Source organism: Streptomyces sp. SID14478 (assembly GCF_010548525.1).
Classification (GTDB): domain Bacteria; phylum Actinomycetota; class Actinomycetes; order Streptomycetales; family Streptomycetaceae; genus Streptomyces.
This window is the reverse complement of record NZ_JAAGMG010000143.1, coordinates 1-43215: the sequence shown is the minus strand read 5'-3', so window position 1 is coordinate 43215 and position 43215 is coordinate 1. Positions and strand designations below refer to the sequence as shown.

Annotated in this window: 47 protein-coding genes; 18 read left to right on the top strand and 29 right to left on the bottom strand. The window is 71.2% G+C overall.

What is annotated here, in order from left to right; translation table 11 throughout:
- Together G3I40_RS05780 and G3I40_RS05775 are read left to right on the top strand one after the other, a co-directional pair.
- Positions 1-1008, top strand: a 1008-nt coding sequence (locus G3I40_RS05780; protein ID WP_164301068.1) for a 3-oxoacyl-ACP reductase, incomplete at its 5' end; no start/stop codon positions are given.
- A 216-nt stretch (positions 1009-1224) separates the two neighbouring features.
- Positions 1225-2082, top strand: coding sequence for a MaoC/PaaZ C-terminal domain-containing protein (locus G3I40_RS05775; RefSeq protein ID WP_164301067.1), 858 nt, complete (start codon positions 1225-1227; stop codon positions 2080-2082).
- Here the strand turns inward: G3I40_RS05775 and G3I40_RS05770 are convergent.
- The 4 genes from G3I40_RS05770 to G3I40_RS05755 all read right to left on the bottom strand — a co-directional run bounded on the left by G3I40_RS05770 (position 2071) and on the right by G3I40_RS05755 (position 5105).
- A complete protein-coding gene (locus G3I40_RS05770) occupies positions 2071-2736 on the bottom strand; it encodes a TetR/AcrR family transcriptional regulator (protein ID WP_164301074.1) in 666 nt (221 codons plus the stop codon). The genes G3I40_RS05775 and G3I40_RS05770 overlap by 12 nt on opposite strands.
- A 44-nt stretch (positions 2737-2780) precedes the next feature.
- The gene (locus G3I40_RS05765; RefSeq protein WP_164301066.1) at positions 2781-2981 is read right to left on the bottom strand and encodes a hypothetical protein; all 201 of its coding nucleotides are present in this window, start codon (positions 2979-2981) and stop codon (positions 2781-2783) included.
- Between the two features lie 136 nt (positions 2982-3117).
- On the bottom strand, positions 3118-4434 hold the full coding sequence (locus G3I40_RS05760) for a dicarboxylate/amino acid:cation symporter (RefSeq protein WP_164301065.1): 1317 nt from the start codon (positions 4432-4434) through the stop codon (positions 3118-3120).
- A gap of 377 nt (positions 4435-4811) precedes the next feature.
- Positions 4812-5105 carry a DUF4229 domain-containing protein gene (locus tag G3I40_RS05755; protein WP_164301064.1) on the bottom strand — a complete coding sequence of 98 codons (294 nt, stop codon included), beginning with the start codon at positions 5103-5105 and terminating at the stop codon, positions 4812-4814.
- Between the two features lie 99 nt (positions 5106-5204).
- On the opposite strand from G3I40_RS05755, the gene G3I40_RS05750 reads away from it, so the two are divergent.
- Positions 5205-5729 carry a GNAT family N-acetyltransferase gene (locus G3I40_RS05750; protein WP_164301063.1) on the top strand — a complete coding sequence of 175 codons (525 nt, stop codon included), beginning with the start codon at positions 5205-5207 and terminating at the stop codon, positions 5727-5729.
- Positions 5730-5794: 65 nt separating this feature from the next.
- Here G3I40_RS05750 and mqnE read toward each other — a convergent pair whose 3' ends face one another.
- Positions 5795-6958: an aminofutalosine synthase MqnE gene (gene mqnE, locus G3I40_RS05745; protein ID WP_164301062.1), complete on the bottom strand. Its 1164-nt coding sequence runs from the start codon at positions 6956-6958 to the stop codon at positions 5795-5797.
- A 63-nt stretch (positions 6959-7021) separates the two neighbouring features.
- The gene (locus G3I40_RS05740; protein ID WP_164301061.1) at positions 7022-7477 is read right to left on the bottom strand and encodes an Lrp/AsnC family transcriptional regulator; all 456 of its coding nucleotides are present in this window, start codon (positions 7475-7477) and stop codon (positions 7022-7024) included.
- 148 nt (positions 7478-7625) lie between these two features.
- On the opposite strand from G3I40_RS05740, the gene G3I40_RS47890 reads away from it, so the two are divergent.
- Positions 7626-7760: a hypothetical protein gene (locus G3I40_RS47890; protein ID WP_275410146.1), complete on the top strand. Its 135-nt coding sequence runs from the start codon at positions 7626-7628 to the stop codon at positions 7758-7760.
- On the opposite strand, the gene G3I40_RS05735 is transcribed toward G3I40_RS47890, so the two are convergent.
- Positions 7757-8437 carry a UbiX family flavin prenyltransferase gene (locus tag G3I40_RS05735; RefSeq protein WP_164301060.1) on the bottom strand — a complete coding sequence of 227 codons (681 nt, stop codon included), beginning with the start codon at positions 8435-8437 and terminating at the stop codon, positions 7757-7759. The genes G3I40_RS47890 and G3I40_RS05735 overlap by 4 nt on opposite strands.
- A gap of 95 nt (positions 8438-8532) precedes the next feature.
- On the opposite strand from G3I40_RS05735, the gene G3I40_RS05730 reads away from it, so the two are divergent.
- Positions 8533-9159, top strand: coding sequence for a rhomboid family intramembrane serine protease (locus tag G3I40_RS05730; RefSeq protein ID WP_164301059.1), 627 nt, complete (start codon positions 8533-8535; stop codon positions 9157-9159).
- On the opposite strand, the gene G3I40_RS05725 is transcribed toward G3I40_RS05730, so the two are convergent.
- The 3 genes from G3I40_RS05725 to G3I40_RS05715 all read right to left on the bottom strand — a co-directional run bounded on the left by G3I40_RS05725 (position 9107) and on the right by G3I40_RS05715 (position 12175).
- On the bottom strand, positions 9107-9685 hold the full coding sequence (locus tag G3I40_RS05725) for a Uma2 family endonuclease (protein ID WP_164301058.1): 579 nt from the start codon (positions 9683-9685) through the stop codon (positions 9107-9109). The genes G3I40_RS05730 and G3I40_RS05725 overlap by 53 nt on opposite strands.
- 133 nt (positions 9686-9818) lie before the next feature.
- A complete protein-coding gene (mqnP, locus tag G3I40_RS05720) occupies positions 9819-10724 on the bottom strand; it encodes a menaquinone biosynthesis prenyltransferase MqnP (protein ID WP_164301057.1) in 906 nt (301 codons plus the stop codon).
- The gene (locus tag G3I40_RS05715; protein ID WP_164301056.1) at positions 10721-12175 is read right to left on the bottom strand and encodes a menaquinone biosynthesis decarboxylase; all 1455 of its coding nucleotides are present in this window, start codon (positions 12173-12175) and stop codon (positions 10721-10723) included. The genes mqnP and G3I40_RS05715 overlap by 4 nt, the downstream gene beginning before the upstream one ends.
- A gap of 88 nt (positions 12176-12263) precedes the next feature.
- On the opposite strand from G3I40_RS05715, the gene G3I40_RS05710 reads away from it, so the two are divergent.
- The 5 genes from G3I40_RS05710 to G3I40_RS05690 all read left to right on the top strand — a co-directional run bounded on the left by G3I40_RS05710 (position 12264) and on the right by G3I40_RS05690 (position 16515).
- Positions 12264-12653 carry a PLD nuclease N-terminal domain-containing protein gene (locus tag G3I40_RS05710; RefSeq protein WP_164301055.1) on the top strand — a complete coding sequence of 130 codons (390 nt, stop codon included), beginning with the start codon at positions 12264-12266 and terminating at the stop codon, positions 12651-12653.
- A gap of 84 nt (positions 12654-12737) precedes the next feature.
- Complete coding sequence (locus G3I40_RS05705) at positions 12738-14132, top strand: cytosine permease (RefSeq protein ID WP_164301054.1); 1395 nt, start codon at positions 12738-12740, stop codon at positions 14130-14132.
- A 15-nt stretch (positions 14133-14147) separates the two neighbouring features.
- On the top strand, positions 14148-14597 hold the full coding sequence (locus G3I40_RS05700; RefSeq protein WP_164301053.1) for a nucleoside deaminase: 450 nt from the start codon (positions 14148-14150) through the stop codon (positions 14595-14597).
- A gap of 111 nt (positions 14598-14708) precedes the next feature.
- Positions 14709-15677 carry a zinc-binding dehydrogenase gene (locus tag G3I40_RS05695; protein WP_164301052.1) on the top strand — a complete coding sequence of 323 codons (969 nt, stop codon included), beginning with the start codon at positions 14709-14711 and terminating at the stop codon, positions 15675-15677.
- Between the two features lie 244 nt (positions 15678-15921).
- Entirely contained in the window at positions 15922-16515 is a 594-nt protein-coding gene (locus G3I40_RS05690; protein ID WP_164301051.1) for a TetR/AcrR family transcriptional regulator, read from the top strand.
- A gap of 153 nt (positions 16516-16668) precedes the next feature.
- Here G3I40_RS05690 and ccsB read toward each other — a convergent pair whose 3' ends face one another.
- The 7 genes from ccsB to hemL all read right to left on the bottom strand — a co-directional run bounded on the left by ccsB (position 16669) and on the right by hemL (position 24393).
- Positions 16669-17760, bottom strand: coding sequence for a c-type cytochrome biogenesis protein CcsB (gene ccsB / locus G3I40_RS05685; RefSeq protein WP_164301050.1), 1092 nt, complete (start codon positions 17758-17760; stop codon positions 16669-16671).
- A complete protein-coding gene (locus tag G3I40_RS05680) occupies positions 17757-19466 on the bottom strand; it encodes a cytochrome c biogenesis protein ResB (RefSeq protein ID WP_164301049.1) in 1710 nt (569 codons plus the stop codon). The genes ccsB and G3I40_RS05680 overlap by 4 nt, the downstream gene beginning before the upstream one ends.
- Before the next feature lie 3 nt (positions 19467-19469).
- Positions 19470-20207 (bottom strand): cytochrome c biogenesis protein CcdA, encoded by a 738-nt coding sequence (locus G3I40_RS05675; RefSeq protein WP_164301073.1) that lies wholly within the window; start codon positions 20205-20207, stop codon positions 19470-19472.
- A 45-nt stretch (positions 20208-20252) separates the two neighbouring features.
- Positions 20253-20873 carry a TlpA disulfide reductase family protein gene (locus G3I40_RS05670; protein ID WP_164301048.1) on the bottom strand — a complete coding sequence of 207 codons (621 nt, stop codon included), beginning with the start codon at positions 20871-20873 and terminating at the stop codon, positions 20253-20255.
- Positions 20874-20939: 66 nt separating this feature from the next.
- Entirely contained in the window at positions 20940-22199 is a 1260-nt protein-coding gene (locus G3I40_RS05665) for a hypothetical protein (RefSeq protein WP_164301047.1), read from the bottom strand.
- A 155-nt stretch (positions 22200-22354) separates the two neighbouring features.
- Positions 22355-23071, bottom strand: coding sequence for a histidine phosphatase family protein (locus G3I40_RS05660; protein ID WP_164301046.1), 717 nt, complete (start codon positions 23069-23071; stop codon positions 22355-22357).
- Positions 23068-24393: a glutamate-1-semialdehyde 2,1-aminomutase gene (gene hemL / locus G3I40_RS05655; protein ID WP_164301045.1), complete on the bottom strand. Its 1326-nt coding sequence runs from the start codon at positions 24391-24393 to the stop codon at positions 23068-23070. The genes G3I40_RS05660 and hemL overlap by 4 nt, the downstream gene beginning before the upstream one ends.
- A 260-nt stretch (positions 24394-24653) precedes the next feature.
- Here hemL and G3I40_RS05650 point away from each other — a divergent pair, with 260 nt between their 5' ends.
- Complete coding sequence (locus G3I40_RS05650) at positions 24654-25253, top strand: hypothetical protein (RefSeq protein ID WP_203643503.1); 600 nt, start codon at positions 24654-24656, stop codon at positions 25251-25253.
- Between the two features lie 67 nt (positions 25254-25320).
- Here G3I40_RS05650 and G3I40_RS05645 read toward each other — a convergent pair whose 3' ends face one another.
- From G3I40_RS05645 to G3I40_RS05635, 3 genes are read right to left on the bottom strand one after another with little or no spacing between them, the layout of a single operon-like run.
- Positions 25321-25659, bottom strand: coding sequence for a hypothetical protein (locus G3I40_RS05645; RefSeq protein WP_164301044.1), 339 nt, complete (start codon positions 25657-25659; stop codon positions 25321-25323).
- Positions 25660-25665: 6 nt separating this feature from the next.
- Positions 25666-27090: a HAMP domain-containing sensor histidine kinase gene (locus tag G3I40_RS05640; protein ID WP_164301043.1), complete on the bottom strand. Its 1425-nt coding sequence runs from the start codon at positions 27088-27090 to the stop codon at positions 25666-25668.
- On the bottom strand, positions 27087-27782 hold the full coding sequence (locus G3I40_RS05635; RefSeq protein ID WP_164301071.1) for a response regulator transcription factor: 696 nt from the start codon (positions 27780-27782) through the stop codon (positions 27087-27089). Before G3I40_RS05635 ends, G3I40_RS05640 begins: the two co-directional genes overlap by 4 nt.
- A gap of 199 nt (positions 27783-27981) precedes the next feature.
- Between G3I40_RS05635 and G3I40_RS05630 the strand changes: the two genes are divergently transcribed.
- Positions 27982-29307 (top strand): glycosyltransferase family 4 protein, encoded by a 1326-nt coding sequence (locus G3I40_RS05630; RefSeq protein WP_164301042.1) that lies wholly within the window; start codon positions 27982-27984, stop codon positions 29305-29307.
- Complete coding sequence (locus tag G3I40_RS05625) at positions 29249-30853, top strand: hypothetical protein (RefSeq protein WP_239091563.1); 1605 nt, start codon at positions 29249-29251, stop codon at positions 30851-30853. The genes G3I40_RS05630 and G3I40_RS05625 overlap by 59 nt, the downstream gene beginning before the upstream one ends.
- 22 nt (positions 30854-30875) lie before the next feature.
- Here the strand turns inward: G3I40_RS05625 and G3I40_RS05620 are convergent, their stop codons facing one another.
- Both G3I40_RS05620 and G3I40_RS05615 read right to left on the bottom strand, forming a co-directional pair.
- Positions 30876-31529 carry a CE1759 family FMN reductase gene (locus G3I40_RS05620; RefSeq protein WP_164301041.1) on the bottom strand — a complete coding sequence of 218 codons (654 nt, stop codon included), beginning with the start codon at positions 31527-31529 and terminating at the stop codon, positions 30876-30878.
- Positions 31526-32623: an LLM class flavin-dependent oxidoreductase gene (locus G3I40_RS05615; protein ID WP_164301040.1), complete on the bottom strand. Its 1098-nt coding sequence runs from the start codon at positions 32621-32623 to the stop codon at positions 31526-31528. Before G3I40_RS05615 ends, G3I40_RS05620 begins: the two co-directional genes overlap by 4 nt.
- Before the next feature lie 215 nt (positions 32624-32838).
- Here G3I40_RS05615 and G3I40_RS05610 point away from each other — a divergent pair, with 215 nt between their 5' ends.
- Positions 32839-33654 carry a helix-turn-helix domain-containing protein gene (locus G3I40_RS05610; protein ID WP_164301039.1) on the top strand — a complete coding sequence of 272 codons (816 nt, stop codon included), beginning with the start codon at positions 32839-32841 and terminating at the stop codon, positions 33652-33654.
- Positions 33655-33687: 33 nt separating this feature from the next.
- Here the strand turns inward: G3I40_RS05610 and G3I40_RS46395 are convergent, their stop codons facing one another.
- From G3I40_RS46395 to G3I40_RS05595, 4 genes are read right to left on the bottom strand one after another with little or no spacing between them, the layout of a single operon-like run.
- Positions 33688-33864, bottom strand: coding sequence for a hypothetical protein (locus tag G3I40_RS46395; RefSeq protein WP_203643499.1), 177 nt, complete (start codon positions 33862-33864; stop codon positions 33688-33690).
- The gene (locus tag G3I40_RS05605) at positions 33857-34078 is read right to left on the bottom strand and encodes a hypothetical protein (protein ID WP_164301038.1); all 222 of its coding nucleotides are present in this window, start codon (positions 34076-34078) and stop codon (positions 33857-33859) included. Before G3I40_RS05605 ends, G3I40_RS46395 begins: the two co-directional genes overlap by 8 nt.
- Positions 34068-34835: an SDR family NAD(P)-dependent oxidoreductase gene (locus G3I40_RS05600; protein WP_164301037.1), complete on the bottom strand. Its 768-nt coding sequence runs from the start codon at positions 34833-34835 to the stop codon at positions 34068-34070. The genes G3I40_RS05605 and G3I40_RS05600 overlap by 11 nt, the downstream gene beginning before the upstream one ends.
- A 51-nt stretch (positions 34836-34886) precedes the next feature.
- Entirely contained in the window at positions 34887-35222 is a 336-nt protein-coding gene (locus G3I40_RS05595) for a YnfA family protein (protein ID WP_164301036.1), read from the bottom strand.
- A gap of 93 nt (positions 35223-35315) precedes the next feature.
- Between G3I40_RS05595 and G3I40_RS05590 the strand changes: the two genes are divergently transcribed.
- On the top strand, positions 35316-35780 hold the full coding sequence (locus tag G3I40_RS05590) for a hypothetical protein (protein ID WP_239091562.1): 465 nt from the start codon (positions 35316-35318) through the stop codon (positions 35778-35780).
- 34 nt (positions 35781-35814) lie between these two features.
- Here G3I40_RS05590 and G3I40_RS05585 read toward each other — a convergent pair whose 3' ends face one another.
- Entirely contained in the window at positions 35815-36468 is a 654-nt protein-coding gene (locus G3I40_RS05585) for a class I SAM-dependent methyltransferase (protein WP_164301035.1), read from the bottom strand.
- 67 nt (positions 36469-36535) lie between these two features.
- Positions 36536-37729, bottom strand: a complete 1194-nt coding sequence (locus G3I40_RS05580) for an RtcB family protein (RefSeq protein ID WP_164301034.1) — start codon at positions 37727-37729, stop codon at positions 36536-36538.
- A 194-nt stretch (positions 37730-37923) separates the two neighbouring features.
- On the opposite strand from G3I40_RS05580, the gene G3I40_RS05575 reads away from it, so the two are divergent.
- The 3 genes from G3I40_RS05575 (at position 37924) to G3I40_RS05565 (ending at position 41247) form a co-directional block, all read left to right on the top strand.
- Entirely contained in the window at positions 37924-38790 is an 867-nt protein-coding gene (locus G3I40_RS05575) for a DUF3558 domain-containing protein (protein WP_164301033.1), read from the top strand.
- Between the two features lie 160 nt (positions 38791-38950).
- Entirely contained in the window at positions 38951-39832 is an 882-nt protein-coding gene (locus G3I40_RS05570) for a DUF3558 domain-containing protein (RefSeq protein ID WP_164301032.1), read from the top strand.
- A 131-nt stretch (positions 39833-39963) separates the two neighbouring features.
- On the top strand, positions 39964-41247 hold the full coding sequence (locus G3I40_RS05565; RefSeq protein WP_343244839.1) for a DUF2637 domain-containing protein: 1284 nt from the start codon (positions 39964-39966) through the stop codon (positions 41245-41247).
- Between the two features lie 72 nt (positions 41248-41319).
- Here the strand turns inward: G3I40_RS05565 and lysS are convergent, their stop codons facing one another.
- A complete protein-coding gene (gene lysS, locus G3I40_RS05560; RefSeq protein WP_164301030.1) occupies positions 41320-43071 on the bottom strand; it encodes a lysine--tRNA ligase in 1752 nt (583 codons plus the stop codon).
- Positions 43072-43215 lie beyond the last annotated feature (144 nt).

Below are 43215 nucleotides of genomic sequence, written 5' to 3'. Positions count from 1 at the left end.
GGGCGTGTGGTCGTGCTCGGGGCGCCGCCGTCCGCCGACGACCACCACCAGGCCGCGGCACAGCAGGGGCTGGAGGGTTTCGTCCGCTCCCTCGGCAAGGAGATCGGCCGCGGCCGCACGGTGAACCTGGTGCGGATCGCGGGGCCGGTGGGCGCCGCCGAGTCGACGCTGCGCTTCCTGCTCTCGCCGCGGTCCGCGTACGTCAGCGGCCAGGTCATCGAAGTCGGCACGCCCGAGGGCGAGTTGACTCCCCCGGCGGACTGGGCGCAGCCGCTGGCCGGGCGCACCGCGCTGATCACCGGCGCCGCCCGCGGCATCGGCGAGGCCGTCGCCGAGACGCTGGTCCGTGACGGGGCGCAGGTCGTCCTGCTCGACGTGCCGTCCGCCGAGAGCGACCTGGCGAAGGTCGCGCAGCGGCTCGGCGGGCGGGCCCTGCCGCTGGACATCACGGCGGACGACGCGGGCGAGCGGATCGCGGAGTTCGTCTCCGCGCCCGACGGCGGCCTCGACGTCGTCGTGCACAACGCGGGCATCACCCGGGACCGCCGCCTGGCCAACATGCCTGCCGAGCGCTGGAGTTCGGTCCTCGACGTGAACCTCGCGAGCGTGCTGCGCACAACCGACGCCCTGCTCAAGGCGGGGGCCGTACGACGCGGCGGGTCCATCGTCGCCACGGCGTCCATCGCCGGTATCGCGGGCAACGCCGGCCAGACCAACTACGCGGCGAGCAAGGCCGGCATCGTCGGCCTCGTACGGTCGCTCGCCCCGCGGGCCGCCGCCGAGCACGGCGTCACCGTGAACGCGGTGGCCCCCGGCTTCATCGAGACGAAGATGACGGCGGCCGTCCCCCTCTTCATCCGGGAGGCGGGACGCCGCATGAACTCGCTCGGCCAGGGCGGACTCCCGGTGGACGTGGCGGAGACGACGGCCTGGTTCGCGTCCGCGGCCTCCGGGTCCGTCAACGGGCAGGTGGTCAGGGTCTGCGGCCAGAGCCTGCTGGGCGCCTGACGGGCGGCGCCCTTGCGCCGCGCACCCTGGGAGGGCACGCGAAGTGCGCATCCCCGGGGGCGCGGAGCCCTGCGGGCAAGCCCCACCGGGCCGGATCGCACCACACACCAGACGCACCGCCGAGCCGGATCGCACCGCCCAGACGCCCCACTCACCGGACCGCCCCGCCCACCGGACCGAGACCAGCAGCCCTACGGCGAGAAGGACCAGCAGAAGATGCCCCGCACCACCACCCTGACCTCACCCCCGGCCCTGCTCCCCCAGATGCTCCGCGGAGCGCTCACGTCCCCCCTCAAGCGCCCCCGCCCCGACGCGGACCTCCCCGGCACCCGGCTGACCGTCCCCGGGACGACCGTCAAGGCCGCCCACCTCGCCGCCTACGAACGCACCTGCGGCTTCGCGACGGGCCGGTCCGAACTTCCGGTCACCTACCCGCACGTCCTCGGGTTCCCCCTCGCCATGCGGCTGATGTCGGAGCGCGCGTTCCCGCTGCCGCTGCTCGGGCTCGTCCACACGTCCCTCGACATCACCCAGGATCGCGACCTGTCCCCCGCGGACACGTACCAACTGAGCGTGTCCGTGACGCAGTTGCGGCCCCACCGGCGCGGCACCGAGGCCGTGGTCGGCACGGAGCTGCTCGCCGACGGCGACGCCACCCCGGCGTGGCGGTCCACCAGCACCTACCTGGCCCGGCACAAGACGTCCGGGACGACGGCCGCACCCCAGGACGGGACGCCCGAGCCCCTCCCCGCGCTCAAGCGCTGGGACCTGGCGGGCGACCTCGGCCGCCGCTACGCCGCCGCGTCCGGCGACCGCAACCCCATCCACCTGCACCCGCTCACGGCCCGCCTCTTCGGCTTCCCCCGCGCCATCGCCCACGGCATGTGGACGGCCGCCCGCTGCCTGGCGGAGTTCGGGGCGCACGGGCCCGTCCACGTACAGGCACAGTTCAGGGCGCCGGTACTGCTCCCCGGCACCGTGACGTACGCGGCGAAGGGGCCGGCCTTCGAGCTGAGGGCGGCGAAGGACGACCGGGTCCACCTCACCGGCCGCGCCGAGCCGCTAACGGACTGACCAGCGCCGCCCGTCCATCAGATTCCCCAGGCCCGCCCACGCGAAGTTCATCATCGTCGCGGCGGCCTCCTTCGCGGACACGGACGGATCGGTGTTCGCCCACCCCGCGAGGGCCTCGGCCGCGCCCACCAGGGCCTGTGCCAGGCCCACGACCTCCCGCTCGGCCAGCTCGGGGTCGTCGTGCGCCGCGCGCGCGGCCCGCGCGATGAGCGACGTCACGAACGCGACGATCTCCTCGCGCATCGCCCCGACCTCGGCCACGAACGGGTCCCCGCCCGACCGCGCCTGGCTGTGCAGCACCGCCCACCCCTCGGGGTGCTCGGCGGTGTGCGTGAAGAAGGCGGTGAGCCCGTCCCACAGTTGCCGGTCGGCGGCCACGTCGGTGCTCACCCCGGCGCGCACGGCGGCGACCAGCGCATCCGCCTCGCGCCGGATGCAGGCGGTGAACAGGTCTTCCTTCGAGTTCAGGTACAGGTACACCAACGGCTTGGAGACACCGGCCAGTTCGGCGATCTCGTCCATCGACGCGGCCTGGTACCCCCGCTCGCCGAACACCCGCACCGCGGCGTCGACCATCTGCCGCTCCCGCTCGGCCCTGGGCATCCGCTTCTGCCGCTGCTTCGCACCCACCTCGTCCCCCGCCTTCCCGCGCATTACGTTCACGGGTCAGCGTACGTTCAGTGCGAGGGACGGGCGGTTCACCGCCCGGAGGCGCCGGGCGGGGCGGCCAGCGGCGCGATCAGCACGTCGACACGGGAGCCGAGCCTCGCCGCGATGCCCTCGCGCAGCGGCCCGTGGACCTCGTCGTCGAGTTGCAGCACCTGCGCACTGCCGAGGAACGCGTCGGCAGCGTGGAGATCCGTGCGCAGCAGCCGTACGAGAACGGTGGCGTCGTCCACCGCACGGAACCGGAATCGGCCCAGCCGCGCGACGACCGTGCCGCCGGTGAGCGCGGCGTGCGAAGGCGACGCGACCGTGCCCCGCCCCCCGAATCGGGGGGCGGGGCACGGTCGGTGGGTGACGAGCCGGGGGACGTCAGGCGGCGGCAGCCACCGCCGGCTGCGGCTCGTCGACGGGGGACGCCGTGACCTCGTTGTACTTGTCGTGGTCGAGGATCTTCTCGCGGGACGCGACGAGCACCGGGATCAGCGCTTGGCCGGCGACGTTGGTCGCCGTGCGCATCATGTCCAGGATCGGGTCGATCGCGAGGAGCAGGCCCACGCCCTCCAGCGGGAGGCCGAGCGTGGACAGGGTCAGGGTGAGCATGACCGTCGCGCCGGTGAGGCCGGCGGTGGCGGCCGAGCCGATCACCGAGACGAACGCGATGAGCAGGTACTCCTTGATGCCCATGTGGACGTCGAAGAAGTTGGCGACGAAGATCGCGGCGATGGCCGGGTAGATCGCGGCGCAGCCGTCCATCTTGGTGGTCGCGCCGAACGGCACGGCGAAGGAGGCGTAGTCCTTCGGGACGCCGAGGCGGACCGCCGACTGCTGGGTGACCGGCATGGTGCCGACCGAGGAGCGGGAGACGAACGCCAGCTGGATCGCGGGCCAGGCGCCCTTGAAGAACTGGAGCGGGTTCAGCTTCGCGACGGTGCTGAGCAGCAGCGGGTAGACGCCGAACAGGACCAGGGCGCAGCCGACGTAGATGTCGGCGGTGAAGGTCGCGTACTTGCCGAGGAGGTCCCAGCCGTACTCGACGATCGCGTTGCCGATGAGGCCGGCGGAGCCGATCGGGGAGAGCTTGATGACCCACCACAGGGCCTTCTGCAGCAGCTCCAGGACGGACTCGGAGAGGGTGAGGACCGGGGCGGCCTTCTCACCGATCTTCAGGATGGCGATGCCGGCGACGACGGCCATGAACACGATCTGCAGCACGTTCAGTTGGGTGAACGGCGTGATGACGTCGGTCGGGATGATGCCGGTGAGGAAGTCGATCCAGGAGCCCTGGGTGTCGGACTTCACGGCGTCCTTGGCCGAGAGCGACGTGCCGTCGCCGGGGTTGGTCAGCAGGCCGATGGCGAGGCCGATGACGACCGCGATCAGCGACGTGATCATGAACCAGAGGAGGGTGCGGCCGGCGAGCCGGGCGGCGTTGTCGACCTTCCGCAGGTTGGTGATCGACACGAGGATCGCGAAGAAGACGAGCGGGGCGACGGCCAGCTTCAGGAGCTGGACGAAGATGCTGCCGACCTTCTCCAGGGTCGAGGCGAGCCAGTCGATGTCGGCGGTGCGGGCGACGTAGCCGAGGACCAGGCCGAGGACGAGACCGAGCAGGACCTGGGCCCAGAACGGGATCTTCGGTATGCGGAAGCCGGACTTCTCGTCGGCTGCGGGGGTGTTCGCGGACACGGGGGCACTCCAGTGAGGACGCGCGGGGACAAGGCGGGGAGGTACGGGACGTACTGGAGCGGCGACCACGAGACGGGTCAGCGGCGCCGCTGCATCGGGAAGGCCGCGTCAGGCGCGACAGGCCGCGGACATGCAGCGGCAGAGATCGACATGCAGGCGCGCCACGAGCGGGACGCTCATGGCAATGCGGTGCGCTGCTGATGTCTTCATGACGGGAACGTTAACACCAGTGCTTTGAGAACATCAAAGGGCTTCTTTGGGGAAGCCGGGAGGCTCGTATGCCCCTTAAGCCGCATTTACCTTGAAAACACAGGCGGCCCCGACACCTGTACGGTGCCGGGGCCGAACCTTCTGTGACGTAACTTACGCGTCGGGACCTACGCGCCGTGGGCGCGGGCGGCGTCGTCCGCCTCGTCCTCCATGGTGCGGTTGGCGTCCATGTTGGCCTTCGCGCGGTCCACGCGGGCGACGATCTTCTCGGAGGCCCGGTCGCGCTCCTTGCGCAGCAGTACGAAGCTGAGGGGCGCGGAGATGACCAGCGAAAGCAGGGCGATCCACAGGTAGTTGGAGCCGCCGAGGCCGCGCGGAACGATGCCGGTGGAGACGAGACCCCAGACGACGAGGAAGCAGCCCACAAAGATGCCGAGGCGCATCAGCGTGTAGCGGAGCATGTCAATCCACTCTTCCGTTGCGAAATGGGTCCCTCCAGTGAAGCACGGGCCGGGGCAACCCTGTTGAGCGGTCCCGCATGTAATGGGTACGGTCGCTTCATGCCTCTTACCTTCACCCTCGATCCGTCGATCGATCCGGCCCTGCGCGACGGCGTCCTCGCCCTGTGGGCGGACGTCTCGAACGCGGGCGGGGCGGTCGGTTTCGTCCCGCCCGTCACGCCCGACGAGATACGCCCCGAGCTGGTGCGGCATCTCGCGGGGATCGCCGAGGGGCGCACCCGGCTGCTGGTCGGCCGCGACGAGCAGCGCACGGTCGCGGCGACGGCCTTCCTCTCCTTCAGCCAGCACCGCCTCATGCGCCACCACCTGTGGCTATACACGGTGATGGTGCACCCCGCGCACCAGGGCAAGGGGTACGGGCGGGCGCTCATGTCCGCCGCGCAGGACGCGGCCCGCGGCTTCGCCGGGATCGAGGCGCTGCGGCTGACGTGCCGCGGCGGCACGGGCGCGGACGCCTTCTATGCGGCGTGCGGCTACAAGGAGGTCGGCCGGGTCCCGGGGGCGATCCGCGTGGCCCCCGGGGACGACCGGGACGACGTGTTCATGATGCTGCCGCTCGGCTGAGGCCGGCCGGGGCGACGGCAGGCCGGCTTCGGCCGAGCGGCAGCGGGGAGAACGGGCGCGGGGCGTCAGACGCGCATCGCCTGCGGGGTGTCCCGCCGGGCCGCGTCCGGGCCCTCGTACTCGCGGATGATCTCGTAGCGCGTATTGCGCTCGACGGGCTGGAACCCGGCGTCGCGGATGAGGTCGAGCAGGTCCTCGCGCGTCAGCTTGTTCGGCGTGCCGTAGTTGTCGGCGTCGTGCGTGATCTTGTACTCGACGACCGAGCCGTCCATGTCGTCGGCGCCGTGCTGCAGCGCGAGCTGCGTGGTCTGCAGGCCGTGCATGACCCAGAAGCACTTCACGTGCGGCACATTGTCGAACAGCAGGCGCGAGACGGCGAAGGTCTTGAGGGCCTCGGCGCCGGTGGCCATGGTCGTGCGCGCCTGCAGGCGGTTCCTGACCTTGCCGTCCTTCATGTCGACGAAGTCGTGCTGGTAGCGCAGCGGGATGAAGACCTGGAAGCCGCCGGTCTCGTCCTGCAGTTCGCGCAGGCGCAGCACGTGGTCGACGCGGTGGCGCGGCTCCTCGATGTGCCCGTAGAGCATCGTCGAGGGGGTCTTGAGGCCCTTCTCGTGCGCCAGGCGGTGGATGCGCGACCAGTCCTCCCAGTGGGTGTCGTGGTCGACGATGTGCTGGCGGATCTCCCAGTCGAAGATCTCGGCGCCGCCGCCGGTCAGCGACTCCAGGCCGGCGTCGATCAGCTCGTCGAGGATCTCGGAGGCGGAGAGCCCGGAGATCTTCTCGAAGTGGTGGATCTCGGTGGCCGTGAACGCCTTGAGGCCGACGTGCGGCAGGGCCTCCTTGAGGGCCTTGAGCGAGCGCGGGTAGTAGCGCCAGGGGAGGTTCGGGTGCAGGCCGTTGACGATGTGCAGTTCGGTGAGGTTCTCCGACTCCATCGCCTGGGCGAGCTTGACGGCCTCCTCGATGCGCATCGTGTACGCGTCCTTCTCGCCCGGCTTGCGCTGGAACGAGCAGTAGGCGCAGGAGGCGGTGCACACATTGGTCATGTTGAGGTGGCGGTTGACGTTGAAGTGGACGACGTCGCCGTTCTTCCTCGTCCGCACCTCGTGGGCGAGGCCGCCGAGCCAGGCCAGGTCGTCCGACTCGTAGAGCGCGATGCCGTCCTCGCGGGACAGCCGCTCACCGTCCGCGACCTTCTGCTCCAGCTCGCGCTTGAGCCCTGCGTCCATGCCCGTACCTCTCCTCAAATCAAAGACTTCGCCCACCGTACGCCCCCGCACCGACAGCGCTTCTCACACCTCTTCGGGGAGCTCACCCACCCTGTTCTCCCACTTCGTGGAGAGCACGATCGTGGTGCGCGTGCGGGAGACGCCCTTGGTGCCGCTGAGGCGGCGGATGGTCTTCTCCAGGCCGTCGACGTCGCCGATGCGCACCTTGAGCATGTAGGAGTCGTCGCCCGCGATGAACCAGCAGTCCTCGATCTCGTGCAGGTCCTTCAGGCGGCGTGCGACGTCCTCGTGGTCGGCGGCGTCGGAGAGCGAGATGCCGATGAGCGCGGTGACACCGAGGCCGAGCGAGGCGGAGTCGACGGTGGCGCGGTAGCCGGTGATGACCCCGGCCGCCTCCAGGCGGTTGATGCGGTCCGTGACGCTCGGCCCGGACAGGCCGACGAGCCGGCCCAACTCCGCATACGAGGCGCGGCCGTTCTCGCGCAGGGCCTGGATGAGCTGCCTGTCCACGGCGTCCATAGGTCCAAAGCCTTTCATTATTCAGCGTTGACGCGAGTTTACGTGTAGAATCTAAGGCGTGCGGGGATGACACCCCGCAAGATCTAAAGCTCAGTCAGCGAATCACCGAAGATCCGCCGATTCATCGAATTTCAGGAGTGTTGTCACCGTGTTCACGATCGAGATGGCCTACGCCCGCATGCGCGAGATGCAGGACCAGGCCAATCGTTCCCGTGTCCACCAGTCCGCCGTCGCCGGGCGCCGCGCGAACAAGCAGTCGCCCGCCCGCGCCAAGAAGCGCTAACGCTCACGAGAGCCTCCCCCCAGCTCTCCCTCCCAACGGCGGTACAGCGTGTGCGGCACTCCCGCCGCGTCCAGCGCCCGCCCCGCGACGAAGTCCACGAGATCCTGGATGTGCGTCGCACCCGCGTAGAACGCCGGCGAGGCGGGCAGCACGACAGCGCCCGCCTCGTCGAGCGTCACGAGGTGCTTGAGCGTCTGCCCGTTCAGCGGCGTCTCCCGTACCGCCACCACCAGCGTGCGCCGCTCCTTGAGCGTCACGCTCGCCGCGCGCTGCAGCAGGTCCTTCGACAGGCCGAGGGCCACTCCCGCGACGCACGCCGTCGATGCGGGCACCACGATCATGCCCTTGACCGGGTACGAGCCCGAGGACGGACCGGCCGCCAGGTCGCCCGCCGGCCAGTGCCGTACGTCGCTCAGGTCGATGCCGCCGAACGTGCCCGGCTTGCCGTCCGCGCCCCGCGCCAGCCACTCCCTCAGGTCCTCGCGCCAGTGCGCGTCCCGGAACGAGATCCCGGTCTCGTCGAGCAGCGTGAGCCGCGAGGCCCGCGAGACGACCAGGTCCACGGCCTCGCCCGCGGCGAGGAGCGCACGCAGCACCGAGGCGGCGTACGGGGTCCCTGACGCACCGGACACCCCGACGACCCAGGGGGTGCGGCTGTTTGCGTTGACGTGCTCCACACCACGAGCCTATCCGGCGGCCCACAATGGGAACTTGCGCAGGGGCCGTAGGCGTTGGGTCCGTAACAGGCGGGCCCATGGGGGTGGGGGCTGACATGGCGAACGGCACGGGTGCGGTACGGACGACCGGGCGGGCGATGGCCGCCGGTCAGCTGATGGTCGGCTGGGTGGCACTGCTGTGGCTGCTCGAAGCGGTCGACGCGGCGTCGGGGCACGCCCTCGACAGTTTCGGCATACAGCCGCGCGACCCCTCCGAGCTGGTCGACGTCGTCCCGGCGTCCTTCATCCACTTCGGCTTCGGCCACGTCGCGGCGAACTCGATCCCGCTGCTCGTCCTCGGCTTCATCGCGGCGCTCTCCGGCATCCGCCGCTTCCTGCTGGCCAGTGCGCTGATCGTCGTCGCGGACGGCCTCGGGGTGTGGCTGGTGGCGCCCGCCCACTCGAACACGGCGGGCGCGTCGGGCCTGATATTCGGCCTGTTCGGCTTCGTCGTGCTCAGCGGTTTCGTGGAGCGCCGCCCCCTCGGCATCGTCGTCGGTGTGCTGGTGGCCGCGTACTGGGGCACGACGTTCCTCGCGGGCCTGTCCCCGACGAACGACGGCGTGAGCTGGCAGGGACACCTGATCGGGCTGGTCGCGGGGGTGGCGGCGGCGTTCGTGCTGCGGCGAACTAGCCCCGGTTCTGAGCGGGTGCGCCAGGGTCGACGGGGAACTGCGCTGTAGCGATGACCAACGCACCGAGCGGGGAGTCCACGCGAACATCGGTGCCGTACAGGACGGTGTCCTGGCCCCGATAGCCGTCCGGCCCAGGGTTCCACATGGTCACGCAGTGGCCCTGGAGCGGATCGAGAATCAGGTAGTTGGCAATGCCGCGAGAGGCGTACCAGCGGGACTTGATCTCGTAATCGCGCTTGATACTGCCCTTGGGAACGACTTCCACGACAAGCTCGACGAGATCGGGAGAGTACGCGCTCTTGTTCTTCTCGACGTCCGGCGCAGGGATGACGGCCAGGTCAGGGCAGAACTCGTTCTCGTCGTCGAACGGGAAGGCCACGTCGCTGGTAAAGCCCCAATCCGGGCCCACCTGCGCCTCCAGCGCGTTCCAGACCAGGCGGATGGTCTGCCCGTGATGCGGCTTGACCGGACTCGTCATGATGTTGCCCTCGACGATCTCCATGCGGTAGCCGGGGAACATGTCCTCGAACCGGCTGGGCTGCGAGTGCAGGCGGTCGCTTTCCGTGGTCGTCACGGTGGCCCTCCCTGGGTCCTGCTCTCGATGGTAGGCCGCACGTCACGAGCGCGTACGGCCGTGCGTCCGCCCTTCCCGGCGGCTTCACCCGCAAGTGATCCATCGCCGAGCGTCCCGGCCCACGCCCCGGCAACTAAACCGTCAGCCCCCGCACCAGCAGATCCAGCAGGGCGCACACGAACAGGGCGATCCCGATGAAGCCGTTGACCTGGAAGAACGCCCGGTTGAGGCGGGACAGGTCGTGCGGCTTGACGATGCTGTGCTCGTACAGGAAGGCCCCGGCGACGATCACCAGGCCGACCCAGAAGAAGGTGCCGGCGCCGGTGGCCAGCGCGTACCAGACGAACAGGGCCGTCGTGAGGAAGTGGCAGACCCGCGCGCCCCAGATGGCGGCCGGGATGCCGAAGCGGGCCGGCACCGACATGACGCCGACCTCGCGGTCGGTCTCCACGTCCTGGCACGCGTAGATCAGGTCGAAGCCGCCGATCCAGATGCCGACGGCGAGACCGAGGATCACCGCGTCCCACGACCAGGACCCGGTGATGGCGATCCACGCGCCGATCGGCCCCATGGCCTGCGCGAGCCCGAGGATGGCCTGCGGGAAGTTCGTGAACCGCTTGCCGTACGGGTAGACGACCATCGGGATCACCGCGATGGGCGCGAGCGCCAGGCACAGCGGGTTCAGGAGCGCGGCCGACGCCAGGAAGATGACCAGCGCGATCAGCGCGCCGGTCCACGCCGACTTCACCGACACCGCGCCCGTGACGAGTTCGCGGTGCGCGGTGCGCGGGTTGCGGGCGTCGATCTCCCGGTCGATGATCCGGTTCGCCGCCATCGCGAACGTACGCAGACCCACCATGCAGATGGTGACCAGGAGCAGCCGGCCCCAGTGGATGTTCTTGTCCAGCTCGAACATCGCGGTCAGCGCCGCGGTGTAGGCGAAGGGCAGCGCGAAGACCGAGTGCTCGATCATGACCAGGCGCAGGAACGCCTTGGTCCGGCCCGGCTGCTGCGGGATCGCTGCGGAAGCGCTGCTCACGAGAGTCCGTACTCCTTCCAGCGGCGGTCCACGAGGGCCGCCGTTCGGGGGTCGGAGACGACCATCTCGGGCCAGCCCCCGTCCCGCGTGTAGCCCTCCTCGGGCCACTTCCTCGTCGCGTCGATGCCCGCCTTGCCGCCCCAGAACTGCTGGTAGGAGGCGTGGTCGAGGTGGTCGACGGGACCTTCGGCGACGGTCAGGTCACGGGCGTAGTCCGTGTTCCCGAGCGCGCGCCACGAGACTTCATGAAGATCGTGGACGTCGCAATCGGAGTCGACGACGACGATCAGCTTGGTCAGCGACATCATGTGCGCGCCCCAGATGGCGTGCATGACCTTCTGCGCGTGCTTCGGGTACTTCTTGTCGATCGAGACGATGGCGCAGTTGTGGAAGCCGCCGGACTCCGGCAGGTGGTAGTCCACGATGTCCGGGACGATCACCTTGAGCAGCGGCAGGAAGAAGCGCTCCGTCGCCCGGCCGAGCGGGCCGTCCTCGGTCGGCGGCCGCCCGACGACGATGGACTGCAGCAGCGGACGCCTGCGCATCGTGACGCAGTCGATCGTCAGCGCGGGGAACGGCTCCTGCGGCGTGTAGAAGCCGGTGTGGTCGCCGAACGGCCCCTCGGGGAGCATCTCGCCCGGCTCCAGCCACCCCTCGATGACGACTTCCGCGTTGGCCGGGACCTGCAACGGCACCGTCTTGCAGTCGACCATCTCGACGCGCTTGCCCTGGATGAACCCGGCCAGCATGTACTCGTCCATGTCGCCGGGCAGCGGCGCCGTCGACGCGTACGTCACGGCCGGCGGGCACCCGAAGGCGATGGCGACCGGCAGCTTCTCGCCCTTGCGGGCGGCCACTTGGTAGTGGTTGCGGCTGTCCTTGTGGATCTGCCAGTGCATGCCGATGGTGCGCTTGTCGTGGCGCTGCAGCCGGTAGAGCCCGAGGTTGCGCACGCCGGACTCCGGGTCCTTGGTGTGCGTCAGCCCCAGGTTGAAGAAGGAGCCGCCGTCCTCGGGCCAGGTGAACAGCGCCGGGAGCCGGTCGAGGTCGACGTCGTCGCCGGTGAGCACGACCTCCTGGACGGGGGCGTCCTTGACCTTGCGCGGCGGCACGTGGGTCATGGCGCCGAGCTTGCCGAACGCCTCGCGGATGCCGACGAAGCCCTGCGGCAGCTCGGGCTTGAGCAGCCCGCCGATCTTCTCGCTGATGTCGCTGTACGCCTTCAGGCCGAGCGCCTTCAGCAGCCGCCGGTCGGTCCCGTACACGTTCATCGCGAGGGGCATCGCCGAGCCCTTCACGTTCTCGAAGAGCAGGGCCGGACCGCCGGACTTCTGCACGCGGTCGACGATCTCACCGACCTCCAGAAAGGGGTCGACCTCGGCCTTGATGCGCTTGAGGTCGCCCTCGCGCTCCAGTGCCCTCAGCAGGGAGCGAAGATCGTCGTAAGCCATGCGTTCCAGTATCCGGCAACCGCTACCCTGGCCCGGTCACCGGGGGCCGTCTGCGGCCCCGTACCGCTCCTTGGGGGACCGCGACACCATGCTCCGCTACCTGCCGTTCCTGCTGGTCCTGGCGCTGTGGATCTACGCGTTCATCGACTGTCTGAACACGCCCGAGGAAGAGGTCCGCGGCCTGCCCAAGGTGGTGTGGGTCCTCATCATCCTGCTCTTCGGCGAGGTCCTCGTCGGGCCGGTCGCGTGGCTGGTGGCCGGCAAGCGGCGCCAGGCGCCCGCCGGCGGTTCCGCGCCGGCGCCGTGGCACCGCGACCACCGCACCCGGTACGTCGCCCCGGACGACAACCCCGAGTTCCTGGCCTCCCTCGACGACGCGCACAAGAAGGACGAGGCGCAGCTCAAGGACTGGGAAGCCGACCTGCGGCGCCGCGAGGAGGAGCTCAGGCGCCGCGAGGGCGAGCAGGGCACGGACTGAGCCGGGGCCCCTCGGACCCGCGGGCGGCGTGCCGCACACTGGATGCGGAACACCTCCCTCCGCCACCGCATCCCCCTGAAGGCCATGTCCAGACCCCCGCATGACCCGGCGCCCGACGTCGCGACCGGCCCCGACAAGCTCATCGCCGTCGAGGAGCACGGGGCCGAACCCGTGCCGCACGAGCGGCGCCACGGCAGCCCGCGCCAGTTGCTCTGGACGTGGGCCTCGCCCCAGGTCGGGTTCGCGACGGTGTTCATCGGGGTGCTGTCGGTCTCCGCGTTCGGCCTGGGTTTCTGGCAGGCCGCCGCCGCACTGGTGCTCGGCGCCGGGCTCGGCTCGCTGGCGCACGGGGTGCTCTCCACGGACGGGCCGCGCTTCGGCGTCCCGCAGATGGTGATCGGCCGGCTCTCCTTCGGGTACCGGGGCAACGCCCTGCCGTCCGCGGTCAACGCGCTGGTCTCGGGCGTCGGCTGGTTCGCCGTGAACAGCGTCGGCGGCGCCTTCGCGCTCAATTCGCTGACCGGACTCGCCCCGCTGCCGAGCCTGCTGATCCTCGTCGTCCTCGAGGTCGTCATCGGGTACGTCGGCCATGACCTGGTGCACCGCTTCGAGCGGTACGCCTTCCCCGTCCTCGCCGTGATCTTCCTGCTCGCCGGGGTGTGGATCTTCAAGGGCGCGCCCCTCGAAGGGTCCGGATCCGGCGGCGGGTTCGGCGGGTTCATGCTCGCCTTCAGCGCCGTCTTCGGGTTCACCGCCGGATGGAATCCGTGCGCCGCCGACTACGCCCGCTATCTGCCGGCCGACACCCCGCGCCGCGCCACCGCCTGGTACTCGGGCCTCGGCCTGTTCGTGTCGGTCGCCGTGGTGTCCGTGATCGGCGCGGCCTCGGGCACCCTCGCCGCGCCCGCCGGGGCGAGCCCCACCGATGCCTTCACCGGCCACCTCCCTGGCTGGCTCGGCAACCTCACCCTCGTCGCGATCGTCCTCGGCGCCATGGCCGCGTCCACCCTGAACGTCTACTCGGCGGCCGTCTCCCTGTCCTCCCTGTCGCTCCCCCTGCCGAGCCGGCTGGGCCGCGCCTCGCTCGTCGCGTTCGTCGGCGCCGTCGGCACCGCCGCCGGCTGGGCCTCGCTCGCCGACGCGGGCCACGCCTTCGAGAACTTCCTGCTCGTCATCGCGTACTGGATCGCGCCCTGGCTCGGCGTCGTCCTGATGGAGCACCGGCTGCGCGCGCTGTCCGCCGACGCGCTCGCCGCCCGGCTCCAGGACCGCACGTTCACCAGTCCCGCGGGCCTGGTCGCGCTGCTCGCCGGCGTCGCGGTGTCGGTGCCGCTGTTCTCCAACCAGACCGTGTTCGTCGGCTGGGTACCGTCGCAGTGGCCGGGCGTCGGCGACCTGACCTGCCCGGTCGGCTTCGCGCTCGGCGCCCTCCTGTACGCGCTGCTGCGCCGGCGCGACACCACGAACCCCCTTCCGTAAGAAAGGCCGTACGTCATGGATCTCGATCTCGCCCGCACCTGGCTCGCCACCGCCGTCGAGGAGGCGAGGGCCGGTCTCGCCGAGGGCGGCATCCCGATCGGCGGCGCCCTGTACTCGGCCGACGGCACGGTCCTCGGCCGCGGTCACAACCGGCGCGTGCAGGACGCGGACCCGTCCGTGCACGGCGAGACCGACGCGTTCCGCAACGCCGGCCGGCAGCGCTCGTACAAGGGCACCACGATGGTGACCACGCTCAGCCCCTGCTGGTACTGCTCCGGTCTGGTGCGGCAGTTCGGCATCTCGCGCGTGATCATCGGCGAGGCGCGCACCTTCCACGGCGGGCACGACTGGCTGGCCGAGCACGGCGTCGAGATCGTGCTGCTCGACGACCCCGGGTGCGTGGCCATGATGGAGGACTTCATCGCGGCCAAGCCGGAGCTGTGGAACGAGGACATCGGCGAGTAACCCGGCCCGCCCCGCCTCCGCCTGTTGCCGAGTGTTCGCTTCGCGTCGTACAGTCGGCGACGTCAGGTGTTCGCTTCGCGGCGAACACTCGCGTCTGCGGAGGTGTACGCCATGCGTGCGGTGCGGTTCGACGAGTACGGCGGTCCCGAGGTCCTGACGGCGGTGGACGTGGACGTCCCCGCCCCCGGGCCCGGCCAGGTGGCGATCGACGTCGCGTACGCCGGGGTGAACTTCGCCGACATCAAGGCGCGCGCCGAGGGCTACCGGGTGCCGGCCCTGCCCTTCGTCCCCGGTCTGGAGGTGTCCGGCCGGATCCGCGCGCTGGGCACGGGCGTCGAGGGCCTCGCCGTCGGCCAGGAGGTGGCCGCGCTGACCGAGGGCGGTGCGTACGCGGAGGTCGTCGTGGCCGACGCCGTCACGGTCTTCCCGCTGCCCGCCGGCCTCACCCTGCGCACCGCCGCCACGCTGCCGACCGTGCTGCCGACGGCGTACGCGCTGCTGCACTCGGTGGGGCGGCTGCAGCCCGGCGAGAGCGTGCTGGTGCAGGGCGCGGCGGGCGGAGTCGGCACGGTGGCCGGGCAGTTGGCGCGGGCCGCGGGGGCGGGACGGGTCATCGGGGTGGTGTCCGGCGCGGCCAAGGCGGAGTACGCGCGCAAGTACGGCTACGACGACGTGGTGCTGACCGACGGATTCGGCTCGGCCGTACGGGAGTTGACCGGCGGCCGCGGGGTGGACCTGGCGCTCGACCCGGTCGGCGGCGACGCCCTGCGCGAGTCGCTCGGCGCGCTCGCGGTCTTCGGCCGGCTCGTCTCCTTCGGCAACGCCTCGTCCGCCCCGGCCTGGCAGGTGGGCCAGCCCGAGCTGTACCCGACGGCGCTCTCGGTGAGCGGTTTCTCGATCCTCACGCTGGCCAGGACCGCTCCCGGGGAGCTGCGGGCGCTCGCCGAACGGGCCTTCGCCGTACCGGGCATCGAGCTGCCGGTCACCGCCGAGTTCGCCCTGCGGGACGCGGCCGAGGCGCACCGGCTCATCGCGTCGCGGACCAGTACGGGGAAGCTGTTGCTGCGGGTGGCGCAGTAGCTCCGCGCCGTCCCCCGCGGCGGGCCGTCGAGCGGTCCCCCGTGCCGCTCGACGGCCCTCGGATGTGCGGGCACGGTGACCAGTGTGGCGCGCGAAGGCCTAGAACTGGAATACTTTTCTAGAAAATCACTATAGAAACCACGAACGGAACCAGGCGTTCTACGCCGCGTTTCCGGGCCGGCGGCCCCATGAGCGAGTCCCCATGCGCGAGTCCCCATGAGCAAGTCACCGTGAGCGAGTCACCATGACCCCCAAGCAGGCACGCGGCGCCGAGACCTCCGACCGCCTCCTCGACACCGCCCTTCGCCTCTACGCCGACGGCGGCGAGGCGGGCATCACGGTCAGCGCCCTGACCAAGGAGAGCGGGGTCAGTCCCGGCAGCCTGTACCACCATTTCGGCAGCGTCGACGGGCTGATGAACGCGCTGCTGATGCGCTGGCTCGGCCGTCTCCTGGGCGAGTTGGGCCCGCCGCTGGCCCACGCCCGCAGCGCCCGCGACGGCATCCGCGCACTCACCCGGGCGTATCTGGCGTTCCTCTCGCACCACCCGGACGCGGCCCGGCTGCTGCACTCCTCGCGCGCCGACCGGCTGACGATGACGCAGGCCCGGCAACTGCGGGACGCCCAGGAGGCGCGGCTGTCCCCGCTGACGCAATGGGTCCGCGGACACGTCGCGTCGGGCGAACTGGCCGCGCTGCCCGAGCCGCTGCTGGAGGCGATGATCCTGGGCCCGGTCATCGGGGTGGCCCGCAGCTGGCTGGCCGGGGTCGGCGACATCGACCTCGACCAGGCCGCGCACCTCCTGCCCGAGCGGATCTGGCGCTCCGTCGCCGCCTGAGCCCCGGCTCCGGGAACGCGCGGCCCGCTATATACGGGATACGGGCCCGAACGGCATACGTGCCGTACGGCGAAGGCCGGTTCCCGTCGTCCGCATCACGGATGCGTCGGGGAACCGGCCTTCGCCGTTGGGCGGTCAGCTGCGTGGCGTGGCTCAGACCCCGGCGTAGGAGTGCTTGCCGGTCACGAAGATGTTCACGCCGTAGTAGTTGAAGATCCAGCAGCCGAAGGCGATCAGGGCCAGGTAGGCGGCCTTGCGGCCCTTCCAGCCGGCGGTCGCCCGTGCGTGCAAGTAGGCGGCGTACGCGACCCAGGTGATGAACGACCAGGTCTCCTTGGGGTCCCAGCCCCAGTAGCGGCCCCACGCGTCGCCGGCCCAGATGGAGCCCGCGATGATCGTGAACGTCCACAGCGGGAAGACGGCCGCGTTCACGCGGTAGGCGAACTTGTCGAGGGACTGCGAGGCGGGCAGCCGCTCCAGGACGGAGGTCGCGAACCTGCCGGGCGTGCCGCCGTTCGCGAGCTTGTTCTCGTAGCTGTCCTTGAAGAGGTACAGGATCGTGCCGACCGCGCCGACGTAGAAGACCGCGCCGCAGAAGATCGCCGTCGAGACGTGGATGTACAGCCAGTACGAGTGAAGAGCGGGAACCAACTGGTCGCTGGCGGTGTACAAGACAGTGACAGCGAGACCGAGGTCGAGGAGGACCGTGGTGACCAGCGGAAGGCCGAGCCAGCGGACGTTCTTCTTCAGCGCGAGCAGCGCGAGGTACACGCCCACGGCGACGGTGGAGAAGGTCAGGTTGAACTCGTACATGTTGCCCCACGGCGCGCGCTGCACGGACAGCGCACGCGTGAGCACACCGGAGAACTCGATGAGGAACGCAAGGATCGTCAGCGAGATGGCGATACGCCCGTAGAGGTCGCCCTGCTCGTCCCCGCCGGAGGCACCCGGCCCGTCCGGCACGTCGCGCGCACCGGCGGCGGCCCGCGTGACGACCTGCGGCCGCTCCAGTACGGCGGTGCCCCCGTTCTTCTGCTTGACCTGGATCTTCACGGCGGACGCGGCGGCGCCGGCCTCGGCGTTCGTGGTCAGGGCGGCGGCGGTGCGGCCGACCTTGCTGCGGCTGCCGAAGATCCACTCGGCCATGTTCGCGAAGAACGCCAGCAGATACACGGCCATGGACGAGTAGATGAGGACGTTACTGGTGTGCGCCAGGTTCTCATTGGTTGCGGCGGCGAGAATCACTTCGTCTCAGCCCCTTCGGCGGCAGGAACAGCAGTGGGTGAGGTGGAGGGTTCGGGTTCGGGGGCGCTGGGCGCCTGGGCGTGCAGCTGGCCGACCAGATCGCCCAGCTCCTCGGGAAGCTTCGCGGACTCGCTGCGGCCGAGGCCGGCCATCTCGACGACGGTCACGCCGTCGGGGCCCTCGACGGCACGCACCCAGACGCGGCGGCGCTGGATGAACAGGGAACCGGCCAGACCGAAGATCGCGGCCAGCGCACCGCCCAGCGCCCAGGTGTCACCGGGCTGGTGGGAGATCTGGAAGGTGACCCACTCGCTGATGTTCTTGTCGAAGGTGATGGAGCCCGCCCCGTTCGGCAGCTTCATCGTCTCGCCGGGCAGCAGGCGCGACTTGAGCGGCTTGCCCTGGGAGTCCTTGAACGCCTTCATGTGAGAGGTGTCCAGTTGGTACACGTTCTGCGGCAGGCCCGCGTCCACCCCGAGGTCGCCGTGCGTCGCGTTGAGCGCGAGGACGGGGAAGTCCAGGGCGGGGAACTGGGAGAACATCGTGCCCTTGCCGGCGCCCGCGAAGGTCGGCACGAACCAGGCGCTGAAGCCGAGCTGTTCCTTCTTGCCCTGCGCGTTGCGGTAGCCGTCCATCACCTTGATCGCGCCCTGGGACGAGATGTTGGAGTCGAGCGGCAGCATCGGCACGGCCTGCTGGGAGACGACCTTGCCCTTGCCGTCGCGGACGGTGACGTTGACGGCGTACCCGTGGCCGTTGAGGAAGATCTTGGTGCCGTCGATGTCCAGCGGGTGGTTGGACTTGATGGACGTCTTCTTCGACGTGCCGTCGGCGCCCTGGTTGTAGGAGACGTCGGCGCGGAAGGTGCGCGGGGTGCCCTTCTCCGGACCGGTGCGCGCGTACGTCGCGGTGAACTTGTCGAGCGTGAAGCTGAACGGCGACAGGTCGCGGTCGCTGTCGAAGAGGTTGCCGGACTTGAAGTCGTCGTACTGCGGCAGCACGTTGGAGAAGCCGTCGCCCTCGACGACGAGCTTGCCCCCTTCGAACTTGAAGAGCTGGCCCCAGGCGAAGGCGATCAGCATCACGATCAGCGCCATGTGGAAGGCCAGGTTGCCGACCTCGCGCAGATAGCCCTTCTCGGCGGCCACCGCGTTGCCCGCGAGGTGCGCGCGGTAGCGGCGCTTCTTCATCATCGCGAGCGCGGCGGTGCGCACCTGTTCCGGGTCGGCCTCGGTGCGCCAGGTCGCGTACGCGGGAAGGCGGCTGAGGCGCTTGGGGGCGCCCGGCGGGCGGCCGCGCAGCTGGCCGACGAACTGCCAGGTGCGCGGCACGATGCAGCCGATGAGGGAGACGAACAGCAGGATGTAGATCGCGGAGAACCACACCGAGCTGTAGACGTGGAAGAGGCCGAGCTTCTCGTAGAGCGGCCCGAGCGTGGTGTGCGCCTTCTGGAAGTCGGTGACCTTGAGCGGGTCGGTCCCGGACTGCGGGATCAGCGAGCCGGGGATGGCGCCGAGCGACAGCAGGAACAGCAGGATCAGGGCGACCCGCATCGAGGTGAGCTGCCGCCAGAACCAGCGGACCCACCCGATGACACCGAGCCGCGGAAGGGTGGGGCCCCGGTCCTCGACGGGAGCCGTGCTGAGCTGGGCCCCGGCTTCCTGCTCCGTGGACTCCGTGCCCTCAGGGGTGTTCGTCTTGCTCATAGATCAGATTCCCACCTGGAAGCCGGAGGACCAGGTCTGCATCTGCTGCACGAGGGTGTCCCACACCCCGGTGAGCAGGAGGATCCCGGTCAGGATCATCATGACGCCGCCGATGCGCATCACCCAGGCATAGTGCCGCTTGACCCACCCGAAGGCGCCGAGCGCCTTGCGGAAGGCGATCGCGGCGAGCACGAAGGGGACGCCGAGGCCGAGGCAGTACGCGACCGTCAGTATGGCCCCTCGCCCGGCGCTGCCCTGGTCCTGGGACAGGATGATCACGGAGCCGAGGGTCGGGCCGATGCACGGGGTCCAGCCGATACCGAACAGGGCCCCGAGCAAGGGGGCGCCGATCAGTCCGGCAGCGGGCTTCTTGTGAATGCGGAACTCGCGCTGGGTCATCCAGGGCATCAGGCCCATGAAGAACACGCCCATGAGGATCATGAGCACGCCGAGCACCTTGCTCAGGATGCGCTGATGCTCTTGCAGCGTCGCGCCGAAGAAGCCGAACAGTGCGCCGCCCGAGACGAACACGACGGTGAAGCCGAGGACGAACAGGCTGGCGCCCGCCGCCATCCGGCCGCGCCGCTGTTCCATCAGATCGGTACCGGTGACGCCCGTGACGTAGGACAGATAGCCGGGCACGAGCGGCAGTACGCACGGGGAGAAGAAGGAGACCAGTCCGCCGAGGACGGCGACCGGGATGGCCAGGATCAGCGCACCGCTGAAGACGGTGTCGTTCATTCCGTCAGCGGCGAGGGTGGTGACAAGCGTGGGGGACACCGTCGCTCACTTCTCCGCGACCACGGGATCGAGCATCTCCCGCAGGCTGTTGGTGCTCAGCGCCTTCAGGGCGCGTGCGGCGATCTTCCCGTCGCGGTCGATCACGATCGTCGAGGGGATGGCCTGCGGGTTGAGCGTGCCCTTCTTGAACTTGAGCAGCAGCTTGCCCGTCGGGTCGTAGAAGCTCGGGTACTCCACGCCGAAGCCCCTCTCGAACTCCTTGGCGGGGCTGGTGTTGGTGTCCCGGGTGTTGATCCCGATGAACTGCACGTTCTTGCTCTTGTTCTCGTGTGCGACCTTCACCAGGTTCGGTGCCTCGGCCCGGCAGGGCGAGCACCAGGAGCCCCAGACGTTGAGGACGACGACCTTGCCCTTGTAGTCGGCGAGGTCGATCGGCTTGCCTTCGAGGTCCTTGCCCGTCAGGTCGGGGGCGTCGTGGCGCTCGCCCTTCTTGACGGTGGCGATTCCGCCCGAATTGGTCACGAAGTTGGTGTTGTTGCCGCCCCCGGAGGTGCCGCCCGAACCGCACGCCGTCAGCGCCAGGGCCGCGACGGCGGCTCCTACGGTCAGCTTGGCGGCGCGGCGCGTGGTCGCGGAGGTGCGGGGGGCGCGGCAGGCGGCACTCATGTGAAAAGTTTCGCATGTCTGTTTAGGGGATCTTCCGCACCCCCCTCGGCGAGGGAAAAGCCCACTTCAGGAGGGGTTTGCACCCTGCCCCGAGGTGAACTCCCGCCAGCCCTGCGCAGGCCGCTGCCCGACGTCCAGAGTGCGCAGTTTGTCCAGCACCTTCGGGTCCTGGGCGTCCATCCAGTCGACGTACTGCCGGAAGGAGACGAGGCGCACGTCGCCGTGCTTCTCGGCGGTGGCCGCGATGTGCTTGAGCGCTTCCTCGACGGCGTCCATGTAGATCCCGCCGTTCCACTGCTCGAAGTGGTTGCCGATGAAGAAGGGTGCCCGGTTCGTCTCGTACGCCCGCTTGAATCCCGCGATGTACGCCTCGGTGGACTGCTTGCGCCAGGCCGGGTAGTTGTAGGCGGGCGCCTTCGTGGAGTTGTGGGACTGGTTCGCCAGCATGTTGTAGTCCATCGACAGGACCTCGAAGCTGCGCCCGGGGAAGGGGACGGCCTGCAGCGGCAGGTCCCACACCCCCTGCTTCTTGTCCGGCCAGCGCTGCCTGCCACCGGGCGAGGAGGCGTCGTAGCGCCAGCCGAGCTCGCGGGCGGTGGGCAGCAGACCGCTCTGCCCGAGCAGGCACGGGGTGCGGCCGCCGATGAGTTCCTTGTCGTAGTCGAAGGGCAGCGAGGGCAGGTCCGTCCAGCCCGTGTTCGTGCGCCACTGCTTCACGAAGGACTTGGCCTGGTCGATCTCGCTGCGCCACTGCGCGGGGGTCCAGTTGGCGACGGTGCCGGTGCCCGCGCAGAAGTGCCCGTTGAAGTGCGTGCCGATCTCGTGCCCGTCGAGCCAGGCCCGCCGCACGTTCTTCAGCGTCTCCTTGATGTGGGCGTCGGTGAGGTAGCCGATGTCGGAGGCGCCCACCATGTTGTTGGGCCCGTGGTAGAGGCGCTTCTTCGACTCCGGCAGCAGATACAGGCCGGACAGGAAGAAGGTCATGTGCGCGCCGTGGTCCTCGGCGAGTTGGAGGAAGCGCGGGAACAGACCGTTGCCCACCTCGCCCGCGCCGTCCCAGGAGAAGATCACGAACTGCGGGGGCTTCTGGCCCGGTTCGAGCTTCTCGGGTGCGGCGGGCTGGTGCGGCTGCTTGCCGGTGTACGAGGTCGAGCCGTCGCCGATGGGGCGGCCGACCGGGTGCCGGGGCGGGCCCGGGTGACCGGGGCGGCCCTGCTTGCCGGGCGAGACAGTCGGAGTGTCGCCCGATCCGCACCCGGCGAGCGCGGCGGCGGCCGCCACCCCGGCTCCCAGACCGAGAAGTCCCCTACGACTGACATCGCGCATATCGTCCCCATTCGTCGTGCCCTGCACCCATTCATGGTGGGCACACAGTCAGAGGGCTCGACGAACACGCGGGTTCCGACAAGTCAGATGTATTTGCGGTGCTTTGGAGGGGCGGGTGCGGGGCCGCCGTTCGACGGCCCCGCACGCCCTCGGGCTCAGGCGCCGAACGCCTTGTCCTTGCCCTTGACCGGCTTGGCCCCCGCCAGGAGATGAGCGGGGACGAGGTCACGCGCGGGCTCGGTGTACCCGACGGAGACGATCTTGTCGCCCCGGTACGTGAACGTCGTCAGCGAGGCGAGCGTGCACTGCCGCTTGCGCGGGTCGTGCCACAGGCGGCGCTTCTCGACGAAGCTGCGCACGATCCAGATCGGCAGCTGGTGGCTGACGCACACCGCCTCGTGTCCGCGCGCCGCGTCCTTGGCGGCGTCCAGCGCGCCCATCATCCGCACGACCTGCTCGATGTAGGGCTCGCCCCACGACGGCTTGAACGGGTTGACGAGGTGCTTCCAGTTCTCCGGGTTCTTCAGCGCGCCGTCACCGACGCCGAAGGTCTTGCCCTGGAAGACGTTGCCCGCCTCGACGAGCCGCCCGTCGCTGTTCAGGTCGAGGCCGTGCGCCTTGGCGATCGGCGTCGCCGTCTCCTGCGCCCGCTCCAGCGGGGAGGCCACGACGTGCGTGATGTCCCGCGGGGCCAGGTGCTCGGCGACCCGGTCGGCCATCTGCCGCCCCAGCTCGGAGAGGTGGTAGTCGGGCAGCCGCCCGTACAGGATCCCCTCCGGGTTGTGCACCTCGCCGTGGCGCATGAGGTGGACGACGGTGATGTCGCTGTCGGACGTCAGGGACTCGGGGGTCCTCGGGGACTCGTTGCTCATGCCGTGGCCTCCGCAGCCGCACGCGCGGCAGCCGGGAGCGCGGCGGCGATGCGCTCGACCGCCCGCTCGTCGTGGGCGGTCGAGACGAACCAGCACTCGAAGGAGGACGGCGGGAGATAGACGCCCTGCGCCAGCATCGAGTGGAAGAACGGGGTGAAGCGGAAGGACTCCTGCGCCTTCGCGTCCTCGTAGTTCCGCACGGGCTTGTCCGTGAAGAAGACGGAGAACATGTTGGAGGCGTTCTGCACGACGTGCGCGACGCCTTCCTTGGTGAGCGCCTCGCCGACGAGGCCGCGCAGCTGCTCGCTCACCGCGTCGACCTTCGCGTACGCGGCGTCGTCGAGGAGGCGCAGCTGGGCGAGGCCCGCGGCGGTGGCGATCGGGTTCCCGGACAGGGTGCCCGCTTGGTAGACGGGGCCGACCGGGGCGAGGTGCGCCATGACGTCGGCGCGCCCGCCGAAGGCCGCGGCCGGGAAGCCGCCGCCCATGACCTTGCCGAACGTCATCAGGTCGGGCACGACGCCGTCGACGCCGAACCAGCCGGCCCTCGACGTACGGAAGCCGGTCATGACCTCGTCGGAGATGTACAGCGCGCCGTTCTCCTGGCAGACCGCCTTCAGCCCGGCGTTGAAGCCGTCCAGCGGCGGGACGATGCCCATGTTGCCGGGCGAGGCCTCGGTGATGACGCAGGCGATCTGGCCGGGGTGCGCGGCGAACGCGGCGCGGACGGCCTCGATGTCGTTGTACGGCAGGACGATCGTGTCGCCGGCCTGGGCGCCGGTGACGCCCGGGGTGTCCGGCAGGCCCAGCGTGGCGACGCCGGAGCCGGCCGCGGCGAGCAGCGCGTCGACGTGCCCGTGGTAGCACCCCGCGAACTTGATGACCTTGGCGCGGCCGGTGAAGCCGCGGGCGAGCCGGATCGCCGACATGGTGGCTTCCGTGCCGGAGGACACCAGCCGGACCTGCTCGACCGGGGCGATCCGGTCGACGATCTCCTCCGCGAGGGCGACCTCGCCCTCGCCCGGTGTGCCGAAGGAGGTGCCGCGCGCGACGGCCTCCTGGACGGCCGCGATGACCTCGGGGTGGGAGTGGCCGAGGATCATCGGCCCCCACGAGCACACGAGGTCCACGTACTCGCGTCCGTCGGCGTCCGTGAGGTACGGGCCGGTGCCGGACACCATGAAACGGGGTGAACCGCCCACGGCGCGGAACGCGCGCACCGGGGAGTTCACGCCACCGGGCGTGACCTGCGACGCACGGTCGAAGAGCCCCTGCGAAACGGGTGCCTCATAGGGATAGGGGGTGTTGTTCGCCTCTGCCATGCCTCTCAGCGTACGGCCCGTCTCCTCGGCCCCCTCCGCGCGGACCCGCCGCCCCCTAGACTCTGGCTGTCGGGACGAGTGTCGGGGGCGCGGTACGGAATCCGTGCGGGCGGGGGCCAACCTCTCGCGCAGTTGTTCACCGAGACGTTTCGGCGGGTGACCGTGGGGGAGGTCACTGACACGATGATCGGGTTGCGCGTCGGCGGTCGTGCGGCCTAGAAAAGGGCGTTGCGCCCTGAGAACAGCAGTCGGGTGGAGATATGCATCGCGGTGGCGGCGGACTGGGCGAGGGGACCGACGACCTGGGCCCCCGGCGTGCCCGGCGGGGTAAGCACCGACGCGAGGGCCACGAGGACACAGCAGCCCGCATCCAGCGGACTACGGACGGCACAGGCAGCGGGGACAGCGGGAATGGTGGCCGGGTGGGGGTGACGTACAAATACTTCGGCGCGCCCGACGGCGCCACGGCGGCCCGCGTCCCGATCTCCATGCGCCCCGAGGAGCTCGGCGGGGACGAGCTGGGCATGGGCGGCATGTTCACCAAGATCAAGCCGGAGACGATGGCCGCGATGGTCCTCACCGGCATCGAGGGCATACCCCTGCACAAGGTGCCCCCGCTGGAACTGGTCGTCCTGCACCCCGACTACGCCGTCGTGAAGCTGCCGATGACCGTCGTCGACCCGCTGCGCGGGGTGGGCGAGGAGTCCGTCGGCGCCGCGGCGTTCATCTGGTCCACGGTCCCCGACCGCGGCGGCCCGCGCGACGCGTTCAACGTGTACCAACTCCTGCACGAATGGCAGGACTTCAGCCACCGTCTGCACGACGCGGGACATCAGGCGTACTGCCTCGTCTGGCCGTGAGGCGCCTGCGGACCCGCTGCGCACGGCGGCGGGGGCGCGGACGGACGCCCGGAGAAACGCCCGGGGATCATCCCGGTCGGCGGGCGATCAGAAAGTGAACCCCTGGGACAGCAGCGGCAGATGGCGGTCGTAGAGCGCCATAGGGTCCTCCTTCCCGTCGCCCTCCACCCAGTGCCGCATCACTCGCGGACTTCCCGCGCGGCAGGAACAGTGCCGCCGCGACGGCCGCGAGCAGGGCGAGGATTCCGCATCCGGCGAGGACCAGGTCCGTGCCGTGGACGAACGCGGCGTGCGCGGCGGCGGCGAGGTCGGGCAGGTGCAGCTCGGCGGCGACGGCGTCCGCGCCGTTCACCGAGTCGCGGGCGGCCCGCTGCCGCTTTCCCGCCCCGGAAACCCGGCCGCCCACCGGCCGTCACCTGCCGCCGCGCCCCGTACCGTCACCCCCCACTCCCCTGACCGTGAAGCCGATCACCGCTCCCCCGCCCGCCCGCCGCGCCGCGAACGGCACCCCGTCGTGCCCGGCCGCGACCTCCCGCACGATCGACAGGCCGAGCCCCGAGCCGGGCAGGCTGCGGGCGGACGGGGCGCGGTAGAAGCGGTCGAAGACGCGGTCCATGTCGCCCTCGTCGAGCCCGGGGCCGCGGTCCAGGACCTCGACGCGGACGCCGCCCGAGGAACGGGTGACCGCGATCTCGATCGGACCGGTGCCGCCCGCGTCGAACTTGGCGGCGTTGTCCACCAGGTTCGTCAGGGCCCGCTGGAGCTGGGCCGGGCGTCCCGCGATCGTCGTGTCCCCCTCGGCGCGCACCGTGATCGTCCGGCCCGTGCGGCGCCTGGCCAGTGTCGCGACGTCCTCGGCGGTCTGCGCGAGGGCCAGCGCGACGACCGGCTCGTCGTCCTCCTTGCCGGCCGCGAGGTCCACCAACTCGTTGACCAGGTCGGTCAGTTCACGGGACTCCTCGGCGAGGTCCGCGACCAGCTCCTCGCGGGCCGCGGGCGGCAGCTCCTCGATGCGGCGCAGCAGGGAGATGTTCGTGCGCAGCGAGGTGAGCGGCGTACGCAGCTCGTGGCCCGCGTCCTGCACCAGGCGCCGCTGGTCCTCCACGGAACGGGCGAGCCGCCCCAGCATCCGGTCGAAGGAACGCCCCAGGCTGCCCACCTCGTCGCGGCCCGCGACCGGCACCGCGACGTCGAGCCGCCCGGTGGACGCGACGACCTCGGCGCTCTGCGCGAGCCGGACCAGGCGGGAGGTGATCCGGCGCGCCAGCCACCAGCCGAAGAGGCCCGCCGCGACCACCACCGCGGCGGCGAACAGGACGGTCCGCTTCTGCAGTTCCCGCAGCAGGTCCTCGGTGTCGCTGAACTCCTGCGCGACCTGCACCGCGCCCCGCCCGTCGCCGAGCGCGACGGTCGCCGTCCGGTACGCGTCGTCGTCGATCTCCACGTCGTCGTCCTCGGCGGCCGTGCCCGCGGTGTCCGCGTCCGCGATCCCGCGGGCCGCGGCGGGGACCGGGAGTTTCGGGCCGCCCGCGTCGAGGACCGTGCCGCCGGGGCCGAGGACCTGGACGACGGTGCCGGCCGGGCGGGTCAGGTCCTCGCGCGGCCCGTCGTGGTCCCCGTCGCCGGAGGTGAAGTCGTCCGGGGCGAGCCTCTGCTGCCGCACCTGGCCGCGCAGGTCGTGGACCACCGCGTCGAAGACGGCCTGCTGGTCGACGCGGACCAGACGGGCCGCCGCGTCGTAGGAGAGGAAGCCGACCAGGGCGGTGACGCCCGCGGCCACCGCCGCGAAGGAGACGGCCAGCTTGGCGCGCAGGCTCCGGGGCGCCTGGGGCGTCATCCCTGCCTCAGGACGTAGCCCACGCCCCTGACGGTGTGGATCAGCGGGAGCCCCGCCGGCTCGTCCACCTTGCGGCGCAGGTAGCCGACGTACACCGCCAGGTTCTTCGAGCCGGGGCCGAAGTCGTAGCCCCAGATGCGGTCGTAGATCGTGGCGTGGTCGAGGACGATGCCGCAGTTGCGGGCCAGCAGTTCCAGCAGGTCGAACTCGGTGCGGGTCAGCTCCAGCTCACGGGCGCCGCGCCAGGCACGGCGGGCCTGCGGGTCGATGCACAGGTCGGCGGCGGTGATCCGGTTCCCGTCGGCGGACCCGGCCGCCGGCTCCGGGGGGACGGCGCGGCGCAGCAGGGCGCGCAGCCGCGCGAACACCTCCTCCACGTCGAACGGCTTGACCACGTAGTCGTCGGCGCCCGCGTCCAGGCCCGCGATCCGGTCCGGGGTCTCCACCAGGGCGGTCAGCATCAGGATCGGCGTGCGGTCGCCCTCGGCGCGCAGCACCCGGCACACCTGCAGGCCGTCGACGCCCGGCATCATCACGTCGAGGACGACGATGTCGGGCCTGCCGCGGTGGGCCGCGGCGAGCGCCTCCACCCCGTCGGCGACGGCCGTGACGGCGTACCCCTCCAGGGTCAGGGCGCGCGCCAGTGCGTTGCGGATCGCACGGTCGTCCTCGGCGAGCAGCACGGTGGGCACGGGGGCAGCAGGTTCCGACACGCTGCCCAGTGTGCCCCGCCCACCTGGGCGCATCCCCTGATCGGCCGTCGGCCAATGGGCTTCTTACCCGCCTCTCACCCGGTGCGGAACGGCGGCTTACCTGCCCCGAGCAGGCTGTGCCCGTACGTGAAGGGATGTGCGGGTCCGCGCCGGTCGCCCGCCGGGGAAGGCACTACCTATGAAGATCGTGTTCCTGCTGCACAACGCGTACGCCGTCGGCGGGACGGTGCGCACCACGCTCAACCTCGCCGCCGCGCTCGCGGAGCACGGCGGGGCCGCCGGACACACGGTGGAGATCGTGTCGATGTCCCGGCACCGCGAGACCCCGCGGTTCGCGCTCGACCCGCGGATCTCCCTCGTACCGCTGGTCGACACGCGGGCCGGCAGCGCCGACACCCGGCAGGACGCGTACGGGAAGCCGTCGCGGGACTTCCCGGCCGCCGAGAAGCGGTACAAGCAGTACACGCTCCTGCACGACCAGCGGGTGCGCGCGTACCTGGAGGAGCGCTGCGACGCGGACGTCGTCGTCGGCACCCGGCCCGGCATCAACGTCTATCTGGCGCTGTGGGGTCCTCGCGGCGCGCTGCGCGTCGGCCAGGAGCACCTGCGCCACGACGCGCACGGCAAGAAGCTGCTGACGGTCCTCGCGCAGCGCTACCGGGAGCTCGACGCCCTCGTGACGATGACGGAGGCGGACGCGGCGGTCTACCGGAAGCGGATGGCGCTGCCGGGCGTACGCGTGCTGGCCGTGCCGAACATCGTGCCCCCGGCCCCGGGCCCGCCCTCGGACGGCACCTCGAAGGTCATCGCGGCGGCGGGGCGGCTCGCTCCCGGCAAGCGCTACGACCTGCTCCTGGAGGCGTTCGCCGCGGTCGCCGCGAAGGAACCGGACTGGGAGCTGCGGATCTACGGCGGCGGCGCGCAGGAGCCGCGTCTGCGGGCGCTCGTGCGCGGGCTCGGGCTGACCGGCCGGGCCCGGCTCATGGGCACGGTCTCGCCGATCGAGCCGGAGTTCGCCAAGGCCTCGCTCGTGGTGAGCGCCTCGGACGCGGAGTCGTTCGGGATGACGCTGGTGGAGGCGATGCGCTGCGGGGTGCCGGTGATCAGCACCGACGCACCGCTCGGCCCCGCCGAGATCATCACGGACGGCGTCGACGGGCGGCTCGTCCCGGTCGGCGACGCCCGCGCGCTCGCCGAGGCGATGGTCGAGCTGATCGAGGACCCGGTGGCCCGCAAGGAGCTGGGCGCGGCGGCGCTCGCCTCGGCCCGGCGCTTCGACGCGGAGCCGATCGTGGCCCGCTACGACCGTCTGTTCGGGGAACTCCGGGTGACGCGCAGACGTCGTGCATGGCAACGGTTCCGCGCCCGGGTGACCAACTGGGCGCGCAGAAAGGCCCGTTCGGTGCGTCGACCGCGCCCGGGCGGCGGTCCAGGGGGGACACCGCATGACCGACGACACAGCCATGCCCCTACGCAGGGCGCCGCGCAGCCCGGACGTTCCTAGGCGGCGCGCGGTGCCCTCCCGTACGCCCGCGCCACCCGGGTCCTCCACGGCCCCCGGGCCCCGGTGGTGGCGGGCTCCCCTGGGCGGGGAGGCGGACCGACACAGTCGGCGGCGGTCCGCCTCCCTGCCCGCCCGGCACCCCGACGGCGGCCTCGCGCTCGTCGCCACCCTCTACTGCCTGACCCAACTCGCTCTGGTAGTCACCCAGTTGGGGCACGGTCTCGGCTGGGACGAGGCCGTGTACGTGTCCCAGTACGACCCCCGCAATCCGGCCGCGTTCTTCAGCGCACCCCGCTCGCGCGGCACGAGCCTGCTGACGGCTCCCCTCGTCGCGGCCACCGACTCCACCGTCGTCCTGCGGGGCGTCCTCGCCGTGCTGTCGTCGGCCGCGCTCTACGCCGCGTTCCGCGTGTGGCGCCCGCTGGTCGGCGCGCGCACGACGGCGTTCGCGGCACTGCTGTTCGCCGGGCTGTGGATCACGGTGCTGTCCGGTGCGATGGCGATGCCCAACCTGTGGGTGGCGTTCGGCGCGGTCGGCGCGGTCGGCTGGTTCCTGCGCGGCGGCACCTGGCAGCCGGCGCTGTGCGTCGCGGCGGTGGCCCTGTTCCGGGCGCCGGACGCCGCCTGGCTCGTCCTGCCCCTGGCCGTGACCGCCCTGGTCGTACGGGACAGGCGGCGCACCCTGCCCTATCTCGCGGCGGGCCTGGCCGCGGGCCTCGCCCAGTGGATCGCGGAGGCGTACGTCCGCTGGGGCGGGGTGCCCGAGCGGCTGCGCGTGTCCAGCGCCACCGAGGGCGACATGGGCCTGCACCTGAACCTCGGCACGGCCTGGCGCGCCGTCAACGGCCCGCTGCTGTGCCGCCCGTGCACGGCAGGCCATCCGGCCCACCCCGAACTCGCCCTGTGGTGGCTGGCGTTGCCCGTGCTGGTCGCGGCCGCGCTCTACGTCACCTTGCGCGAACGCCGCGTACGCCCCGTCGCCCCGACCGTCGTGCCGGTCGCCTGCGCCGCCGCGCTCGCCGTCCCGTACGTCCTGCTCATCGGCTACTCCGCGCCCCGCTTCCTGCTCCCGGCCTACGCGCTGCTGTCGCTGCCTGTCGCGGTGCTGCTGCGCCGGATGCGCCGCCCGCGCCGCCTGGCGATCGCCGCGGTCACGCTGATCGCCCTCCAGCTCGCCTCCCAGTACGTCGTGCTGCACCGCGAGGTGGCCTCGACGGCACGCACCGACGCCCGCTACGTCGCGGCGGCGCGCGGCCTGCACGCGATGGGCGTCACCCCGCCCTGCCTGGTCACGGGGCCGCGCGCGCTGCCCGTCGGCTACGCGGCGGGCTGCGCCTCGGCGCAGACCCAGGGCAACAACGCCTCCACGACCCGCAGCGATCTCCTGCGCCGTTCCGCACGCGTCCCCACGGCCGTCCTCACCGAGGCGGGCAAGCGACCCCCGAAGTACGCGCGCGGCTGGACCCCCTACGAACTGCCGCACACCGACGGCTGGACGGCATGGAAGGCGCCGGCGCCGTACCGGTTGCAGCTGCTGAATCCTTAAGGGGCGGCGCAGGACCCCGGCCCTAGTCGACCCGCAGCGCGGCGAGCCGCTGTGCGAACGGGACGACGTCGGCCCCGTACTCGCCCGCCGGGTCCACCGTCGTGATCGCGCCGTGCAGGGACCGGGGCGCGATCGCCGCGCTCGTGTCGACGTCGGGAGTCCGCGCCGACGGCGCCATGAACCGCGCCAGCTCCCCGCCCGCACGGGCGATGCGGGAGGCGAGCCCCTCCTCGCCCCAGTCCTCCGAGGCCGCGTACACGGCGGTCGGCAGGACGAGGGCGCGCAGGTAGGTGAAGAGCGGGCGCAGGGCGTGCTCGGTCACCAGGGAGTGCCGGGCGGTGCCGCCGGTCGCGCCGACGAGCACGGGCTTGCCGGTCAGCGCGTCCTTGTCGATGACGTCGAAGAACGACTTGAACAGTCCGCTGTACGAGGCCGCGAACACCGGCGTCACGGCGATCAGGCCGTCCGCCGCGGCCACCGCGTCGAGCGCGGCGGCGAGCCGGGCGGGCGGGAACCCGGTGACGAAGTGCTGGGCGATCTCGGTCGCCAGGTCCCGCAGTTCGACGACCTCGACCTCGGCCTCGACGTGCGCGACCGTCGCGGCCGTCAGCCGGTCCGCGAGCAGCCGGGTCGACGACGGGACGCTCAGCCCCGCCGACACGACGACGAGCCTCACTTCGCGCTCCCTTCCACAGAAGCCGACTCGGCGGCGACGCGGGACGCGTGCGTGGGCGCGTCCGGCACCCCCGCGGCCCGCTTGTTCGCGAACTCCTTGCGCAGCACCGGCACGACCTCCTCGCCGAGCAGGTCGAGCTGCTCCAGGACCGTCTTGAGCGGCAGGCCCGCGTGGTCCATCAGGAACAACTGCCGCTGGTAGTCGCCGACGTAGTCCCGGAAGGACAGGGTCCGCTCGATGACCTCCTGCGGCGAGCCGACGGTCAGCGGCGTCTGGGAGGTGAACTCCTCCAGGGACGGGCCGTGGCCGTACACCGGCGCGTTGTCGAAGTACGGGCGGAACTCGCGCACCGCGTCCTGGGAGTTGCGGCGCATGAAGACCTGGCCGCCGAGGCCGACGATCGCCTGCTCGGGGGTGCCGTGCCCGTAGTGGGCGTAGCGCTGCCGGTAGAGGTTCACCATCTGCTTGGTGTGCGAGGCGGGCCAGAAGATGTGGTTGTGGAAGAAGCCGTCGCCGTAGTACGCGGCCTGCTCGGCGATCTCCGGCGAGCGGATCGAGCCGTGCCAGACGAAGGGCGCGACGCCGTCCAGCGGACGCGGGGTCGAGGTGAACGACTGGAGCGGCGTGCGGAACTTGCCCTTCCACGTCACCACGTCCTCGTCCCACAGGCGGCGCAGCAGCGCGTAGTTCTCGATGGCGAGGTCGATGCCGTCCCGGATGTCCTTGCCGAACCAGGGGTAGACCGGGCCGGTGTTGCCGCGGCCCATCATCAGGTCGACGCGGCCGTCGGCGACGTGCTGGAGCATCGCGAAGTCCTCGGCGATCTTCACCGGGTCGTTCGTGGTGATCAGCGTCGTGGAGGTGGACAGGGTCAGCTTCTCGGTGCGGGCGGCGAGGTAGCCGAGCATCGTCGTCGGCGAGGACGGCACGAACGGCGGGTTGTGGTGCTCGCCGGTCGCGAAGACGTCGAGCCCGACCTCCTCGGCCTTCTGCGCGATGGCGAGCATCGCCTTGATGCGCTCGTGCTCGCTGGGCGCGCGTCCGGTCGTCGGGTCGACCGTGACGTCACCGACGGTGAAGATCCCGAACTGCATGCGACTCACTCTCCGAGGTTGTTGATGCTTCAACTATACCCGGGGAACGGAGAGCCACGGCAAGGTATTCCTGACCCCGCACGCCCGGCGCGAACCCGCTCACCGCGTCCGCGAGCGCCCCCACGACCTCCCGGGCCACCTCGTACGACTGCCCACCCGCCCCGCCCCCCTTGAACAGACGCGGCGCTGTCAGTGCCCCGCCGTACGATCCGCTTATGGCCCAGGAGCGCGACACCCGCGGGATCGTCGACCCGGCCGCGCTGCTCACGCGCGTGCGGTTCCGCCGGCACGAACCCGCCGAGGCACTGCGCCCGTACGTCGAGAACTACTGGTTCATCGACTGGGACCTGCCCGCGCCCTACGCCTCGCACGTCCTCCCGCACCCCTGCCTGCACCTCACGTTCCAGTGGGACAGCGAGGACGGCTCCGAAGGCCCGCCCTACGGAGAGCTCACCGGCGTCTGCGCGCCCGGCCTCTACACGCGCAAGATCGGCGGCCTGGGCCGGGTGTGCGGGGCCAAGTTCCGGCCCGGGGCGTTCCGGCCGCTCGTGCCGGACGTGCCGGTCGCCGACTGGACCGGCCGCGTCCTGCCCTACCAGGACGTGTTCCCCCGCACCGACGAGAGGGCCGTCGTCGGCCCGGACCTCGACGACCGCGACCGGATCGCCGCCCTCGACGCCTACCTGCTGCCGCTCCTGCCCGCCCGGCCCGACCCCCAGGCCGAACTCGCGCGCGGCCTCGTCGCCCGGATCCGCGCCGAGCGCGGGATGCGCCGCGTCGCCGACCTCGCACGGGACGAGGGGATGTCGGTGCGCTCGCTGCAGCGCCTGTTCGCCGCGTACGTCGGCGTCAGCCCCAAGTGGTGCATCCTGCGCTACCGCATCCACGAGGCCGTCGAAGCGGCCGGCTCCGCGGCCGCCCCGGACTGGGCCGCCCTCGCCGCCGACCTCGGCTACGCGGACCAGGCCCACCTCGTACGCGACTTCACCGCGACGGTGGGCGTGCCGCCGACCGCCTACCCGACGCCCTGAACCGGCCCGTCCTGCCCGACCGGCCCGACCGGCCTAACCGGCGTGGCTCATCGCGTAGATCATCACGAACGCGACGATGTGGATCCCGAAGAGGAAGTAGCCCAGGTACCACCACATGTACCGCTCGCCCTTCTTCTCCTGGGCGAGCCGCCGCTCGTCGTACTCCCGCTGCAGCACGTCCAGCGGATCCTCGGCCGACGGCTCAGCCATCCGGCCGCTCCGCCGCGTGCCGCTCGCGCGCCACCGCCAGCGCCCGGTCGAAGTCGCGCTGCGTGTCGTCGCACCAGTGCAGCAGGTCGGCGAGCACCCGCTGCAGCGTCTCGCTCGGGGAGGACCGCCAGCCCTCCGCGGACAGCGTGTACTCCTGGATCGCGGCGTGGGCCCGCCGCACCGCCTCGTCGTGGGGCGCGCCGTCACTGCTCACGGTGGACCTTCGTGTTCGAGGCCTGGGCGCGCGGGCGCACCACCAGCAGGTCGATGTTCACGTGCGGCGGCCGGGTCACCGCCCAGCTGATCGTGTCCGCGACGTCGTCCGCCGTCAGCGGCTCGGCGACACCCGCGTACACCTTCGCCGCCTTCTCCTCGTCCCCGCCGAACCGGGTCAGCGCGAACTCCTCCGTCTTCACCATGCCGGGCGCCACCTCGACGACCCGGACCGGAGTGCCGACGATCTCCAGGCGCAGCGTCTCCGCGAGGACGTGCTCGGCGTGCTTGGCCGCCACGTAACCGCCGCCGCCCTCGTACGTCGCGAACCCCGCGGTCGAGGACAGCACGACGACCGTGCCGTCGCCGGACGCGGTCAGCGCGGGGAGCAGGGCCTGCGTGACGTTCAGCGTGCCGATGACGTTCGTCTCGTACATCTGGCGCCACTGCTCCGGATCGGCGGAGGCCACCGGGTCCGCGCCGAGCGCACCGCCCGCGTTGTTCACCAGCACCCCGACCGTCTTGAAAGCGGTCGCGAACTCGTCGACCGCGGCCCGGTCCGTGATGTCCAGGGCGTACGCCGCGGCCTGGTGCCCGGCCGCGTTGATCTCCTCCGCGAGCGCCTCGATGCGGTCCTTGCGGCGGGCCGTCAGCACCACCCGGTAACCGGCGGCGGCCAGCTGCCGCGCCGTCGCGGCGCCGATTCCACTGCTCGCGCCCGTGATGACGGCGATGCGGGATGCGGCTGCGGGGGCCATGGGCTGCTCCTCGTACGTGTGGTCGCTTGCGGCCAAGGATAGGTCGCCGCCTCAGTCACCCCGCGGCGCGTACATGATCACGGCCATGCCGGCCAGGCAGACCAGCGCGCCGACCACGTCCCAGCGGGTCGGCCGGTAGCCGTCCGCGACCACGCCCCACGCCAGCGACCCGGCCACGAACACCCCGCCGTACGCCGCCAGGATCCGCCCGAACTCGGCATCCGGCTGCAGCGTCGCCACGAACCCGTACAGCCCGAGGGCGATCACCCCGGCACCGATCCACACCCACCCGCGGTGCTCCCGCACCCCCTGCCAGACCAGCCAGGCACCGCCGATCTCGAACAGGGCGGCCAGCACGAACAAGGACACGGAACGGGCGACGAGCATGCGCCACAGGGTGCCACGCGGGCCCCGGACGGTGTCGCAGGTCCCGGCGCGTGGAACAGATCCGGCGCTCACCCATGCCCGCAGGAGGTCCCGATGCAGCTCGCCCTCGCCCCCACCGCCCTCGCCCTGGCCACCGCGCTCACGGCGCCCGGCGCGCTCGCCGGCGACACCGCCCCCGAGGCCGACCTCGCCCACCACGGCCGCATCACCATGACCGCCGACCGGGTCACCGTCGCCCTCACCCCGCAGAACCACGGCCCCTCCGACGTGCCCGACGCCACCGTCCGCCTCACCTGGTCCGCCCCGCTGGCCGACGCCCAGACCCTGCCCGCGGCCTGCCTGCGCACCGGCCCGCGCACCGTCGGCTGCCGCACCGGCGCCCTGCCCGCCGACACCTACGGCACGCCGTTCACCGTCCGGGTCCGCCTCGCCGCCGCGGCCACCGAGGTCACCGTCCGGATCGCGACCGCGTTCGGCGGCGGCTCCGTCGACCACAACCCGGACAACGACCGCCACGAGGTGCTGGTCCTCGACACCGGGGACACCTACTACTTCTGAGGGGCAGGAGGCCCCGGGGCTGTCGCGCGAGCGGCTACCGGCGGCGCGCGAGCAGAAGGCCACCGAGCCTGCTCTCGGCCGAGGTCAGAGTCCGGTGGTCCTCGGCGTCGAACCCGGCCTCGTCGAGCCAGGCGGTCAGCCGGCTGTGCCGGCGCCGGTGGACGTGGACGTTCATGGGGTGACCGCCGTACCCCTGCGTCTTCAGCTGCGACTCGTCACCGACGTGGAAGGCGAGCAGCAGCGGCGCACCGGGCCGCAGCACGCGCCGGAACTGCCCGAGGACCGCGCCGACCTCCCCGTCGGGCACGTGAATGAGGGAGTACCAGGCGACCAGCCCGGCCGTCGTGCCGTCCGCGAGGTCGAGCTCCGTCATGGAACCGACCTCGAACCGCAGCCCCGGATGCTCCCGCCGGGCCACCTCGACCATCCCGGGCGACAGGTCGATCCCGAACGCGTCCACGCCCGACCGGCGCAGATGGGCCGTGATCCGCCCAGGACCGCACCCCACGTCCGCGACCGGCCCGCCACCGGCGGCGCGCACCCGCTCGGCGAACATCGCGAGGACCGCCCGCTCCTCGGGCGTCTCGTCCAACAGGTGACGCGTCTGGTCCGCATAGCTCGCGGCCACGGTGTCGTAGGAGATGCGCGTATCGGCCAGCCAGCGGTCGGTGCTCGGTCCGGTGTCCACGGGGCGCAGGCTACGCGACGCACGACGAAGGGCCCGAGCCGGCAACGGCTCGGGCCCTTGCGGGAGTTCAGCCCTTCACGCAGACGACCTGCTTGAGCTTCGCCACGACTTCCACCAGGTCACGCTGCTGGTCGATGACCTGCTCGATCGGCTTGTACGCACCCGGGATCTCGTCCACGACGCCGGAGTCCTTACGGCACTCCACGCCCCGCGTCTGCTCCTCCAGGTCCCGCGTCGAGAAGCGCTTCTTCGCCGCGTTGCGGCTCATCTTGCGGCCCGCGCCGTGCGACGCGGAGTTGAAGGACGCCGCGTTGCCGAGGCCCTTCACGATGTACGAACCCGTGCCCATGGAGCCCGGGATGATCCCGTACTCGCCCGAGCCCGCGCGGATCGCTCCCTTGCGGGTGACCAACAGGTCCATGCCGTCGTAGCGCTCTTCGCTCACGTAGTTGTGGTGAGCGGAGATCTCCGGCTCGAAGACCGGCTTCGCCTTCTTGAACTCCTTGCGGATCACGTCCTTGAAGAGCGCCATCATGATCGAGCGGTTGTACTTCGCGTACTCCTGCGCCCAGAACAGGTCGTTGCGGTACGCCGCCATCTGCGGGGTCTGCGAGATGAAGACGGCGAGGTCGCGGTCGACGAGGTTCTGGTTGTGCGGGAGCTTCTGGGCGACGCCGATGTGGTGGTCGGCCAGTTCCTTGCCGATGTTGCGGGAACCGGAGTGCAGCATCAGCCAGACCGAACCTGCCTCGTCGAGACAGAATTCAATGAAGTGATTTCCGCTGCCGAGCGTTCCTATCTGCTTTGTGGCGCGTCCCTGACGGAATTTGACCGATTCGGCAACCCCGTCGAACCGCCCCCAGAAGTCCTCCCACCCCGCGGTCCCGAACCCGTGCAGCCGCCCCGGGTCGACGGGGTCCTCATGCATCCCCCGGCCCACCGGAATCGCCTGCTCGATCTTCGACCGCAGCCGGGACAGGTCCCCGGGCAGGTCGTTGGCGGTCAGTGACGTCTTCACCGCGCTCATCCCGCAGCCGATGTCGACCCCGACCGCCGCCGGGCACACCGCTCCCTGCATCGCGATGACCGAGCCGACCGTCGCGCCCTTGCCGTAGTGGACGTCGGGCATGACGGCGAGGCCCTTGATCCAGGGGAGGGTCGCGACGTTGCGGAGCTGCTGCATCGCGGCGTCCTCGACGGATGCCGGGTCCGCCCACATGCGGATCGGGACCTTCGCCCCTGATACCTCTACGTACGACATGAAATCCCCCGTAAGCGGGCCTGCTTGACCCTTCTCGGATATAGGTCGGGAAACGCAAATACTGGCGCCAAGATCCATGAATCGGATGCCGGACCGGCGTCCACAGCGGTGCGTGCGATAGACATTGTCGTCACTGGTGGCCCTGTCGCGGCAACCGATTAACCAGGCGCAACCCGCCGAGAGGAGCCCTTACGGTGCAGCGGAAGTCGTACGCGTACGTGCCGGGCGTCGCCGTGCTCCTGGCGGCCCTGCTCACCGGCTGCACCGGGAGTTCCGACGACGGCGGCGCCACCGACGACGCGAAGCCCGGCGAGGTGAGCTCCTCGGCGTCGGCGGCGAAGCCCGGCCGGTACCGGACGCTGCCGGAGCCGTGCAGCCAGCCCGACAAGGGGACGCTGGACACGATGCTCCCGGGCATCCAGGACGTGCCGGACGAGGAGCAGCGGGAGAAGGCGTACGAGGGGACGGCGACGGTCACGTACGACACGGACCGCCGGTCGGGCTGCCGGTGGAAGGACGATTCGCCGCAGGACGGTACGCACCGGCTGATGCTGGACTTCGAGCGGGTGGTGTCGTACGACGCGTCGGTGAGCGACGACTCGCAGGCCGAGGACGTGTACGCGGCGAAGGCGCTGAAGGCGGACCTCCCGGCGCCGTCGTCGACGGAGGCGGGCTCGGACGCGAGCTCGGGCTCGGATGCGGACTCGGGCTCGGGCTCGGGCTCGGGCTCGGGCTCGGATGCGGAGTCCTCGTCGCAGGGGCAGTCGCAGAGCCCGGACGGGTCGGGCAGCCCCTCGCCGTCGTCCTCGCAGTCCGCGGCCGAGCTGCAGCCGCGGCGGCTCGACGATCTCGGTGACGAGGCCTTCGTCGACGACGAGCTGTCGGGGCCGACGGCGTCCCGGAGCCGGACGGTGACTGTGGTGTTCCGCACGTCCAACGCGCTCGTGACCGTCCAGTACGTGGCGCAGTCGACGACGCCGGGCCAGGCGCCCGACAGCAAGGAAATGCAGGACACAGCACGTGAACTGGCCCGGACGCTGGTCGGGAAGTTCAGCGAATAGGCGGTGGGTGGAGGCCGGTCGGGGGCCGTTGCCGGTGCGGGGAAGTCGAGGCGTGCGGGTCGGCTTCGGCGTACGGTGGCCCACCGGACCGGGTTCGTGAAGGTCGTTCGATCATCGCGTGTCCGGGCCGTGCCCCTGTCAGCGTCCTAGTGAAGGAACCATGCAGCGTCCGACCAAGCGACTCACCCGCACTCTCGTCTGCGCAGCCGCCGTGCCGGCGGTTCTCGCCGTGGCCGGCTGTTCCTCCGACTCGGGGTCCGGCTCCGCCGACGGGGCGAAGCAGGGATCGGAGTCGAAGGCGCCCTCCTCGACCGCCGGTGGCGCGGCGAAGAAGGTGACCCCGGCGACGTACAAGGAGCTGCCGCAGGCGTGCTCGGCGGTCTCGAAGAAGACGCTGGGTGACCTGGTCCCGAAGGGCGACAGCAAGGCGGGGGCGTCGGACGACGAGTCGACGCGGGCGAGCTGCTCCTGGTCGAGCCTGGACAACAACGGTGTCAAGGGTTCCCAGTTCCGCTGGCTGAATGTCTCGATGGTCCGTTTCGACTCGGATGTGAACCGGGGCAGCGGCGACAAGCTGGCGTCGGCGTACTACGCGAAGCAGGTCAAGGACGCGCAGGCGACGGAGGGCGCGAAGGGCGTCAAGACGTCTCCGGTGTCGGGTACGGGTGACGAGGCGACGCTGGTGCGCTTCGACAACACGTACAAGGAGAAGAAGAAGGACGTCACGTCCAAGCAGCAGACGGTCGTCTCGCGCGTGGACAACGTGGTGGTGACGGTCAACTACAACGGTTCGGGTCTCGCGGGCGAGAAGACGCCGGACGCGGACGACCTGTCGAAGGACGCGGAGAAGGCGGCGAAGGAGGCGGTGGCCTCGGTCTCGCACGCGGGCTCGGGCTCCTCGCAGAGCGGCTCTCCGTCGGCGTCCGCGTCGAAGTCCTCGTCGGCGAAGCCTTCCGCCTCGGCCTCCAAGAAGGCCGACGACAAGGCCGACGACAAGGGTGCCGGCAAGAGCGACGCGAAGGACGATCCGAAGGACAAGTAGCCGCTGTTTCCCCGCGGTTTGAGGAGCCCGGCCCCTTTTGGGTGCCGGGCTCCCCGCGTACCGGTCCACGGCCCTGCGCACGCATGTGCCAGTCTGTTGGCGCAACATGCCGAACTGGGAGGGGAACTGGAGTGGCCGCGCCACTGAAGCTGACACGGACGCACCGGACACTCGTGGGGGTGGTCGTCGCCGGGGCGGTGGTCATCGCCGGCATCGGCTTCGCCGGTTCGTACGCGGCCGTGCGCGAGTTGGCCCTGGAGAAGGGCTTCGGAAATTTCTCGTACGTCTTCCCGATCGGCATCGACGCGGGCATCTGTGTGCTGCTCGCGCTGGACCTGCTGCTGACGTGGATCCGCATCCCGTTCCCGCTGCTGCGTCAGACGGCGTGGCTGCTGACGGCGGCGACGATCGCGTTCAACGGCGCGGCCGCGTGGCCGGACCCGCTGGGCACCGGCATGCACGCCGTGATCCCGATCCTGTTCGTGGTCGCCGTCGAGGCGGCGCGGCACGCGATCGGGCGGATCGCGGACATCACCGCGGACAAGCACATGGAGGGCGTGCGCATCACGCGCTGGCTGCTCTCGCCGCTGCCCACGTTCCTGCTGTGGCGGCGCATGAAGCTGTGGGAGCTGCGGTCGTACGACGCGGTGATCAAGCTGGAGCAGGAGCGGCTGGTGTACCAGGCGCGGCTGCGTTCCCGGTTCGGGCGTGCCTGGCGGCGCAAGGCGCCGGTGGAGTCGCTGATGCCGCTGCGGCTGGCGCGCTACGGGGTGCCGTTGGCGCAGACCGCGCCGGAGGGTCTCGCGGCGGCCGGCATCGAGCCGCAGTTGCTGCCGGCGCCCAAGCCGGTGGCACAGCAGCAGACTCAGCCGCAGCCGCAGCCGCAGGCGCAGGCGCCCGAGCTGGAGGCGACGCCCGTGGAGGCCGCTGCCGAGGCGCAGAGCCAGTGGTTCGCGACGCCGCCGCAGGCGCAGCAGTACCAGGGCGACTACGACCCGAACTTCGTGCCGCCCACGTTCGTCCCCGAGCAGGAGCACCAGGGCTGGTACGAGGAACAGCCGCAGCAGATCCCGGTGCCGCGCCCGCGCGCGGCCGAGCCCGCGCCGGAGTTCGTGGAGCCCGGGTTCGCGGAGCCGGAGTTCGTGGAGCCCGAGTTCCCCGTGCCGAACGGCGCCGGCGGGACGCGTCCGCTGGGTGAGGGCACCCAGGAGGCGCAGGCCCCGGCGCCCACCGAGGAGGACCTGTACCGGGTCTACCGTCAGGCGATAGACGGCGAGATGCCGACGCCGGGGCGGTTCGCCGCGGACGTCGAGGCCTCGTTCGGCATCCGTCTCGAACCGCGTGACGTGAACCGGTTCGCGGACCAGTTCTCGGCGCGCTACAACGCGGAGCTGATGGAGGACCACATCGCCTGAGGGCGGAAGAGCGCGAAGAGAAGGGGCGGCACCGGAGGATCGATCCTCCGGTGCCGCCCCTTCTCTTCGGCGTTACGCGCCGAGCAGCTTGCGGACGCGGTCGGCGCCGACCGCGAGCAGCAGCGTGGGCAGGCGCGGGCCGGTGTCGCGGCCGACCAGCAGGTCGTAGAGCAGCGCGAAGAACGTGCGCTGGGCGGTCTTGATCTCCGGCGGGAGCTCCTTGGGCCCGGCGTCGGCCGGGTATCCGGCCTGGACCTTCGGAACGCCGTAGACGAGGTGCGTCAGGCCGTCCAGCGACCAGTGCTCGTCCAGGCCCTCCAGGAGGAGGCGCAGGGAGTCGCGCGACGCGTCGTCGAGGGCGGCCAGGGCCTGCGCGTCCGGCTCGGTGCGCACGATCGTGCGGGACTCGGCGGGTACGTACTTGGTGATCCAGGCCTCGGCCTTGTCGAGCCGGGGCCGCACGGGCGCCAGGTCCGTGACGGGGTTCTCCGGGTCGAGCTCGGACAGGATGCGCAGGGTCTGCTCGGTGTCGCCGGCGGTGACGTCGGCGACGGAGGCCAGTGTGCGGTACGGCAACGGGCGCTCGGTGCGCGGCAGTTCACCGGCGGCGGTGCCGACCGCGCGGCTGTACGCTGCCGCGTCGGCGGGCAGCACGGAGCCTTCGGCCACCTTGGCGCTGAGCTTGTCCCACTCGTCGTAGAGCCGCTGGATCTCCTGGTCGAAGGCGATCTTGAACGACTGGTTGGGGCGGCGGCGGGCGTAGAGCCAGCGCAGGATCTGCGGCTCCATGATCTGCAGCGCGTCCGAGGGGGTGGGGACGCCGCCCTTGGACGACGACATCTTCGCCATGCCGGAGATGCCCACAAAGGCGTACATCGGGCCGATCGGCTGCTTCCCGCCGAAGATGCCGACGATCTGGCCGCCGACCTGGAACGACGAACCGGGCGACGAGTGGTCCACGCCGGACGGCTCGAAGACGACGCCCTCGTACGCCCAGCGCATCGGCCAGTCGACCTTCCAGACCAGCTTGCCGCGGTTGAACTCCGACAGCCGGACGGTCTCGGTGAAGCCGTCGAGGGTGCAGGTGTAGGACAGCTCCGTCGTCCCGTCGTCGTACGACGTGACGGTGGTGAGGTCCTTGCCGCACTCGCCGCAGAACGGCTTGTAGGGGTAGTAGCCCCCCGCGCCGCCGCTGCCGTCGTCCTCGTCGGCGGCGCCGGAGCCCTCGGCGGCCTCCAGCTCGGCCTCGTCGAGCGGCTTCTGCTGCTGCTTCTTCGGCGGGGCCTTCTTCGTCCGGTACTGGTCGAGGATGGCGTCGATGTCGCCGCGGTGCTTCATCGCGTGCAGGATCTGCTCGCGGTACGTGCCCGACGTGTACTGCGCGGTCTGGCTGATGCCGTCGAACTCGACGCCCATCTCGCCGAGCGCCTCGGTCATGGCGGCCTTGAAGTGCTCCGCCCAGTTCGGGTACGCGGAGCCCGCGGGGGCCGGGACCGACGTCAGGGGCTTGCCGATGTGGTCGGCCCAGGAGGCGTCGGTGCCGGGCACGCCGTTCGGGACCTTGCGGTAGCGGTCGAAGTCGTCCCAGGAGATCAGGTGCCGGACCGTGTAGCCGCGGCGGCGGATCTCGTCGGCAACCAGGTGCGGGGTCATGACCTCGCGGAGGTTGCCGAGGTGGATCGGGCCTGACGGGGACAGGCCGGAGGCGACGACGACCGGTTTGCCCGGGGCACGACGCTCGGACTCGGCGATGACATCGTCCGCGTAACGGGAGACCCAGTCCGCGTTCTCGGTGGGCTCCGTTCCAGTGCTCTGGGCTGCCACGATCGGTGGGCCTTTCGGTTCGGTCTTCGGGGGCGCGGGTGCTGTCCGCGCTCCGGCCATTGTCCCAGGCGGGCGGGGCTGAGCGAAAACGCCTTATCAAGGGGCGGGCCGGGGGCCGTGCGCGACTGCCGCGCCCTCGGCGCG

Coding starts and splice junctions, on each gene's coding strand:
- G3I40_RS05775 (WP_164301067.1), top strand. CDS start 1,225: ATGCCCCGCACCACCACCCTGACCTCACCCCCGGCCCTGCTCCCCCAG.
- G3I40_RS05770 (WP_164301074.1), bottom strand. CDS start 2,736: ATGCGCGGGAAGGCGGGGGACGAGGTGGGTGCGAAGCAGCGGCAGAAG.
- G3I40_RS05755 (WP_164301064.1), bottom strand. CDS start 5,105: ATGCTCCGCTACACGCTGATGCGCCTCGGCATCTTTGTGGGCTGCTTC.
- G3I40_RS05750 (WP_164301063.1), top strand. CDS start 5,205: ATGCCTCTTACCTTCACCCTCGATCCGTCGATCGATCCGGCCCTGCGC.
- mqnE (WP_164301062.1), bottom strand. CDS start 6,958: ATGGACGCAGGGCTCAAGCGCGAGCTGGAGCAGAAGGTCGCGGACGGT.
- G3I40_RS05740 (WP_164301061.1), bottom strand. CDS start 7,477: ATGGACGCCGTGGACAGGCAGCTCATCCAGGCCCTGCGCGAGAACGGC.
- G3I40_RS05730 (WP_164301059.1), top strand. CDS start 8,533: ATGGCGAACGGCACGGGTGCGGTACGGACGACCGGGCGGGCGATGGCC.
- G3I40_RS05715 (WP_164301056.1), bottom strand. CDS start 12,175: ATGGCTTACGACGATCTTCGCTCCCTGCTGAGGGCACTGGAGCGCGAG.
- G3I40_RS05710 (WP_164301055.1), top strand. CDS start 12,264: ATGCTCCGCTACCTGCCGTTCCTGCTGGTCCTGGCGCTGTGGATCTAC.
- G3I40_RS05705 (WP_164301054.1), top strand. CDS start 12,738: ATGTCCAGACCCCCGCATGACCCGGCGCCCGACGTCGCGACCGGCCCC.
- G3I40_RS05700 (WP_164301053.1), top strand. CDS start 14,148: ATGGATCTCGATCTCGCCCGCACCTGGCTCGCCACCGCCGTCGAGGAG.
- G3I40_RS05695 (WP_164301052.1), top strand. CDS start 14,709: ATGCGTGCGGTGCGGTTCGACGAGTACGGCGGTCCCGAGGTCCTGACG.
- G3I40_RS05690 (WP_164301051.1), top strand. CDS start 15,922: ATGACCCCCAAGCAGGCACGCGGCGCCGAGACCTCCGACCGCCTCCTC.
- G3I40_RS05680 (WP_164301049.1), bottom strand. CDS start 19,466: ATGAGCAAGACGAACACCCCTGAGGGCACGGAGTCCACGGAGCAGGAA.
- G3I40_RS05675 (WP_164301073.1), bottom strand. CDS start 20,207: ATGAACGACACCGTCTTCAGCGGTGCGCTGATCCTGGCCATCCCGGTC.
- G3I40_RS05670 (WP_164301048.1), bottom strand. CDS start 20,873: ATGAGTGCCGCCTGCCGCGCCCCCCGCACCTCCGCGACCACGCGCCGC.
- G3I40_RS05665 (WP_164301047.1), bottom strand. CDS start 22,199: ATGCGCGATGTCAGTCGTAGGGGACTTCTCGGTCTGGGAGCCGGGGTG.
- G3I40_RS05660 (WP_164301046.1), bottom strand. CDS start 23,071: ATGAGCAACGAGTCCCCGAGGACCCCCGAGTCCCTGACGTCCGACAGC.
- hemL (WP_164301045.1), bottom strand. CDS start 24,393: ATGGCAGAGGCGAACAACACCCCCTATCCCTATGAGGCACCCGTTTCG.
- G3I40_RS05650 (WP_203643503.1), top strand. CDS start 24,654: ATGCATCGCGGTGGCGGCGGACTGGGCGAGGGGACCGACGACCTGGGC.
- G3I40_RS05640 (WP_164301043.1), bottom strand. CDS start 27,090: ATGACGCCCCAGGCGCCCCGGAGCCTGCGCGCCAAGCTGGCCGTCTCC.
- G3I40_RS05630 (WP_164301042.1), top strand. CDS start 27,982: ATGAAGATCGTGTTCCTGCTGCACAACGCGTACGCCGTCGGCGGGACG.
- G3I40_RS05625 (WP_239091563.1), top strand. CDS start 29,249: ATGACCGACGACACAGCCATGCCCCTACGCAGGGCGCCGCGCAGCCCG.
- G3I40_RS05615 (WP_164301040.1), bottom strand. CDS start 32,623: ATGCAGTTCGGGATCTTCACCGTCGGTGACGTCACGGTCGACCCGACG.
- G3I40_RS05610 (WP_164301039.1), top strand. CDS start 32,839: ATGGCCCAGGAGCGCGACACCCGCGGGATCGTCGACCCGGCCGCGCTG.
- G3I40_RS46395 (WP_203643499.1), bottom strand. CDS start 33,864: ATGGCTGAGCCGTCGGCCGAGGATCCGCTGGACGTGCTGCAGCGGGAG.
- G3I40_RS05600 (WP_164301037.1), bottom strand. CDS start 34,835: ATGGCCCCCGCAGCCGCATCCCGCATCGCCGTCATCACGGGCGCGAGC.
- G3I40_RS05595 (WP_164301036.1), bottom strand. CDS start 35,222: ATGCTCGTCGCCCGTTCCGTGTCCTTGTTCGTGCTGGCCGCCCTGTTC.
- G3I40_RS05590 (WP_239091562.1), top strand. CDS start 35,316: ATGCAGCTCGCCCTCGCCCCCACCGCCCTCGCCCTGGCCACCGCGCTC.
- G3I40_RS05580 (WP_164301034.1), bottom strand. CDS start 37,729: ATGTCGTACGTAGAGGTATCAGGGGCGAAGGTCCCGATCCGCATGTGG.
- G3I40_RS05570 (WP_164301032.1), top strand. CDS start 38,951: ATGCAGCGTCCGACCAAGCGACTCACCCGCACTCTCGTCTGCGCAGCC.